Raw genomic sequence first — 57,671 nt, 5'->3', positions numbered from 1 at the left:
AGCTTCTCGATGGCGGAGCCGCGGTATTCCAGGATGTAGCCCTGGCCGCCGCCCGTACCGATCTTGGTGATGATCGCCAGGATCAGGTCCTTGGCCGTGACGTCCTCGGGCAGTTCGCCGTCGACCGTGATGGCCATGGTCTTGGGGCGGGCCAGCGGCAGCGTCTGGGTGGCCAGCACGTGCTCGACCTGCGAGGTGCCGATGCCGAACGCCAGCGCGCCGAACGCGCCGTGCGTGGAGGTGTGGGAGTCACCGCACACGACCGTGGTGCCGGGCTGGGTCAGGCCCAGCTGCGGGCCGACGACGTGGACGACACCCTGCTCGACGTCGCCCAGCGAGTGCAGGCGCACGCCGAAGTCGGCGCAGTTCTTGCGCAGCGTCTCCAGCTGGGCCCGCGAGACCGGGTCCGCGATGGGCTTGTCGATGTCGAGGGTGGGGGTGTTGTGGTCCTCGGTCGCGATGGTGAGGTCGAGACGACGCACGGGGCGCCCCGCCTGACGGAGGCCGTCGAAGGCCTGGGGGCTGGTCACCTCGTGCAGCAGGTGCAGATCGATGAAGAGAAGGTCGGGCTCGCCCTCCGCGCGCCGGACGACGTGGTCGTCCCAGACCTTCTCCGCGAGTGTCCTACCCATCGCTTTCCCTCCGGCCGGCCTGTGTGGCGCCGGCCCAACTAGAGATTTCCGGGGCGGCCTGCGCCCGTACCCCCCGTACCGGACGTCTTCCGCCAGGCCCGTCGGTCCACGGGCCGTGTACGTATCAGGGTGGCGCGTTCCACGGAAAATTGAACTTGCGTTTCACAGAGTGAGACGCGAGTATCGTTTCATGGACAACAGTAGCGGCGTCGGCGTTCTGGACAAGGCAGCCCTTGTCCTGAGCGCACTGGAGTCCGGTCCGGCCACCCTCGCGGGACTGGTCGCGGCGACCGGACTGGCACGGCCCACGGCACATCGCCTCGCCGTGGCACTTGAACACCACCGGATGGTGGCACGCGACATGCAGGGCCGCTTCATTCTCGGCCCCCGGCTGGCCGAGCTGGCCGCGGCGGCGGGCGAGGACCGCCTCCTCGCGACGGCGGGCCCGGTGCTCACGCATCTGCGCGACATCACGGGCGAGAGCGCGCAGCTCTACCGCCGCCAGGGCGACATGCGCATCTGCGTCGCCGCGGCGGAGCGCCTGTCGGGCCTCAGGGACACCGTCCCGGTCGGCTCGACGCTCACCATGAAAGCCGGTTCCTCGGCCCAGATCCTGATGGCCTGGGAGGAGCCGGAGCGCCTACACCGCGGCCTCCAGGGCGCCCGTTTCACGGCGACGGCCCTGTCGGGCGTGCGGCGCCGGGGCTGGGCCCAGTCGATCGGCGAGCGGGAGCCGGGCGTCGCGTCCGTCTCCGCGCCGGTGCGCGGGCCCTCGAACCGCGTGGTCGCCGCCGTCTCCGTGTCGGGCCCGATCGAGCGGCTGACGCGCCACCCGGGCCGGATGCACGCCCAGGCGATCATCGACGCCGCCGCACGCCTCTCGGAGGCCCTGCGCCGCACCGGCTGAGCCGGCCGCCCGTATCCCGACCTCCCGACGACTCCCCCGGCCGATCGCTTCAACGCCGCAGCGAACGGCCGGAGTTGCCCGTCCGTACGGTCATCACGCCCAGCACGAAAGAAGCCCTCCCCTGGCGGGGAGGGCTTCTTCTCTCTGTACCCCCGACCGGATTCGAACCGGCGCTACTGCCGTGAGAGGGCAGCGTGCTAGGCCGCTACACAACGGGGGCGAGGACCACAAGTGATCCAGCTGGGCTACCAGGACTCGAACCTAGAACAACGGAACCAGAAACCGTCGTGTTGCCAATTACACCATAGCCCAATAGTGGTCTAGACCACTCCGTACCCCCGACCGGATTCGAACCGGCGCTACTGCCGTGAGAGGGCAGCGTGCTAGGCCGCTACACAACGGGGGCCCTAGCGATCCTGCATGAGACACAGCGGGTGCGACCCGGACTGTCCCCCTGAGAAGGATCTGTACCCCCGACCGGATTCGAACCGGCGCTACCGCCTTGAGAGGGCGGCGTGCTAGGCCGCTACACAACGGGGGCCTTGCAGAGCTGGTCTCTGCGTGTGCAGATAAGCTCTGCGAGCTGGCCTACCAGGACTCGAACCTAGACTAACGGAACCAGAAACCGTCGTGCTGCCAATTACACCATAGGCCACTGAAACTCAACCCCGTGGGGTTTTTGTTTTAGCTTGCGCCTCCGACCTGTGGCCTTTCGGCCCGCACTCCGGCGGCGCAGGAAGAACATTACCCGAAGGTGGACGGCGCTCCAAAACGGGTATCGGGCCGGAGGATCGCGGGGAGTTCGGCCAGCGAGGCGATCCGGCGCGGGCCGGGGAGCGGATCCGCGGGCGGGCCCGGGGCGGCGTCCGGAGCGGGGGGTAGGACCGCGTGCACGCCCGTGCGGTCGATCCAGACGGAGAACAGGCCGGCCTCGGCCGCGCCCCGCCCGTCGATCTCCGGGTGGTCCCCGACGTACGCGACCTGGTGCGGTGCCAGGTCCAGGGCCTCGCAGGCCGTGTGGAAGGCCTCGGCCGCGGGTTTGGAGACGCCCAGTTCGGCCGCGCACAGCACCGATTCGAAGCGGTCCCGTACGCCGAGGACGCGCAGCTTGTACTCCTGGACGCGCAGGCTGGAGTTGGAGAGCACCGCGTGGCGGTGGCTGCCCGCCAGCAGGTCGAGGACGGGCACGACGTCCGGGAACAGCGCCCAGGCCCCTTCGTAGTGACGGAGGTAACGGACGAACCAGTCCTCCGCCTCCGTGTCCGTCAGGGGCCGGCCCAGGAACGCCCGCACCCGGTCCCGGCGCTGGCCCTCCCAGTCCACCTCGCCCGCCGCGAACCGCGCCCACTGCGCGTCGGTGTGCTCGCGCCAGCGGCCGAGGGCCTGTTCCACGGACGCGAATCCGTCGAGCAGACCCTCCGCGGTCAGGTGTCCGCGCATCCCGGTCCGGTCGGCCGTGGTGTAGTCGAAGAGGGTGTCGTCCACGTCCCACAGCACGGCTTCGATCGTCATGGTCCGACGGTACCTCCGGCCCCGCGCGCGCGGCGGACGCGCCGGGGGCGGCATCCGGTGCGGATGCCGCCCCCGCCCGTGCGCCGCCTACGCGGTCAGCTTCGCCAGGGCCGCGTCGATGCGAGCCAGCGACTTCTCCTTGCCCAGGATCTCCAGGGACTCGAAGAGGGGCAGGCCGACCGTGCGGCCGGTGACGGCGACGCGGACCGGGGCCTGCGCCTTGCCCAGCTTCAGGCCGTGCGCCTCGCCGGCGGCCAGCACGGCCTCCTTGAGGGACTCGGCGGAGGCCCAGTCGGCGGCCTCAAGCTTCTCGCGGGCCGTCGCGAGGAGGGCGTCCGAGCCCTCCTTCATCGCCTTCGCCCAGGACGCCTCGTCGACGGCCGGCTCCGGCAGGAACAGGAAGTCGACGTTGTCGGTGATCTCGGAGAGCACCTTCAGGCGGGTCTGTGCGTGCGGGGCGATCGCGTCCCACTTGGCCGGGTCGAAGTCCTCCGGCGCCCAGGGCGCGAAGGGGGCCTTCAGCCAGGGGGCGCAGCGCTCGGCGAACTCCTTGACGTCCAGCAGGCGGATGTGGTCCGCGTTGATGGCCTCGGCCTTCTTGAGGTCGAAGCGCGCCGGGTTGGGGTTCACGTCCGCGACGTCGAAGGCGGCGACCATCTCCTCGACGGTGAAGATGTCGCGGTCCGCCGAGAGCGACCAGCCGAGGAGGGACAGGTAGTTCAGCAGGCCCTCCGGGAGGAAGCCGCGCTCCCGGTAGAGGTTCAGCGAGGACTCGGGGTCGCGCTTGGAGAGCTTCTTGTTGCCCTCGCCCATGACATAGGGGAGGTGGCCGAAGGCCGGGGTCTCCTTGGCGATGCCCAGCTCGGTGAGCGCCTTGTAGAGGGCGATCTGGCGGGGGGTGGAGGAGAGCAGGTCCTCGCCGCGCAGGACGTGGGTGATCTCCATCAGGGCGTCGTCGACGGGGTTGACGAGCGTGTAGAGCGGGGCGCCGTTGGCCCGGACGATGCCGTAGTCCGGCACGTTCTCCGGGAGGTAGGTGATCTCGCCGCGGACCAGGTCCGTGAAGGTGATCGGCTCGTCGGGCATGCGGAAGCGGACGATGGGCGTGCGGCCCTCCGCCTCGTACACGCTCTTCTGCTCGGCGCTCAGGTCACGGCAGTGGCCGTCGTAGCCGGACGGCTTGCCGGCGGCGCGGGCCGCGTCGCGGCGGGCGTCCAGCTCGGCGGTCGAGCAGTAGCAGTGGTAGGCGCGGCCGGCGTCCAGCAGCTTCTGGGCGACGTCCTTGTAGAGGTCCATGCGCTGCGACTGGCGGTAGGGCGCGTGGGGGCCGCCGATCTCGGGGCCCTCGTCCCAGTCGAAGCCCAGCCAGCGCAGCGAGTCCAGGAGCTGCTCGTACGACTCCTCGGAGTCGCGGGCCGCGTCGGTGTCCTCGATGCGGAAGACGAACGTGCCGCCGGTGTGGCGGGCGTACGCCCAGTTGAAGAGGGCCGTGCGGACCAGGCCCACGTGGGGGTTGCCGGTCGGGGAGGGACAGAAACGTACTCGGACGGCGGGGTCGGATGCGCTAGCCACGCTTGACAACCTTGTTGGTGAGAGTGCCGATGCCTTCGATGGTGACGGCGACCTCGTCGCCGGCACTGAGGGGGCCGACCCCGGCGGGGGTGCCCGTGAGGATGACGTCGCCGGGGAGCAGCGTCATGGCCTCGGTGATGTTGACGATCAGATCCTCGATGGAGTGGATCATCTCGCTGGTGCGGCCCAGTTGGCGCTGCTGGCCGTTGACCGTGCACTGGATGGTGAGGTCGGACGGGTCGAGGTCCGTCTCCACCCAGGGGCCCAGCGGGCAGGAGGAGTCGAAGCCCTTGGCCCTGGCCCACTGCTTCTCGCGGCGCTGGATGTCGCGCGCGGTGACGTCGTTGGCGCACGTGTAGCCGAGGATGACGTCCTTGACGCGTTCGCGCGGGACCTCGCGGCACATCCGGCCGATGACCACGGCCAGCTCGGCCTCGTGGTGCACCTCCTCGGAGAAGGAGGGGTACGCGATGTCGTCGCCGGAGCCGACCACCGAGGTGGAGGGCTTGAAGAAGGCGAACGGGGCGTCGGGCGCCTCGCCGCCCATCTCCTTGGCGTGGTCCGCGTAGTTGCGGCCGAAGGCCACGACCTTGTTCGGGAGTACGGGCGGCAGGAGGCGGACCTTGCTCAGCGGGACCTTGGTCCCGGAGAGCTCGAAGTCGGCGAACGGGATGCCCTTGATGATGTCGAGCACGAGGCCGTCGGTCGATCCAGGAGGGCTCTCGCCCTCGACCGCACCGAACGCGACGTTGCCGTCGATGGAGAACCTGGCGATGCGCACGGTGTCCTTGCGCCCCTCACTGAGCTGGCCGGAGTCTGATGCTCCAGGCTAACGCGGCAAGGGGCGGCGGCCTCGCGCATTACGGGCCGGGGCCGTGCCGGACAGGTGCCTACTCGGTGACGCCGGCCGCGACCGGGACGTCCATCAGGATCGTGCGGCGCGGGTTGGCGGTCTGTGCGGGGAGCTCGACGGCGTGCCCCTCCCGCTCCGGCGTACGCAGTTCCTCGGCGTCTTCGAGGTGCGCCAGGGTGGTGCGTCGCGGGTTGGCTATGTTGAGGAAGGTCATCGTCGTCTTCATCTGGGGTCGCGGGCCCTGTTCCTTGGAGGCGCCGGCGGGTCCGGGGACCGTCGCGTAGGCGCGGGTTGTCGGATTTGCCATCCCTGTAAAGCGTCAGGCTAAACATTCGGTTCCCTGTCGAAGCCGTGAAGACGCCGTGATCGTCATGTGAGTTTCCTCACTTACCGCCAGGCATATAGGGCAATCCGGACTCCCAGCCACAAGGCATTAAACGGACATTGCGTCAGGGAAGACATCATTCCGCTCCTGATCATGGCGACTGGGACACCACCCGCCCACGAAGGTCTCGTCCCCATGTGTCCGAAATGGATGAGGTCACTTTCTACGTCTCGTGACGCTGCCCTCACAACGCGTCACGGAGGTCACAGCATGACCCATGGGCCTTGTTGGAGATCCGGCACTGTGCTGGAATTCCTCGGACCGCCGCAGGAACGACCCGGCGCGCAGGGGCGCAACGCAGCGCCGAGTGGCGGCGGGAAAGGGGAACCTGCGCCGGTCACTCACGACCACCACTGGGAGTGCTTTCAGGGCACTCCCAAGACGCCGACACCGTCCCGTCCGTTCACGCGGAGGGGGCGCCTGGTCCAGAGGTTGCGACGCTAGTGCAGGGACGTTTCAAGAGGGATGGCAGCGCTTCGGCGGAGCCGGAGCCGCAAGGCGGGACTGGCCCCAGGGCAGTCGGCTCCTCGCCCCAGCACGCCCAGAACCCGGGACCGGCGCAGGCCGGCAACGGCGGTGACCGCTCCGCGCGGCCCGGTGCGCCCAAGGGCGCCCAGGGCAAGGGCGGTCCGACCGCGGCGAACGGTGCTCCCGGCACCCCGGCCGCCGCGCCGCCGAAGCCGAAGGCGAAGGGCCCCACCGGCCCCGGCTCGCGTGTGGCGCTGCGCAACTGGCGCATCTCCACGCGTCTGGTCTCGCTGCTCGCGCTGCCCGTGGTCGCGGCCACCTCGCTGGGCGCGCTGCGCATCAGCGACACGATGGACGAGATCCAGCAGCTCGAGAACATGAAGCTGCTGACCGACATGACGAAGCAGGCGACCGAGCTCGCCGCGGCGCTCCAGACGGAGCGCGACAAGTCGGCCGGTCCGCTCGCCAACGGCACCAAGGCCAGCGACGTCACCATCAAGGGCCTCCGCGACAAGACCGACCGTGCGCGTGCCAACTTCCTGGAAGGCACCCACGAGCTCGACGACGCGGACAGCAACGAGAACCTCGACGGTGTCCGCGACAACGTGGTGGCCATCGCCACCCAGCTGAACACCCTCAACAAGGTCCGCAACAACGCCTTCCAGGACGAGGACAACTCGTCCCAGTCGGTCGAGGCGTACCACCGCCTCATCGAGCAGCTGCTCGGTCTCTCCCAGGACATGGCCGAGGCGACCAGCAACCCGGAGATGATCCAGCGCACCCGCGCCCTGGCGGCGTTCTCCACCGCCAAGGAGTACGCGTCCGTCCAGCGCGCGATCATCGCCGCGGCTCTGCCCGCCACGGACAAGACGTTCGGTGCACTCTCCCCGAACGACCGGCAGTACGGCCTCTCCGCCTTCGAGAACCAGAAGTTCGAACTCACGAGCTTCGCCAACATCTACGAGGGCGACGCCGACCAGCTCACCAAGCCGCTCGACGAGCCGAGCCCGACCATCAAGGACGCCGACGGTTACCTGTCGCGCGTGCTGCAGCGCAACAACGGTCTGCAGCTGCAGGCCAAGCGCTCCTACCTGGACTGGGTGGACGCCGACTCCTCCAAGATCCAGGAGATGTCGAAGATCGAGCTGACGCTCCTCAACCAGATGGAGCAGAAGGCCCGCGAGCTGCGCAACGACGCCGAGCAGGAAGCGATCTTCTCCGGTGCGCTGATCCTGCTGGTGCTCGGTGTCTCGCTGGTCGGCGCCTTCGTGGTGGCCCGCTCGATGATCCGCTCGCTGCGCCGCCTCCAGGACACCGCGACGAAGGTCGCCCAGGACCGTCTGCCCGAGCTGGTCAAGCAGCTCTCCGAGTCCGACCCGCAGGACGTCGACACGTCCGTCGAGTCGGTCGGTGTGCACTCCAGGGACGAGATCGGCCAGGTGGCCGCGGCCTTCGACGACGTGCACCGCGAGGCTGTGCGACTCGCCGCCGAGCAGGCCCTCCTGCGAGGCAACGTCAACGCGATGTTCACCAACCTCTCGCGCCGTTCACAGGGCCTCATCCAGCGTCAGCTCTCGCTCATCTCCGAACTGGAGTCCCGCGAGGCCGACCCGGACCAGCTGTCCTCCCTGTTCAAGCTCGACCACCTCGCGACCCGCATGCGCCGTAACGGCGAGAACCTCCTGGTCCTCGCCGGTGAGGAGCCCGGCCGCCGCTGGACCCGCCCGGTCCCGCTGGTCGACGTGCTCCGCGCCGCCGCGTCCGAGGTGGAGCAGTACGAACGCATCGAACTCTCCTCGGTGCCCACCACCGAGGTCGCCGGCCGCGTGGTCAACGACCTCGTGCACCTGCTCGCCGAGCTGCTGGAGAACGCCACGTCGTTCTCCTCCCCGCAGACCAAGGTCAAGGTGACCGGTCACGCGCTGCCCGACGGCCGCGTACTGATCGAGATCCACGACACCGGCATCGGCCTCTCGCCCGAGGACCTCGCGGCGATCAACGAGCGGCTCGCCTCGCCGCCCACCGTGGACGTCTCGGTCTCGCGCCGCATGGGTCTGTTCGTGGTCGGCCGGCTGTCGCAGAGGCACGGCATCCGCATCCAGCTCCGCCCGTCCGACTCCGGTGGTACGACCGCGCTGGTCATGCTCCCGGTCGACGTCGCCCAGGGCGGCAAGAAGGTTCCGGGCAGCAAGCAGGGCCAGGGTGCTCCGCCCGTCGGCGGTCCGGCGGCGGCGCAGGCCGCGGCCGGTGTCGCGGCGGCCCGCCGCGGCGGCGCGGGCAGCGGCCCCGCCCTCGGCCAGGGCGGTCAGGGCGGCGGCAACGGCGGCGGGCTGAACCCCCCGCCGCAGCGTGGCCAGGTCGGGGCGGGTTCCGCGCCGCGGGCCGCACTGCCGAGGCCCGAGGCGGGCGGCCGTCCGGGCGGCCCCGGTGCGCCGGGCGGCAACCGCAACCAGCAGCCCCAGCAGTCCCAGCAGCAGCCCCCGTACCCCCCGCAGGGCAGGCCGGCTCCCGCGGGCGCCGGTGCCCAGCAGAGCTTCAACGGCTTCGGGAACAACTCCGGCGGCCAGCAGGACCTGTTCGGCGGCAACCGCCAGGACACCATGGGCGGCAACCGCGGCCCCGGTTCCCAGCAGCCCCAGCAGCGGTCGGCCGGCAACGGCGAGCAGGGCCGTCGCCCCCAGCAGCAGTCTCCGCAGCTGCCGCCCCGCGGCGGTCCGCGCGCCGAGCTGCCGGGCGGCAACCCGCAGCCGCGGGTGCCGAGCTGGAGCGACGACAACGCGCAGCCGCCGGTACCGCGTTCCGCGCACGACGCCCCGCGCGGCCACGAGGAGCCGGACGTCACCTCGCAGATGCCGAGGATCGACGACCGGCATGCCGGGCCCGCCTCCACCGCCGAGTTCCAGCGGCCCGACTACGACGCCCCGCGTCCCGGCGGAAACGCGCCGCACGGCAACGGCCCGTCGCAGGACAACGGACAGTTCGTCCGCACGGACGTGTTCGGTGCGCCGAACCACTCCGGCGCGGGTCACAACCCCCAGGCGGGCGGCCAGTACAACCGCCAGGACCCGGCGCAGTACGCCCCGAACGGCTACGACACCGGAACCGGCGCCAACGGTCAGTACGGTGCGCCGGCCCAGCAGGACACCGGGCAGTTCCCGGCGCAGGGCTACGGCGAGCGGCAGGACAACGGAACCGGGCAGTACGAGCGGCCCGCGAACGGCAACCGTCCCTCGCAGCAGCGCCCGCAGCCGCGCCGCCGTCCCACGCTTCCCCCGCAGCCGGACAACGGGGGCGCGAACCAGCGGCCCGACGAACTCCGGGCGTCGAACGACGGCTGGGAACTGCCGCCGGCGACGAGTCCCGGCGACGGACGTACACCCCTGTACGACACCCTGGAAACCAACTGGTTCAACCAGGCTCAGGGCGGCGACGGCGCCCAGAGCGAGCACACACCGCAGCAGCCCGCACAGGCTCCCGCGGCCCCGCAGCGTCCGGCGACCGCCGGCGCTTCCGCCTCCTCCTGGCGGACCACTCCCAATGACGAACTCGGCCGTCAGGCCGAGCGGGTACGCCAGCCCACCGCGGGTGGCGTGACCGTCTCGGGTCTGCCGCGCCGGGTCCCCCGCGCGAACCTTGTCGCGGGAACGGCTCAGCAGCAGCAACAGCACCAAACCGGTCCGCAGGTCTCGCGTGCGCCCGATGACGTACGCGGACGGCTGACCAATCTTCGCAGGGGCATTCAGCAGGGGCGCCAGGCCGGTACCGGCCAGACCGGCAGCTTCCCCAGCCCCACTCACCAGCAGGAGCGTTAGTTGAGCCAGATGAGCCAGGCGGCACAGAACCTCAACTGGTTGATCACCAACTTCGTTGACAACACCCCCGGGGTGTCCCACACCGTCGTCGTTTCCGCCGACGGACTCCTTCTGGCGATGTCCGAGGGCTTCCCGCGCGACCGCGCCGACCAGCTCGCGGCCGTCGCCTCCGGACTCACGTCCCTGACCGCCGGTGCCTCACGCATCTTCGAGGGCGGCACAGTGGCCCAGACGGTCGTCGAGATGGAACGGGGTTTCCTCTTCCTGATGTCCATCTCGGACGGGTCCTCCCTCGCTGTCCTGTCCCACCCGGACTGCGACATCGGCCTCGTCGGCTACGAGATGGCTCTGCTGGTGGACCGTGCGGGCGCAGTGCTCACACCGGATCTGCGGGCAGAGCTCCAGGGCAGCCTGCTCCACTAGCAAGGTTCTACCGAATGTAGAAAAAACCGTCCGGCCGCCCTCCCCCCACCGGCCCCGTCAGACGGCACGACTGACCGACTTGCTGTCCCGCCCGGAGGATCCATGACCCCGCCCACCGCTTCTCATGATCCGTACGCTCATTCGTACGAGGATGAGGGCGACCAGCCGCTGGTACGTCCGTACGCGATGACCGGCGGCCGGACCCGGCCGCGCTACCAGCTCGCCATAGAGGCACTGATCAGCACCACGGCCGATCCGGCAGCGCTCATGGGGCTGCTCCCCGAGCACCAGCGGATCTGCCACCTCTGCCGTGAAGTCAAGTCGGTGGCCGAGGTCTCGGCTCTGCTCTCCATGCCCCTGGGCGTGGCACGGATTCTTGTCGCGGACCTCGCGGAAGCCGGACTCGTCGCGATCCACCAGCCCGGTGGCGACGAGAGCAATGGTGGCGCCCCGGCCGTGACACTGCTCGAAAGGGTGCTCAGTGGACTTCGCAAGCTCTGACGGAGGGCGGGCGACCACCTCCGCGAAGATCGTAGTGGCGGGTGGTTTCGGCGTCGGCAAGACCACGTTCGTGGGTGCCGTCTCCGAGATCAACCCGCTGCGCACCGAGGCCGTGATGACGTCCGCGAGCGCCGGCATCGACGACCTCACCCACACCGGAGACAAGACCACCACCACGGTGGCCATGGACTTCGGCCGTATCACCCTGGACCAGGACCTGATCCTGTACCTCTTCGGTACACCGGGTCAGGACCGCTTCTGGTTCATGTGGGACGACCTGGTGCGCGGCGCGATCGGCGCCGTGGTGCTGGTCGACACCCGCCGCCTGGCCGACTGCTTCCCGGCGGTCGACTACTTCGAGAACAGCGGACTGCCGTTCGTCATCGCCCTCAACGGCTTCGACGGGCATCAGCCCTACACTCCCGAAGAGGTTCGCGAGGCTCTGCAGATCGGGCCCGACGCCCCGATCATCACGACGGACGCCCGCCATCGTTCGGACGCCAAGAGTGCTCTGATCACGCTCGTCGAGCACGCCTTGATGGCGCGCCTGCGGTAGGGGGCGCCCGGAGAATGGCGCTCCTGGAGGCTCGGCACCCAAGTCGGCAACGCCGTACAGAAGTTGTCGTAGACGCATTGGAGCCGGCTGTGTCGTTTGACACGGTCGGCCTCGGTGTTCATAACGTTTCGACAGAGATATCGAGTGGTGCCGCCACGCGACGCGGTCGCCTGATGCCGCTGTGCTCACAAAAGCCCCGCCTTTTGGCGGGGCTCGTTCTTTATGTTCCGTTTTATTCGCGACTCACCTCACCCGGAATCTTTGGTTCCGAGTGTTTGGACGTGCACACACTGACGTGCTGGAATGCCAGAACTGCCCAGTAGTAAGGGCCGGAAGACACACGCGGCACGACGAAGGTGCCGAGCCGAGAGGTTGTTGGTCGAGTGAGGCGAAGCAAGAACGGTCCCGAGCCGTCGGCACGGGGCAACTTCACCCCGCCGCCGCGCGGAGCGGCACCCGCACATGTGCCCGGCTCGGAGCCGACGGCCCCACCCCCCTCCGGCGGGGGCCGTCTTTCTCCGCGTAACTGGCGCGTACCGACCAGACTGAATGCCATCCTGCTCATACCCGTGGTCGTCGGCCTCGTCATGGGCGGCTTCCAGGTGAAGAGCTCGATCGACACCTGGCGGGAGGCCGAGGACGCGGAGAACACCGCGCGCCTGGTCCGCGCCGCCCTGACCTACGGCGACAAGCTGTACTCCGAGCGCGACATCACGGCCGCCCCCCTGCTGGAGGGCAAGGGCGAGAAGGACGCGACCGTCGTCAAGGCCCGCCGTGAGACCGACGCCGCGGCCGTCGCCTTCAACGAGGCCGCCAAGAACATGCCGGCCAAGGCCGGACTCGAACGCCGGCTCGGAATCTTCCGTGAGCAGGAACCCAAGCTCACCGCCCTGCGCGCCGCCGCGTACACCTCCAAGCTCAAGGGCGTGGAGACCGAAGAGGGTTACGTCGAGATCCAGCACCCGCTGATGGAGTTCGCCAACGAACTCGGTCTGGGCACCGGAAACATCACCAGCTACGGCCGTACGGTCTACGCGATCTCCCTCTCCAAGGCCGCTCTCTCGCTCCAGCGCTCCATCGGCACCCATCTGCTGATCAAGCCGGGGCCCTCCGAGGAGAGCCTGGCCAAGCAGCGCGTCGCCCTCACCTCGTACGCCTACCTCGAAGGCATCGCCGTCGAGGAGTACATCGGCGGTGGTACGGAGAGCGACGCCGCCAAGCTGGAGCAGGCCAAGAAGCGGATCCAGACCGAGGGCGCGGCGCAGGCCAAGGAGGCCGCGGAGGCCGCCGCGGCCCGTGGGCAGACGTATGTCCCGCCGCCGTCCGGCGACACCGCCATGGTCAGCGGTATCGGCACCCTCGCGACGACCGACGCCAGTGCCCGGGTGGCGCTCGCCGACAAGGGCATCACCGCCCAGAACTGGTGGGCGGTCAACACCGCCAAGTACAACGCCTACCGCACCATCGAGGCGGACCTCGGCGACAAGGCCGTGTCCGAGGCCTCGACCATCGCCTCCGACGCCAAGCGTGACGCCTTCATCACCGGTGCCGCGGTCGTCATCGCCCTGCTCGCCGCCTTCATCCTGGCCGGCATGGTGGCCCGCCAGATGAGCCGCTCGATGCGCCAGCTGCGCAACGCTGCCTTCGGCGTGGCCGAGCAGCGCCTGCCGATGCTGGTCGACCAGCTCTCGCGCACCGACCCGGGCCGGGTGGACACCCGTGTCCAGCCCATCCCGATCAACACCACGGACGAGATCGGCGAGGTCGCCCGCGCCTTCGACCAGGTCCACCGCGAGGCCGTCCGGCTCGCCGCCGAGCAGGCGCTCCTGCGGGGCAACATCAACGCGATCTTCACCAACCTGTCGCGCCGCAACCAGTCCCTGATCGAGGGCCAGCTGACCCTCATCACCGACCTGGAGAACAACGAGGCCGATCCGGACCAGCTGGAGAACCTCTTCCGCCTGGACCACCTCGCGACCCGTATGCGCCGCAACGGCGAGAACCTCCTGGTCCTCGCCGGCGAGGAGCCGGGCCGCCGCTGGGACCAGCCGGTCCCGCTGGTCGACGTGCTGCGTGCCGCCTCCTCCGAGGTGGAGCAGTACGAGCGCATCGAGCTGTCCGGTGTGCCGGAGGCCGAGATCCACGGCCGTGCCGTCACCGACCTCGTGCACCTGCTCGCCGAGCTGCTGGAGAACGCCACCACGTTCTCGTCCCCGCAGACCAAGGTCCGCGTCACCGCGACCCGGCTGCCGGACGGCCGCATCATGGTCGAGATCCACGACAAGGGCATCGGCCTCACCGCCGAGGACTTCGCGGACATCAACCACAAGCTGGCCAACCCGCCGACCGTGGACGCCGCGATCTCGCAGCGCATGGGCCTGTTCGTGGTCGGCCGGCTGTCCGACCGGCACGGCATCCGCGTCCAGCTGCGCCCCTCGGGCGAGCAGGCCGGCACGACCTCGCTCGTCATGCTCCCCGACGCCATCACCCACGGTGGCGGCGGCGACTACCAGGTGCAGCGCGACGACTTCACGGTCTCGCAGATCATCCCGGGGCCCGAGCAGCAGCAGCCGTCGCCCTTCGGGGGCGAGGAGTTCCAGAGCGCCCAGCCTGCCCTGCGCACGGCCGCCGAACTGGGCTTCGACGACAGCCGCTACAACCCCGAGGTCCCGGACGACATACGTGAGCTGGACCCGGTGGGCCGCTCCCTCATGCGGGAGGAGCGCCGCGCGGCGCTGGAGGCCCAGACGCACGACCCCGAGGCCGAGGCTCCGTCCTTCCAGGGCGAGTTCGACCCGCAGCAGGCCTACGAGAACGGCGGCCAGGGGTACGAGAACGGGCAGCCCGCGTTCGACGACACGGCGGCGGCATACACCGAGACGCCCGCGTACACCGACGCTCCCGCCTACGACCAGCAGACGTCGTACGAGGGACAGCAGCAGACGTCGTACGACGAGACGTACTTCCCGCAGGCCGGCGGCTATCAGGAAGGTGCCTACGCGGAGCCGGGCCAGGGCGGGCAGCAGCCGGACCCGGCCGCAGGGCAGGAGGCGTTCCCGCCCTTCCAGGAGCAGCCCTACCAGGACGACTGGCCGGAGCAGGACGCGTACACGAACGGCTTCCCCGCCGAGTACGCTCCCCAGGCCGAGTCCGCGCAGACCGCTGAGGCGGCCGGGCCGGACAGCGTAGGCTTCGATGCTCCGGGACCGGTTTCCTCCGGCGCCCCCGAGCTCACCGACGCCGGGCTTCCGCGCCGCGGAACCACCGACGCCGGACTTCCCCGCCGCGGAGCCACCGCGGTCGGCAAGCAGTCCGCGGGCCAGGAGTCACCGGCACCCTTCGCGAACAACGACAGCAACGGCGGCGGCAGCAACGGCACCGGCGGCAAGGGCGACTGGCGGTCGAACAACGACCAGATGTGGCACCGGGCCGAAGCGCTGAAGCAGCCCAAGGCGGGCGGGGTCACCTCCTCCGGCCTGCCGCGGCGGGTACCCAAGGCCAATCTGGTCGAGGGCACCGCGGAATCGACCCCACAGGGCGGCCCCCAGGTCTCCCGCGCTCCCGAGGACGTCCGGGGCAGGCTGAGCAACCTGCGTCGCGGCGTGCAGCGGGGCCGAGATGCAAGCAGTGAAACGAACGGTCAGGCCTCCAGGAACCAGCATGGTGGTCCTGACAGCACCTACAACCAGGAGCGTTAGTGTGAGCCCGATGAGCCAGGCGGCACAGAACCTGAACTGGTTGATCACCAACTTCGTGGACAACACCCCCGGGGTGTCCCACACCGTGGTGGTCTCCGCCGACGGACTCCTTCTGGCGATGTCCGACGGTTTCCCGCGTGACCGTGCCGACCAGCTGGCGGCCGTCGCGTCGGGCCTGACCTCACTCACCGCGGGCGCGTCCCGCATCTTCGAAGGCGGGCAGGTGAATCAGACGGTTGTGGAGATGGAGCGGGGATTCCTCTTCCTCATGTCCATTTCCGACGGTTCCTCGCTCGCGGTTCTCGCACATCCGGAAGCGGACATCGGTCTCGTTGGGTACGAGATGGCCCTTCTGGTCGATCGTGCCGGTACGGTCCTCACGCCGGATCTGCGTGCCGAGCTTCAGGGGAGCCTTCTCAACTAGCAGACAAGCGATGCGTTTTGGCGTCCCGTGGCCGTAAGGTTTCGGGACGCGGCTCCATATTGATGGGCCCGGCACATTCGGAGGAGGAGAAAGTGGCAACACCCCCAGGCGGTTCGTCTTCGGGCAACTGGTCCTACGGCCCCGGCCAGGGCCAGGGCGGCGACGGTTCGCCGAACCGTTACAACTTCCCCTCCGCACCGAGCCCCCGACGCCAGCAGCCGTACTCTCCCCAGGGTCCGGGTCCCTCTCCTTACGACCAGCCGTCGGCGCCGCGCATCCAGCCCGTGCAGCCGCAGCGGCGCTCGCCCGAACCGTCCCCCGCGGGGAGCGCCAGCAATCCGCTGGTCCGCCCCTACGCGATGACGGGCGGCCGTACCAGGCCGCGATACCAGCTCGCCATCGAGGCGCTGGTGCACACCACAGCGCAGCCGCACCAGATGCAGGGCCAGTTGCCCGAGCATCAGCGCATCTGCAACCTCTGCCGAGAGATCAAGTCGGTGGCCGAGATCTCGGCCCTGCTGACGATCCCTCTCGGTGTGGCCAGGATCCTTGTCGCCGACTTGGCGGAGGCGGGCCTGGTCGCCATTCATCAGCCCGGCGGCGACGAGAACGCCGGCGGTCAGCCAGACGTGACTTTGCTCGAAAGGGTGCTCAGTGGACTTCGCAAGCTCTAGCGGAGGGCCTTCCCGCTCCACCACGTCCGCGAAGATCGTGGTGGCGGGCGGCTTCGGCGTGGGCAAGACCACGTTCGTCGGGGCCGTCTCGGAGATCAACCCGCTGCGTACCGAGGCCGTGATGACGTCCGCTTCGGCGGGCATCGACGACCTCACCCACACCGGGGACAAGACCACCACGACGGTGGCCATGGACTTCGGCCGTATCACCCTGGACCAGGACCTGATCCTGTACCTCTTCGGTACGCCCGGCCAGGACCGCTTCTGGTTCATGTGGGACGACCTGGTACGCGGCGCGATCGGCGCGATCGTGCTCGTGGACACCCGCCGCCTCGCCGACTGCTTCCCGGCGGTCGACTACTTCGAGAACAGCGGACTGCCGTTCGTCATCGCCCTCAACGGCTTCGACGGCAGCCAGCCGTACAACCCGGACGAGGTCCGCGAGGCCCTGCAGATCGGCCCCGACACCCCGATCATCACGACGGACGCGCGGCATCGCGCCGACGCGAAGTCGGCGCTGATCACGCTGGTGGAGCACGCGCTGATGGCGCGGCTGCGGTAGTCGGGTCTCTTTGAGCTCCGATCGGGGGCGGCAGCCGTGCACCGGCTGCCGCCCCCGAGTGCGTCCGGGTCGCCGAGTGCGTCCGGGCCCCGAGTGCGTCCGGGTCGCGCACGGCGGCGACGGGTCGTCGGCTGATCGAGAACAAGACAGCCACCGAGAGGCCGTACGTCCGGCCGGACTCCCCCATCCGGTCAGAAATCCCCCTCCACCGGGCAGATCTCGCCTCCGAGCGGTCGCCGCCGGAAGGCGAGAGGTCGACACGCCGCGACCCGGTCACCCACAGAGACGCACCCCACCCTTCACGCATGACCGTCCGTAATGGATCTAGTGCTTTGAGTGACGGTCTCCTTATGGTCAAAGCGACGCCGACACCGTGATCCTGGAGGATTCGTGGCTCGCTTCCGTACTCGACTGGCCCTGCTCGGCTCGGCCGCAGCTCTCGCCGCAGGCGCCCTTGTCCCCGCGCAGTTCGCCGGGGCACAGCCCGCCGCCGCCGCGGACCGCCAGTGGGTCGCCCTCGGTGACTCCTACAGCGCCGGGGTCATCCAGGCCGCCGGCGACCTCTTCGAGTACCCCCGGGACGGCTGCGACCGCACCGACCGGTCCTATCCCCAGGTCATCGACCGCGACCTCGGTTCGCTCTTCGACCTGACCAATGTCACCTGCGGCGCCGCCACCGTCGAGAATGTCACCGACACGCCCCAGTACCCGATCGGCCGTCACCTGCCGCCCCTCTCCGAGGACCCGGACTACCCGTTCCCCCCGGTACCTCCGCAGTCCGCCGCGGTGGGCCCCGGCACCGACGTGATCACCGTCGGCGTGGGCGGCAACAGCGTCGGCTTCGGCGAGCTTCTCGCGCAGTGCACGCAGCTGGGCGGCGAGAGCGGCGGGGACGGCAGCCCGTGCAGGGAGGCGCTCGCCGACGGCGTACCGGCCCGGCTGAACAGGGTGGGCGAGGAGTACGATCGCATGCTCACCGTGCTGCACGAGCGCGCCCCGCACGCGAAGATCCTGACCGTCGGCTACCCCACCATCGTCCCCGGGGACACCGGCAAGTGCGGCTACGGCGACCTGACGAAGTTCGGCACCATCACCCGGGGCGACCTTGACTGGCTGCGTCAGGACGTCCTGGAACCGCTCAACCGGACCATCGAGAGGTCGACCGGCACTCAGGAGGCCGCGACCTTCGTCGACCTCTACGACTCATCCCGTGACCACAGCGTCTGCGACGACGCCAAGTGGGTCGAGGGCTTCGTCACTCTTCCCGACCAGCTGTCCTTCGTCCACCCCAACGCCCTCGGCCACCGCAACGCGGCCGACCATGTCGAAGAGGCGATGCTGAACAGCCTCGGCTGAGCGGTCCGGGGCCCGGAAACAGCGATCGCCGGACCGGTTCCTCATGGAACCGGTCCGGCGATCGAACGCGCTGAGGGCTCAGCCCTGCCAGGAGTGCGGGGCCCGGAAGCCGGGGGTGCGCTCCAGGCGGCGCCAGCCGGCCTTCGGGTGGCCGCGGTGGGCCGGCGCCTCGGCGGGCGCGGAGGCCGCGCGGGCCAGGATGAGCGCGGTGACCGCGGCTACTTCCTCGGGCTCGGCGTGGCCCTTCTCGACGCGGATATCAGGCATGTCCATAAGTGTCAGTCTCCGTGAGAGAGAGGTACGCGGGATTGCCGCGATGGGTCCGCCGCGTTACTACTGCGGCGGGTTTCCGTGCTTGCGGGAGGGCAGGTCCGCGTGCTTGGTGCGCAGCATCGCGAGGGAGCGGATGAGGATCTCGCGGGTCTCGACGGGGTCGATGACGTCGTCGACCAGGCCGCGCTCGGCCGCGTAGTAGGGGTGCATCAGCTCGGCCTTGTACTCCTTGACCATGCGCACCCGCATCCCCTCGGGGTCCTCCGCCTCCGCGATCTGGCGGCGGAAGATGACGTTCGCGGCGCCTTCCGCGCCCATCACGGCGATCTCGTTGGTCGGCCAGGCGTAGGTGAGGTCGGCGCCGATGGACTGGCTGTCCATGACGATGTACGCGCCGCCGTAGGCCTTGCGCAGGATCAGGGAGATCCGCGGCACGGTCGCGTTGCAGTACGCGTACAGCAGCTTCGCGCCGTGGCGGATGATTCCGCCGTGCTCCTGGTCGACACCGGGCAGGAAGCCCGGCACATCCAGCAGCGTGACGATCGGGATGTTAAAAGCGTCGCACATCTGGACGAAACGCGCCGCTTTTTCCGACGCCTCGATGTCCAGCACGCCCGCCAGCGCCTGCGGCTGGTTGGCGACGATGCCCACCACCTGGCCGTCGAGCCGCGCGAGGGCGCAGATGATGTTGCGGGCCCAGCGCTCGTGGATCTCCAGGTAGTCGCCGTCGTCGACGAGCTCCTCGATGACCTTGGTCATGTCGTACGGCCGGCTGCCGTCCGCCGGCACCAGGTCCAGGAGCACGTCGGAGCGGCGGTCCGCCGGGTCCTCGGACTCGGTGGCCGGCGGGTTCTCACGGTTGTTCTGCGGGAGCATCGACAGGAGGTAGCGGACCTCCGCGATGCAGGTCTCCTCGTCGTCGTACGCGAAGTGCGCCACGCCGCTCGTCTCGGCGTGGACGTCCGCGCCGCCGAGGCCGTTCTGGGTGATCTCCTCGCCGGTGACCGCCTTGACGACGTCCGGTCCGGTGATGAACATCTGCGAGGTCTCGCGGACCATGAAGACGAAGTCGGTGAGGGCGGGGCTGTAGGCCGCGCCGCCCGCGCACGGGCCGAGCATCACGGAGATCTGCGGGATGACGCCGGAGGCGCGGGTGTTGCGCTGGAAGATGCCGCCGTATCCGGCGAGCGCCGAGACACCCTCCTGGATACGGGCACCCGCGCCGTCGTTGAGCGAGACCAGGGGCGCGCCGGCCGCGATGGCCATGTCCATGATCTTGTGGATCTTCGTGGCGTGGGCCTCGCCCAGCGCGCCGCCGAAGATACGGAAGTCATGGGCGTACACGAAGACCGTGCGGCCCTCGACCGTGCCCCAGCCGGTGATCACACCGTCCGTGTAGGGCTTCTTGGACTCCAGGCCGAAGCCGGTCGCCCGGTGCCGCCGCAACTGCTCGACCTCGTTGAACGAGCCTTCGTCCAGCAGCAGCTCGATCCGCTCCCGGGAGGTCAGCTTGCCCTTGGCGTGCTGCGCCGCGGTCGCCTTGTCGCTGGGTCCGCGAAGAGCCTCCGCACGGATCGCCTGCAGCTCGGCCACGCGCCCACGGGCATCCGCGGGTTCGTCGGCCAAGGATTCGGTCTCGTCCAAAACGGTCATGTAGTGACCTTACGAAGTCCACCAAGGAAAGCGGGCCGTCGACTCCGTACAGTCTCCGGCCCGTTTTACTGGTAGCCCTGAACAGAACCCTCCCGGCGTGCAGGCGATCCGACTGCTCAGAGGGCCTTTGGCTTGTAGGGGTCGTACAAAGCGCTCAGCTGAGAGTCACCTCACACTCCAGCGATGCGCATACCGTCCCTGGAGTGATCCGCAGCCGCAGCCGGCGTCCGGTGGCCAGCACCTCGACGCCCGGGTCCGCGCGCACGGCCCCGCGTACGGGCCGGTCCCAGACGATCTCCAGAGCCTCGCCGGTACGCGGCGGCTCACTCACGCAGACGGTCGCGGTCCCGCCCCGGCGGCGTACGAGCACGCTCGCGGGGGCCGTGGCGGTGAGCGGGCCGGCCGTTCCCGGGCGCCAGAAGTTCGCCGCGAGCAGCCCCAGCGCCGGTACGGAGACCGCCTGACGGCCGGAGTCGTTGGCGAGGACCGACAGCCGGTGCCGGTCGGCGGCGCGGGCGGCGACCGTGCGGCGCGAGGCACCGGGCAGCACGGCGTAGGCGTACGTGGCGTCCACCGGGTCCGTGCCGTGGTCGAGCCAGAGCGTCTGCCAGCGGCGGGTCCGGCGTTCGGTGGTGGAGGTGGTGTTGATGTCGGACCAGGCGCCGGTGCGGTCCTCGCGGAGGGTGCGCGGTTCCTGTCCGTCCAGGATGATCCAGCCTCCGTGGTCCTCCAGATGCGCCCACCCGGGTCCGCGTACGAGACGCTGTGTGCCGCCCTCCCCCAGGTTCCGGTTGTCGACGATCGTCTCGACCGGGACGCCGTCCGTTGCGGTGATGCCCGCGCCGAGGCAGACGATCGCGTCGTCGAGGCAGAACCACGATGTGCGGGCCTGGAGGGTCGAGCCGAGGCCCGGCAAGTGCTGTCCGACCGCCGCGAACTCGCCGTCCGTGGTGCCGCCGACCCAGCGCGCCGCTGGTTTGGGCTCACCCCACTCGCCGCCCGCCCGGTCGGCGAGCCGCTTGGTGGAGACGGTCGTGCCGGGCAGCCGGTACCAGTCGACGGTCGGCCAGAACCAGTCCGTGTACTGGTCGGAGCGGCTTCCGCCGGCCCACCAGTAGAGCATTCCGGCGCCGGTGTGCCAGCCGCGCGGGTTCTCGCCGTTGCCGCACTCGTAGTACGCGATCCGCTCGCTCGCCATGGAGATGTTGGCGGTGAAGCCGGGGCCCCTTCCGCTGCCGGTGCCTGCGCCCCGGTGGACCGCTCTGTCCATGGCCGCGAAGAGCTGGTGACCGGGCGGTTCGGGGGCGGCAGGGAGGGCCGAGTCGGCGACGGCGTGCAGACGGGCCAGGTCGGCGACGCCGAACTGCCTCGCCGTCAGGATCGGCGTGACGGTGTCCCGCTCGATCCAGCCCTTGATCCGCCCCTGCCAACGGTCGCGTTCCGCCGCGCTCGCGCCCTGCGCCAGGAGCGCGATCGCGGCGATCAGCGCCTGCCCGTGGAAGTGGTCGCCGCGCATGACCTGCCGGTCGTCGCTCTTGAGGTAACCCCGGCTGATGGCACGGCCGTTGACGCTGTCCATCATCAGCCCGTCGTGGATCAGCGGCGCGTACGCCTTCTCCACGCTGTCGAGGATGATCTGCCGGCCGGGATCGGTCACCTCCCACGTCGAACCGGCGAGCAGCGCGAAGAGGCGGCCGAGCCCGTCGAGCATGACCTGCCCGTACGTTCCCGAGTACGCGACCCAGGTGTGCTGGACGAACGACCCGTCGGCGTAGAGCCCGTCCCCCTCGGTGACGTACGGGAAGACGGGCGAGAGCGCGTCCCGGGCGAGGGCGATCTTCCCGGGGACGCGGCCGAGGATGCCGCGCAGGGCCACGGAGCGGCACAGGTCGACACGGTTGGCGCCGGTCGAGGTGCCGGTGTAGTCGCCGAGCATGCTGTCGGGGACGAAGTGGTCGACGGCGGCGCAGGCGGCGGCGACCCGCGCGTCCGTCAGCTCGCCGGACAGGGCGGCCACGATGTCCATGAGGAGGCGGGGGCTGCCGATCTGCCACTCCCACCAGTTGCCGTAGCGGGTGGTGGAGGGGTTGTAGACGGTGGCGGAGAGGTGGTCGAGGCCGCGCAGGACGTCGGCCAGCAGGCCCGCGTCGCCGGTGGACCTGGTCCCCTCCTGGACGTACGCCTGCGTCATCGTCCACAGCCTGCTGTAGCTCTGGGTGACACCGGCGGGCGGGTCGTACGGGTAGCCGGGCCACAGCGAGTTCGCCGTCGGCGCCATGGACGCCCGGAAGCCGCGGGCCAGTTCGCCGGTCTCGGCGAGGCGGGACGCGTACGGCTCGGCGGCCGGATCGTACCCCGCGCCGAGGGCGATCTCCAGCCACCGGCGGCGGAGCGTGTCGTACGGGTCGTCGTCGGCCGCGTGCGCGGCGGGGGCGGACGCCAGGAGCGGGGCCGCCGACGCGAGCGCCGCCGCCAGCAGGACCGTACGTCGGGCGGGAGTCATCTCCTGAGCCTCCTGAGCCTTGGTTTTCGGTCATGGTTTCGGGCGTGGGGAGTCGGGGTGGAGGTGCGGGTGGAGCAGAGTGATCGTGCCCGAGCGCTGCACGTGTCCACCAGGGGGTCGCCCGGTCACCTTGGGAGTGGACCAATGGCAACCGGGCGTAACCGGGGCAACACGCCGCGACCACAGTTGAAACACGTAGGGAATAGGTCTATGGTCGCTCTAGTTGAACGTTAAACAGCTTCGGCGCAGGGCCGGAGCTCGTCCCCCCAAGGAGCCAGTCATGGGAATCTTCGGCCGCAAGGACACCGACACCGCATCCGCGACGCCCGGCGCCGTGAGCCCCGACCTCGCCGCTCTGACCGGTGACTACACGATCGACCCCGCGCACTCGACGATCGGCTTCGTGGCGCGCCACGCCATGGTCACGAACGTCAAGGGCGGCTTCCAGGACTTCACCGGCAGCCTGCACCTCGACGGTGGCGACCCGGCGAAGTCGACCGCTTCCATCGACGTCACGATGGACAGCATCAGCACCGGCTCCGAGGACCGTGACGGTCACCTGAAGAGCGCGGACTTCTTCAAGACGGAGGAGTTCCCCACGATGACCTTCCGGTCCACCTCGGCCGAGGCCCTCGGTGGGGACGACTACCGCATCACCGGTGACCTGACGATCCTCGGCACCACCAAGCCGCTCTCGATCGACCTGGAGTTCAACGGGGCGGCGAAGGACCCGTTCGGCAACGAGCGCGTGGGGTTCGAGGGCAAGGCCGAGATTCTGCGCTCCGCGTGGGGGCTCACGTGGAACGCGGCGCTCGAGACGGGTGGGGTGCTGGTCTCCGACAAGATCAAGCTGACGTTCGACATCTCGGCGATCAAGAACGCGGCCTGACCCGGACGCTGCGACCCCCGTCACCGCCGGCCGAAATAACCGCGCGGGACGGGCGCCCCGCACGCTAGCCTCCCCGCATGACCTGGCTGCCCACCGACTTCGCCCACCCCCTCCGCGCGGACGCGCCGAGCGGCCTGCACCTGCGGCCGATCTCCGGCGCGGACGCCGCGCTCGACTACCCCGCGGTGATGGGCTCCCGTGAGCGGCTGTGGTCGATCTTCGGCGAGGCCTGGGGCTGGCCCGCCGCCACGATCACCTACGAGGCCAACAAGGCCGACCTCGAACGGCACGCGGCGGAGATCGACGCGCACGAGTCCTTCAACTACGTGCTGTTCGACGAGGCGGAGACCACCGAGTACGGCTGCGTGTACATCGACCCGCCGGAGAAGACCGGAGCCGACGCCGAGATCTCCTGGTGGGTCGTCGACGAGCAGGCGGGGACCGATCTGGAGCGCGACCTGGACGCCTTCGTGCCGCGCTGGATCGCCGAGGCGTGGCCCTTCGAGCGGCCTCGATTCATCGGCCGGGACCTGTCGTGGAAGGAATGGCTGGCCCTGCCGGACCGCACCTGACATGAACGGCCGGTTTTCGCCCCTTGTGGCGGCGCTCACAGCGTTCCCATAATCCTTCAACACAACTTGACCGGCTCATGACGAGAACAACGGAAACTTCTCCCGTTCGACTTGGCATGCGCCTGTCACTTCCACCCCCCACGGAAGGCCCCACGTTGAAGAACCTCCTCAAGGCACTCAAGAGATGCGCGGTCGCCGGCGCCGCCACCCTCGCGGTCATCAGCCTTCAGCCCCTGTCCTCCGCACAGGCCGCGCCCGCGCCCGTCGTCGGCGGCACCCGCGCCGCACAGGGCGAGTTCCCCTTCATGGTCCGGCTCTCCATGGGCTGCGGCGGCGCGCTCTACACCCAGCAGATCGTGCTCACCGCCGCGCACTGCGTGGGCGCCACCGGCAACAACACGAGCATCACCGCCACCGCCGGGGTCGTGGACCTGCAGTCCACCTCCGGCCGGGTCCAGGTCAAGTCCACCAAGATCTACCGGGCCCCCGGCTACAACGGCAACGGCAAGGACTGGGCGCTCATCAAGCTCGCCACGCCCATCAACCAGCCGACCCTGCCGATCGCCACCACCACGGCGTACAACTCCGGCACCTTCACCGTCGCCGGCTGGGGTTCGGCCAGCGAGGGCGGCGCCCAGCAGCGCTACATGCTCAAGGCCGGCGTGCCGTTCGTCAGCGACGCCACCTGCCGCTCGTACAGCGGGTACAGCGGCCTCGTCGCGAGTGACGAGATCTGCGCCGGCTACGCCGCCGGAGGTGTGGACACCTGCCAGGGCGACTCCGGCGGCCCGATGTTCCGCAAGGACAACGCCGGCGCCTTCATCCAGGTCGGCATCGTCAGCTGGGGCATAGGCTGCGCCCGCGCCAACGCCCCCGGCGTCTACAGCGAGGTCTCGACCTTCGCGTCCGCGATCGCCTCGGCGGCAGCGACTCTCTGACCCATACGGAGACCCCCGCGGTACGCCGCACACGGGCCCGGCGCCGAGCGGAATCGCGCCGGGCCCGTACGGGTGTCCCTGTCCGGGCGGGTGACCACGCCGCTCGGCTCCGTGCCGGTGGCCGTACCGCCGCTCAGAAGCCCCCGCCGAAGTCGCTTCCGCCCCCGCCGCCGAAGTCCCCACCGCCACCGCCGCCGTCGAAGCCCCCGCTGAAGTCACCGGAGTCGAAGTCGGCCCCGGACACGTCCCCGCCCTCGTACCCGCCGCCGCCGAAGTCCCCGTAACCGGAGCCGTAGTCGGCCGCGTACGCCGGGCCGGCCATCATCGAGCCGAGCACCGTGCCGACGAGGAGGCCGGGCAGGATGCCGCCGCCGAAGTAGCCGCCCGCCCAGGGGCCGTACGCCGGGCCCGCGTCCCAGTAGGGCCGCCGCCCGTGCTCCGTTTCGACCTCGCGCACGGCGGGATCGGTGCCCTCGGCCAACCGGACCTGGTCGGCGGCGCAGACGGGCACCTCGCGGGGCGCTCCGCCCGCCGGCGTCCACGTCGCGTCGGCGACCGAAGGACCGTGGCGCGGGTCGAAGAAGCAGGGCGCCCGGCGCTCGGGAACGGGCCTGCCCTCGCGGCGCGCGGCGAGCACGGCCAGCGAGAAGCGCCCGTCCTCCAGGGCCTGGGTGACGCCCCGCACGTCCTCGGGGCGGGTGGCCGCGGCCATGAAGGACTTCGCCTTGTCGTACGCGTCCAGGGAGCGCTCGTAGTCGGCGCGCATCGCGTCGTCCGCGCCGGCCTCCGCGGGGTGGAAGTCGAGCCGGTCGAGTTCCTCGCCGAAGGCGGTGATGTCCTCCTCCACGACGACCCGCAGCCGGTCGAGCGCGGCCCGCCGCTCCGCCTCCTTGCGGCGGTGGTTGCGCCTGACGAGGGCGTACGCGCCCGCGCCGCCCGCCACGACGACCGCGCCGACGCCGATCAGGGCGCCGGTGCCGACGCCGTCGTCGCCCTCGCTCCAGCTGCCGGGCGCCGAGCCGCCGACGTTGGCGAGGGCCCTGTCGGTGAAGTGGTTCAGCTGGGTCAGGGCGTCCTCGCCCCGGACACTGGTCACCAGGTTGCGCACGGCGGCGTTCGGCATGACGGAGGAGTCGGCCTTCGCGTCGAACCGGGAGCCGAGCCGGATCGCGTACAGGCCCGTGACACCGGTGTCGGTGCGCAGGTTCTGGAAGAGGTTCTCCGTGGGGAAGTCCCCGGGAAGGACGGCGACGAACAGCGGCTTGTCCGCCTTCTCGATCCGCGCGGCCAGGGCGTCGGCGTCCGCCTCCGACAGGACTCGGGCCATGGACGGGTCCACGTACACGGGACTCTCGCGCAGCGCGTCGGCGACGGCCGAGACGTCGGTGGCGGCGCCGGCGCCGGTACTCCCGGCGGCCAGCGCCGCGAACGCGATCATGAAAACGGCCAGTCCTCGTGCCAGTACGCCCCTCATACCCCCGAACCTACTCCTGGCCGCCACGTTCGGCGGCCCACACCTTCTGGCGCCGGGGCGCTTCTTCAAGGGCGCGGCCGGCCCCCGTCGGGCCGCGGACACACGTCCACGACCCGACGGGTGGCCGGTCAGGCCGCCTTGTAAGCGACCGTCAGCTTCGCCACAGCCTGCGCGTACTTCCCCGTGAGCAGCAGATGGTCCGCGTCGGCGAACGGCTTGGCCACCGCCGACGTGATCCCCTGCCCGACCTTCTGCTGGACGAGCAGCCGCGCCTTGGCGACCACCGCGCGCCCCGCCTTCTCCGAGCCGACCCGCTCGGCGAGCGAGGCCGCGACGGCGAGGCCCTTCAGCGTCGCGAGCCCGCCCGACGACACCTTCGTGAGCGTCGTCAGCCCCCATCCGTACGGGTACTGCGGGTCGTACGCCGTGTCGCCGACGTTGATCGGCAACTGTGCCTCGGACTTCGGCCAGGTCACGGGCAGCTGCCCGCTGAAGGCCCGCTTCCCGTAGAGCACGTCCGCGACCCCGTCGCCCTCCGTGCCCGGCAGCCAGGACGCGACGAGCGCGTCGATGTCACCGAGCTGGTCGCCGATGAGCTGCGGCCGACCGGAGACGATGAGCACCGCGCACTTCATGGCGCCGCACACCGTGTCGACGGCGGCCTTGTCGGCCGCGGACAGTGCGAGGTCGTTGCCGTTGCCGACGTCGCCGATGCCCTCCGCGTAGGGGGTCTCGCCGACGACCACGACACCCACGTCGTATCCGCCGGTCGGCGCCGAGGCGTCCTTCGAGTACGTGACCGAGCTGCCGGCCTCCTTCATCCCCTCCAGGACCGTCGTCCCGTCGGTGATGTCCCCCGACGAGCCCTGCCAGGTGACGGTCCAGCCGCCGGTCTGGTTGCCGATGTCGTCGGCGTTGGACCCGGCGACGTACACCTTCTGGGACTTCTTCAGCGGCAGCACGCCGCCCGCGTTCTTCAGCAGGACCTGCGACTCGGCGGCGGCCTCGCGGGCCACGGCCCGGTGCTCGCCGGAGCCGATCTTCGAGGCGCCGCTCGTGTCGGCGTACGGCTTCTCGAAGAGGCCCAGTTTGAACTTCTGCGTGAGGATGCGCGAGACGGCGTCGTCGATCCGCTTCTCGCTCACGCGCCCCGCCCGCACCTCGTCGAGGAGCGTGGTGTGGAAGTCCTTGTACGCGTACGGGACCATGATCATGTCGAGGCCCGCGTTGATCGACGTACGGACGTCGCTCGCGTAGTCGCCGGGGATCTGGTCGATGGCCTGCCAGTCGCTGATCACGAAGCCGTCGAAGCCCATGCGGCCCTTGAGGACTCCGTTCAGCATGTCGGCGCGGGCGTGCATCTTCACCGCGCCCTTGCCGTCACCGAGGATGTCCAGCGAGGAGTACGACGGCATGAACGTGCCCACGCCCCGGTCCACCGCGTCCTGGTACGGAGCCAGGTGGACGGCCTCCAGCTGCTGCCGGGTGACCTTGGTGACGCCCTGGTCGATCGTGTACGAGCCGGTCGTGGACGAGCCGAACTCCGTGCCGCCGTCGCCGACGAAGTGCTTGGCGGTGGCGAGGACCCTGTCGTTCTTCCTCAGGTCCCTGCCGTCGGCCGCGCCCTGGAGGCCCTGGATGACGGTCTCCATCGACTCGACGAGTGCCGGGTCCTCACCGAACGACTCGTACGTCCTGCCCCAGCGCTCGTCGCGCGCCACGCACAGGCAGGGCGCGAAGTCCCACGGGATGCCGGTGGCGCGGACCTCAGCCGCGGTCACCTTGCCCGCGTCGTGGGCGACCTGCGGGTCGCGGGTGGCGCCGATGCCGATGTTGTGCGGCAGGATCGTGGCGCCGACGAGGTTGTTGTGGCCGTGCACCGCGTCCACGCCGTAGATGAGCGGGATCTGGAAGCGGGTGGCCTGCGCCCGGAGCTGGAAGCCGTCGATCATCCTGGCCCAGGCGGCGGGCGTGTTCGGGGTCGGCGTGGAGCCGCCGCCGGAGAGCAGCGAGCCGAGGTCGTACGCGGCGATGTCGCCCGGCGCGGTGAGCGCGCCCCGCTCGGCCTGGGTCATCTGGCCGGCCTTCTCCGCGAGGGACAGCCGGGACAGCAGGTCGGCGACCCGCTTCTGCACCGGCAGCTTCGCGTCGAGGTACGGGAGTCCGTGGGCGTCGATGACGACCTGCGGGTTCTCGGCGGGCGCCTTGGCGCCGGTGACCGTCAGCTTCAGCGGGACGGTCTCGGCGTTCTCGGCCGCCTTGTCCCGCAGGGTCGCCACGGTGACCGTCCGCGAGGCGCCCGAGGCCGTACCGGCCGGGAAGGTCAGCTCGCCCTTGACCGGGGTGTAGTCCTTGCCGGACTCGCCGGTGCCGCCGGCCGTCTCGTACGCGACGGTGACGGGCTGCTCGATCGGCGCGGAGCCGGTGGTGGCGACCGTGATCTTCACGGCGGCCGAGCGGCCCTCCTTCACCGGGTACACGGCGGCGTCGGTGACGACGTTCGCCCTCAGCGCCTGGTCGGCCTTGCCGTACAACTCCACGCCGTCCATGGCGAACTCGTCCTTGACGCCGACCGGGAGCGTGAGCGCGTAGCCCCATGTCTCGGTGAGTCCGAGGACCTGGTCGATGCCGCCGACGGGCTGGTAGTCCGTACGGTAGGTGAAGTCGGTGAACGGGATCTCCAGCTGCTTCCAGCCGGTGAAGTCGTCGGTGAAGGACGTCGTCCACAGCTCGGAGGCCTCGCCGTTGGCGCCGCCGTCCTTGAGCTCGAAGTTGACCTTCTTGCCGTTGTTGCGGCCGTCCCACCAGAAGCGGATTCCCTTGCTCGCCGACCAGTCGTGGGCCGGCTCGGCGAAGGCGAAGTCGTGGGTGAATCCTCCGTAGCCGCTGATGTCGTACGTGCCGGCCAGGACCTTGTCGCCCTGCGGCGCGTCGTCGCGGGCAGCGAGCCGCAGCGTGGGCGGATCGTCCGCGTCGCTGCCCCAGGTGAAGATGCCCTCGGCGGGCGGGTTCGCGAACGGGATCTCGCCCTCGAAGTTGTCGACGGGGACGGGGGCGGGTTCGTCCGCGCCGGAGGCGGGACCCGCTGCCGCGAACGGCAGCAGACCGGTCAGCAGGGTGGCGGAGACGAGCAGGGCGGTTCTTCGCATGGACCTTCCCTCGGCTCAAGCGGTGACGGGGTGATCTCGCGGGGCTTAAATCACGCCGTGAGTTAACTGACGCCCCGCAAGGGCGTCAACCCTTCCCCACCGAATCCGCCCCGCCGCCCCTTCCCGTTCCCGTCCACGCATGGGGCTGCGCCCCCTCGCCCCGTAATCGCGCTGCGCGCTCGTCCTCAAACGCCGGACGGGCTGGAGATTCGCGGACCGGCCGCGAATCTTTCAGCCCGTCCGGCGTTTGAGGACAAAGGGGGTTCGGGGGCAGCGCCCCCGAGTCGTGGACGGGAACGGGTAGGGGCGGCGGGGGCGAAATAAGGGGTGGGCTACGCCGGCGGCTCGACGCCCGCTCGCAGCAAGCCGTACGTGTACGCGTCCTCCAGCGCCTGCCACGATGCCGCGATCACGTTCTTCGCGACGCCGACCGTCGACCACTCCCCCGCCCCGTCCGAGGTGGAGATGAGGACACGCGTCGTGGACTCCGTACCGTGCTTGCCCTCCAGGATGCGGACCTTGTAGTCGACCAGTTCCAACCTGGCGAGCTGCGGGTAGAGCTTTTCGAGAGCCACCCGCAGCGCCCGGTCGAGCGCGTTGACCGGCCCGTTCCCCTCGGCCGTGGCGACGATCCGCTCGCCCTTGGCGAAGAGCTTCACCGTCGCCTCGTTGGCGTGGCTGCCGTCGGGCCGGTCCTCGACGATGGCCCGCCACGACTCGACGTCGAAGTACGTCCGGGCCCGGCCCTCGGCCTCCTCGCGCAGCAGGAGTTCGAAGGACGCGTCCGCGGCCTCGTAGGTGTAGCCCCGCAGCTCCCGCTCCTTGACCCGGCTCACTACCCGGCCGATCAGCTCGCGGTCGCCGCCGAGGTCGACGCCCAGCTCCTTGCCCTTGAGCTCGATGGAGGCGCGGCCCGCCATGTCGGAGACGAGCATCCGCATGGTGTTGCCGACCAGTTCGGGGTCGATGTGCTGGTAGAGGTCCGGGTCGACCTTGATGGCCGAGGCGTGCAGGCCCGCCTTGTGGGCGAAGGCCGAGACACCGACGTACGGCTGGTGCGTGGACGGGGTGAGGTTCACGACCTCGGCGATCGCGTGCGAGATGCGCGTCATCTCGGACAGCGCGCCCGCGGGCAGGACCTTCTTGCCGTACTTGAGCTCCAGGGCCGCGACGACCGGGAAGAGGTTGGAGTTGCCGACGCGCTCGCCGTAGCCGTTCGCCGTGCACTGGACGTGGGTCGCGCCCGCGTCCACGGCGGCGAGGGTGTTGGCGACGGCGCAGCCCGTGTCGTCCTGGGCGTGGATGCCGAGCCGCGCGCCGGTGTCGGCGAGGACGGTGGCGACGACGGCCTGCACCTGGGCGGGCAGCATGCCGCCGTTGGTGTCGCACAGGACGACGACGTCGGCGCCGGCCTCCGCGGCGGCCCGTACGACGGCCTTCGCGTACTGCGGGTTCGCCCGGTAGCCGTCGAAGAAGTGCTCGCAGTCGACGAAGACCCGGCGGCCCTCGGCGCGGAGGTGGGAGACGGTGTCGCGGACCATCTCCAGGTTCTCTTCGAGGGTGGTGCGCAGCGCCAGTTCGACATGCCGGTCGTGGGACTTGGCGACGAGCGTGACGACGGGTGCGCCGGACTCGACGAGCGCCTTGACCTGCGGGTCCTCGCTCGCCTTGCCGCCGGCCCTGCGGGTGGCCCCGAAGGCGACGAGCTGGGCGTGCTTGAAGTCGATCTCCTGCTGGGCCCGGGCGAAGAACTCGGTGTCGCGCGGGTTCGCACCCGGCCACCCGCCCTCGATGAAGCCCACGCCGAAGTCGTCCAGGTGCCGTGCGATGGCCAGCTTGTCCGCGACGGTGAGGTTGATGCCCTCGCGCTGCGCGCCGTCGCGCAGGGTGGTGTCGAAGACGTGGAACGAATCGTCGAGCTCGCTGGTTTCGGTCATGGTGTCAAGGCTCCTGAGGATCAGATCTCGGTCGGTACCGGAATGACCGGCTCCGCCGTCCCCACATGGTCCCTCGCGCTCTCGCCTCCGGCTGAGGGTGGGCCAGAAAAGCGAAAAACCCCTCGCGGGTGCGAGAGGTCTGCGCGCGGGTCGAGACGACGGTGTCCACCCGTACCTGGTCGTACGTGGTGGTCACTGCGGACCGGCGCGCCTGCTGCCAATAATCATGGCGAACGAGAGCACGGAGGCAGTCTGGCACAGACCGCCGCCGTGCTCACCGTCCGTCTCAGGATGCGAGCACTGGGTTGATCACCGGTGGTCCACCGCGGGTGGCGTACGCCCCGGACGTGGGTTCAGGCGTCCGGGGTGTCAGCCCACGTTGTGCATCCAGGCGTGGGTGTCTTCCGCCACACCCCGCTGGATGTCCAGGAGCGCCTCGCGGAGCCTGAGGGTGACCTCGCCGGGCCCGCCCCCGCTCTGCTGCCACTCACCCGAAGCGCTCTTCACCGTGCCGACCGGCGTGATGACCGCCGCCGTGCCGCACGCGAACACCTCCGTGAGCGTCCCGTTCTCGGCGTCACGCCGCCACTGGTCACTGGAGATCCGCGCCTCCTCGGACCCGTAGCCGAGGTCCCGGGCGACCGCGAGGAGCGAGTCACGGGTGACGCCCTCCAGGATGGACCCGCTGAGGGTGGGCGTGACGATCCTGTCCCCGTACACGAAGTACAGGTTCATGCCGCCCAGTTCCTCGACCCACTTGTGCTCGACCGCGTCGAGGTAGCAGACCTGGTCGCAGCCCTTCGCCGCGGCCTCCGCCTGCGCGAGCAGGGACGCGGCGTAGTTGCCGCCGGTCTTCGCGTCCCCCATCCCGCCGGGGACGGCCCGCACCCGGTCCTCGGACAGCCAGATGGAGACGGGCTGCACCCCGCCCGGGAAGTACGCGCCGGCGGGCGAGGCGATGACGATGAAGAGGTACTCGTTCGCGGGCCGCACCCCGAGACCGACCTCGGTGGCGAACATGAACGGCCGCAGATAGAGCGACTCCTCGCCGCCGTGCGCCGGCACCCATTCCTTGTCCTGCTGGACCAGCGCGTCGCAGGCCTCGATGAAGGTCTCCACGGGCAGCTCGGGCATGGCCAGGCGACGGGCGGACGACTGGAAGCGCAGGGCGTTGCGGTCCGGGCGGAACGTGGCGACCGAGCCGTCGGGCTGCCGGTAGGCCTTCAGTCCCTCGAAGATCTCCTGCGCGTAGTGCAGGACGCTCGTCGCGGGGTCGACGGAGAGCGGGCCGTACGGAACGAGCTGGCCGTCGTGCCAGCCGCGGCCCTCCGTCCACTTGATCGTCACCATGTGGTCGGTGAAGTGGCGGCCGAATCCGGGGCTGGCCAGGATCGCCTCGCGGTCCGCCGCGGACAGCGGGGTCGACGAGGGCTTGAGCTCGATCGTGGGCGTCGTCATGAGTGGTATGTCCTTCACCGGTTGTGTGTGACGGGCCGCGCTCACGCCTGTACTGCCAGTGGCCAGTGTGAGGACGTCCGAGCATTCCCACATTCCGCGGCTCCGCGTTCGATTATCACGCGAGATGTGCCGAATGCGGTACCGCCCGCGGCGGGAGGGTCCACGGGGGGCGGAAACGGTGTGAATGCGGCCCAGGGATTGATGGTGACACCCGGCGGGGCATACGAAAAGCCGCCGGGTGCGGAAGCGACCCGGCGGCTTGGGGTGGTACCGGCGGGTCAGCCGGATACTCGTGCGGCGAGCGCGTCGCCGATCTCCTCGGTGGTACGGGTGGCGCTGCCGCGCTCCGCGAGGTCGGCGGAGACGGCGTCCTCGATGCGGGCGGCCTCGGTCTCGTATCCGAGGTGGCGCAGCAGGAGGGCGACGGACAGGACGGTGGCGCTGGGGTCGGCCTTGCCCTGGCCCGCGATGTCCGGGGCCGAGCCGTGCACCGGCTCGAACATGGACGGGAACTCGCCGCTCGGGTTGATGTTGCCCGAGGCGGCGACGCCGATGCCGCCGGAGACGGCCGCGGCGAGGTCGGTGATGATGTCGCCGAAGAGGTTGTCGGTGACGATCACGTCGAAGCGGGCGGGGTCCGTGACGAGGTAGATCGTCGCGGCGTCCACGTGGATGTAGTCCGTGGTGACCTCGGGGAACTCCTCGGCCACCTTGTTGAAGGTGTTCGTCCACAGGTGGCCCGCGAAGGTCAGCACGTTGTTCTTGTGGACCAGCGTGAGCTTCTTGCGGGGGCGGGCCTGGGCGCGGGCGAAGGCGTCACGCACGACGCGCTCGACACCGAAGGCCGTGTTCACGGAGACCTCGGTGGCGACCTCGTGCGGGGTGCCCTTGCGGATCGTGCCGCCGTTGCCGGTGTAGGGGCCCTCGGTGCCCTCGCGGACGACCACGAAGTCGATCTCCGGCTGGCCCGCGAGCGGGGTGGCGACGCCCGGGAGCAGCTTCGACGGACGCAGGTTGACGTGGTGGTCGAAGGCGAAGCGGAGCTTGAGCAGGAAGCCGCGCTCCAGGACGCCGGACGGGACCGACGGGTCACCGATCGCGCCGAGCAGGATGGCGTCGTGCCGCTTCAGGGCGTCGAGGTCGGCGTCGGTGAGGGTCTCACCGGTCGCGCGGTAGCGCCGGGCGCCGAAGTCGAACTCCTTGGTCTCCAGCTTCACATCCTGCGGGAGGACGGCGGAGAGGACCTTCAGGCCTTGGGCCACGACTTCCTGGCCGATGCCGTCACCGGGGATCACTGCGAGATCGATGCTGCGAGACATGTCGGCACCCTACTCCCCGTCCCACGGGATGACATGGGGCGTCCGTCATACGGACAGGGCCGGGTGGTCGCCCGGCGTGGGCGCATGAATCCGCCGTCCCCCGTTCACCTGTACGTATGGCGGATGTTGGCGCTTGCTGGGAAGTTCACAGGCATGGACACTCCCGACGTCGGCATCCCGCCGCGGCTCGCCCGCCGGATGAGCATGGCGGAGCAGTACGAGTACCTGCGGACGAAGTTCACCCGCCGCCGCGCCCTGGTGAGCGCGGGCGCGGTGGCCGGCGGGCTGCTCACCGGCTGCTCGGGCTCCGGTACGGGCGCGGCGACCCGTACCCCCTCTCCCCTGTCGGGCGGCTCCACGCCCACCGAACGGGTGGACGGCGCGGTCGTCACCCCTTTCGGCCGCCATCTCGCCTTCGGCGCGGACCCGAGGACCCAGATGCGGATCTCCTGGCAGGTGCCCCTCGCGGTCAGGAAGCCGTACGTGCGGGTGGGGCTCAAGCCCTGGGAGCTGAGCCGGCGGATCGAGGCCGAGGTGCGCGACCTGCACACGCCGGGGCTGGACGGCGTACGGCTCGCCCTCGACCAGTTCTATCTGCACGCGGCGCTGGACGGTCTGCGGCCCGGGACGACGTACTACTACGGCGTCGGGCACGAGGGGTTCGACCCGGCGACCAAGGAACGGCACGCGACGGTCGGCTCGTTCACCACGGCGCCCGCCCGCGCGGAGACGTTCGTGTTCACCGCGTTCGGCGACCAGGGCGTCACCCCCGACGCGCTCGCCAACGACAAGCTGATCCTCGGCCGGGAGCCCGCCTTCCATCTGCACGCGGGCGACATCTGCTACGCGGACGTGACGGGCCACGGCGAGGAGTCGGACATCTACGACCCGACCGCCTGGGACCTGTTCATCAAGCAGACGGAGACGGTCGCGAAGACGGTTCCATGGATGGTGACGACCGGCAACCACGACATGGAGGCCTGGTACTCGCCGAACGGGTACGGCGGCCAGTCGGCGCGCTTCTCGCTCCCCGACAACGGCTTCGACGCGAAGAACGCGCCGGGCGTCTACTCGTTCACGTACGGCAACGTGGGGATCGTGGCGCTGGACGCGAACGACGTGTCGTACGAGATCCCGGCCAACAAGGGCTACTCGGACGGCCGGCAGACGGAGTGGCTGGACAAGCGGCTCGGGGAACTGCGCAAGGACAAGGGGATCGACTTCGTCGTGGTCTTCTTCCACCACTGCGCCTACTCGACGTCGACCCACGCCTCGGACGGCGGCGTGCGGGACGCCTGGCTGCCGCTGTTCACCAAGCACCAGGTGGATCTGGTGATCAACGGCCACAACCACGTGTACGAGCGCACCGACGCCGTCAAGAACGGCGGGGTGGGCAAGCCGGTGCCCATCGGCGCGTCGACGGATCCGACGCGGGACGGGATCGTGTACGTCACGGCGGGCGGCGCGGGCAAGAGCCTGTACAGCTTCCCCTCGGGGGTGAAGGACAGCTACGAGGGGAAGGTCGCCGACCGCGAGTCCGTGGACACCTATCACTGGACGAAGTCGAAGAACCAGAATCCCGACACCGTGGAGTGGTCGCGGGTGCGGTACACCGGCTACTCCTTCCTCTCCGTGGAGGCGAAGGCGGGACCGGCTCCCCGGCTCACGGTGTCGGCGCTCGCCGAGAGCGGCAGGCGCATCGACCACTTCGAGGTGCGGCGCGGGGCGTGAGACCCCGCGCCGCACCCCGGTCGGGCGCGGCTCCCGGCTTCTGCGCGTGACGTCGGGCGGCGGGGAGGGGGCTCAGTGGCCCGTCGAGCCGCCGTTGTCCCGGCGGTCGAGGGCGCGCTGGAGCGCGGCTGCGGCCTTCTTGCGGTCGGACTCGCTGGTGCGGGAGACGTGACGGACTCGGCGGGCGGTCGTCTCGGCCATGGTGAATCGACTCCTTGCCTCCGGCAGGGCCGCCGGAAATACGGTGAGGGGTTACGAGACGCCGGAAGGGGCGGGGAGCGGTGCCGCAGGGGTTGCCTGCCAGGGGCTCCGGCTCACTACCGCCATTCGCTGGGTCCAGCGAGACGTTCGGCTCCTACCAAGCTAAGCGAGGACGCCGCATCTGTCTCCATGGTTAGTCGGACTTCCTACTATCTGAGACGGCGACTTGGGTCACCCCTCCCTGACCTGCACTTATGCGTTTCCGACATACCGCCGCCCCCGGCCCGGAGGGGTGCTTCCGGGGCGGGGGCGGTTCGGTGGGGACGCGGCCCGTGTACGGGGACGTCCCGGTCCGGGGCGGGCGGCGATCAGCCCATGTGGGGGTACGGGTAGTCGGTCGGGGCGACCAGCGTCTCCTTGATGGCGCGAGTCAGCGTCCAGCGCATCAGGTTCTGCGGGGCGCCCGCCTTGTCGTTCGTGCCGGACGCGCGACCGCCGCCGAAGGGCTGCTGGCCGACGACGGCACCGGTCGACTTGTCGTTGATGTAGAAGTTGCCGGCGGCGTAGCGCAGCTTCTCCATCGTGTACGCGGCGGCGGCGCGGTCGCCCGCGATGACCGAGCCGGTGAGCGCGTAGTCCGAGACCGACTCCATCTGGGTCAGCATCTCGTCGTACTTCTCGTCCTCGTAGACGTGCACGGCGAGGAACGGGCCGAAGTACTCCGTGGTGAAGACCTCGTTGGCCGGGTCCGAGCACTCGACGACGGTCGGGCGCACGAAGTAGCCGACCGAGTCGTCGTAGGTGCCGCCCGCGACGATCGTGCAGGCCGGGTCCGCGGCGGCCCGGTCGATCGCGGCCTTGTTCTTGGCGAAGGACCGCTCGTCGATGACAGCGCCGATGAAGTTCGACAGGTCGGTGACGTCACCCATGGTGATGCCGTCGACCTCGGCCGCGAACTCCTCCTTGAAGCCGGAGTTCCAGATGGAGGCCGGGATGTAGGCGCGCGAGGAGGCGCTGCACTTCTGGCCCTGGTACTCGAAGGAGCCGCGGGTCAGAGCGGTCTTCAGGACGGCGCGGTCGGCGCTCGGGTGCGCGACGACGAAGTCCTTGCCGCCGGTCTCGCCGACCATGCGCGGGTAGGTGCGGTACTTCTCGATGTTGTTGCCGACCGTCTTCCACAGGTACTGGAAGGTCTTGGTCGAACCGGTGAAGTGCACGCCGGCCAGGTCCCGGTGCTCCAGGGCGACCCCGGAGACCTCGATGCCGTCGCCGGTGACGAGGTTGATGACGCCCTTGGGCAGGCCCGCCTCCTCCAGGAGCTGCATGAGCAGCACGGCGGCGTGGGTCTGCGTCGGGGACGGCTTCCACACGACGACGTTGCCCATGAGCGCGGGGGCGGTGGGCAGGTTGCCCGCGATGGCCGTGAAGTTGAACGGCGTGATCGCGTAGACGAAGCCTTCGAGGGGGCGGTGGTCGAGGCGGTTCCAGACGCCGGGCGAGTTCGCCGGGGGCTGCTCGGCGAGCAGGTCACGGGCGTACTTCACGTTGAAGCGCCAGAAGTCGACGAGCTCGCAGGGACAGTCGATCTCGGCCTGCTGGGCGGTCTTGGACTGGCCCAGCATCGTGGAGGCCGCGAGGGTCTCGCGCCACGGTCCGGACAGCAGCTCGGCGGCGCGCAGGATGATCGCGGCGCGGTCGTCGAAGGACATCGCGCGCCAGGCGGGCGCGGCGGCGAGGGCCGCGTCGATCGCGTCCTGGGCGTCCTGCCCGGTGGCGTTGCGCAGGGTGCCGATGACGGCCTTGTGGTTGTGCGGCTGGACCACCTGGAACGGCTCGCCGCCGCCCATGCGCTTCTCGCCGCCGATGGTCATCGGCAGGTCGATGGGGTTCTCGGCCAGCTCCTTGAGCTTCGCCTCCAGGCGGGCGCGCTCGGCCGAGCCGGGGGCATAGCCGTGCACCGGCTCGTTGACGGGCGTGGGGACCTGGGTCACTGCGTCCATGGGTTCCGTACTCCTTGATGAGCGGGCGTTTCGGGGCTCGGGCCCGTGATGGCGGCCCCCTTGCTGAAGTCCTGGGGCTCGGCGCCCGGGTCAGTCCCTGGTGAGGACGGACCGGGCGAAGAAGAGCAGATTGGCCGGCTTCTCCGCCAGACGACGCATGAAGTAGCCGTACCAGTCGGTGCCGTAGGCGGTGTAGACGCGCATGCGGTGGCCCTCGGCGGCCAGCCTGAGGTGCTCGTCGCTCCTGATCCCGTACAGCATCTGGAACTCGTACTCGTCGATCTTGCGTCCGGCGCGCCGTCCCAGTTCCTGCGCGATGGAGATCAGGCGCGGGTCGTGGGACCCGATCATCGGGTACCCGTCGCCCTCCATGAGGATGCGCAGGACCCGGACGTACGCCTTGTCGATCTCCGGCTTCTGCAGGTACGCGACCTCGGCGGGCTCCTTGTACGCGCCCTTCACGAGCCGTACGCGGCTGCCGTTCGCGGCGAGGCGGCGGGCGTCTGCCTCGGTGCGGAAGAGGTAGGCCTGGATGACGCAGCCGGTCTCGGGGAAGTCCTTGCGGAGCTCCTCGTGGATGGCGAACATCGAGTCCAGGGTGGTGTGGTCCTCGGCGTCGAGCGTGACGGTCGTGCCGATGGCGGCGGCGGCCTCGACGACAGGGCGGACGTTGGCCAGCGCCAGCTCGTGCCCGCCCTCCAGCGCCTGTCCGAACATGGACAGCTTCACCGACATCTCGGCGCGCGTCCCGAGGTCGAGTTCCGCGAGGCGGCCGATCAGCTCCAGGTAGGCGTCCCGGGCGGCCCCGGCCTGCTCGGGGGTGGTGATGTCCTCGCCGACGACATCCATGGTCAGCTCCAGGCCCTTGGCCGTGAGGTCCTGGATGATCGGCACGATCTGGTCGACGCTCTCACCGGGGATGAAGCGGTCGACGACCGGCCTGGTCACCGGGGCCGCCGAGACGAGACGACGCATCCGGTCGCTGCGCGAGGCGGCGAGAATCACGGGACCCAGCACGGGGCACCTCCACAGAAAGCCGGTAGACGGAGAACCACCGTGAAACCTAGGGATTCCCCCGATCGTCAGCCATCGACAGCTGTCACGCATCCGTGTCGCCGATCTCAGACAGATGTATGAAGGCGGTCGGAAAGGAGGCACAATGCCCAGGTGACGGCCGAATTCAAAGGTGACTATCAGGACCTGGTCGACGAGATCTCGGAGCTTCTGGGCGCCCCCGCGACGCTGGAGAACCGCGACTTCGAGCTGCTCGCCTTCGGCGCGTACGACAGCGAGGGCGAACTCGACGCCTCCGCGCTGGACCCGGTGCGCGCCCGCTCGATCCTCACGCGCCGCTCCACGGCGGCGGTCCGCACCTGGTTCGAGAGTTTCGGCATCGCGCGAGCGACAGGACCGGTGCGTATCCCGCCGACTCCGGAGGCGGGCGTCCACCGGGGCCGGGTCTGCCTCCCGGTACGCCATCGGGGTGTCGCCCTCGGCTATGTGTGGCTCCTGGCCGACGAACCGGGCCCGACCGACCCGCAGCTCGCCGCGGCCATGGAGGTGACGCCGCGCATCGGCGCCCTGCTCGCGGACGAGGCCCAGGCGGGCGCCGACCTCAGCCGCGAACTGCGTGCCGTGCTCACCGCCGGGAGCGGCTGGCAGCGGGAGCTGGCGGTGACGGAACTGCGGACGGCCCTCGGCCCGCGCGGCGAGGGCCCGCACACCGTGCTCTGCGTGGCCGCCTGGCCCTCGGCCGACCCGGACGACGCCCCTTCCGTACGGACGATCCCGGGCGCCACCGCGCTGTGCGCCCTCCCCTGGAACACCGACGCCCAGGGCCTGGCCCTGCTGGTCCGGCTGCGCTCCCCCGACGTCCTCACCCCGGCGACCGCGGCGGCGGCCCGCCTCCTGGAGAGGGCCGAGGAGGTACGGGGGTCCGCCCCGCCCGGTCAGCGCTTCAACGGGGTGGCGGCGGCCGGGATCGCCGTCCCCCGCACCGGTCTCACCGACCTCGCCGCCGGCTGGCAGGAGGCCTCCGCCGCCGCCCGCGCGGCCCTGGCCGAGCCCCGGCTGGGCCCGGTCGCGCACTGGTCGTCGATCGGCCCGTACCGTCTGCTGTCGACGCTGGCCCCGGCCGCCGCCGACGACCCGGCCGTCCGCCCGCTGCTCACCCCCGCCCACCGCGAACTGGCCCGCACCGCCGAGGTGTTCCTCGACTGCGCGGGCCAGGCGGGCCGCGCCGCGGCGGAGCTGGGCATCCACCGCCAGACCCTCTACTACCGCCTCTCCCGCGTCGAACAGCTCACGGACCTGGACCTGGACGACGGCGAGGACCGGCTGCTGCTGCACATGGCGATCAAGGCGGGACGCCTCTGGATCCCGCGGCCGGAGTAGTCACCGGTCCCCCTTCGGACCCGGCACCTTCCCCTCCGTCGCCGCGATGATCTTCCGCAGGCCCGTGGTGAGTTCGGCGGCGTCGGTCGCGGTCTCGGGGTCGAAGGTCCACTGGGCGATGAGCCCCATCATCAGGGTCATGTAGAACTTGCCGAGGGTGTCGACGTCGCCCTCGGACACGTCCTCCTCCCGGCCGCCCATCAGCATCGGAATGATGCCGCGCGCCCCCTCGCGCTGGGCCTTCGCGAGATGGGCGCGCACCCCGGGCAGCTTGTCGCCCATGGCCACGATCTCCATGCTCAGGTGCCAGGGCGAGCCGGGTGCGCGCATGGTCGCGATGACGCTCTCCCAGACCTCGTGGAACCGCTCCAGCGAACCCGGCTCGGAACCGGCCGCCCCGCGCGGCCCGTCCGCACCGTCGAAGCGGTCGGAGACCCCCTCGACGATGGAGATGTACGCCTCCGCGAGGAGCGTGTCCTTCGACCCGTAGTGGTAGCCGATCGACGCCAGGTTGGTGCCCGACTCCTTGACGATGTCGCGCGCGGTCGTCCGCGCGAAGCCCTTCTCCAGCAGGCAGCGCTTGGCGCCTTCGAGCAGATCCTCACGGTGTCCCATGCCGCTCAGCGTACCCCCGCGACAGACAACCGTCCCAGACGTACGTCTTACTCACGCGTCTCACTCACACGTATTACACGCACGTACTAGACACGTGTTTTATACGCCCGTACAGTCCACCGCATGACGAACACCCCGCACCCGATCTCCGACGCCGCACCCCCCTCCGGACCTCTGGCCGGCCGCCGCGAATGGACCGCGCTCGCCGTCCTGATGCTGCCGCTGCTCCTCGTCTCCATGGACGTCTCGGTCCTCTACTTCGCGATTCCGCAGATCAGCGCGGACCTGGAGCCGAGCGGCACCCAGCAGCTGTGGATCTTCGACGTGTACGCCTTCGTGCTCGCCGGGCTGCTGATGACGATGGGCTCGGTCGGCGACCGCGTCGGCCGGCGCAAGCTCCTCCTGGTAGGCGCCGCCGCCTTCGGCGCCGCCTCACTGGTCGCCGCGTACGCGAACAGCCCGGAAACACTGATCGCGGCCCGCGCGGCGCTCGGCATCGGCGGCGCGACCCTGATGCCGTCCACCCTGGCGATGATCCGCACGCTCTTCACGGACCCGGCCCAGCGCTCCAAGGCGATCGGCATGTGGTCCGCGGTGATGACGGGCGGTGTCGCGCTCGGCTCGGTGATGAGCGGCGTCCTCGTCGAGCACTTCTGGTGGGGCTCGGTGTTCCTGGTGAACCTGCCCGCGATGGCACTCCTGCTGCTCCTCGGCCCGTTCCTGCTCCCCGAGTCGCGGGACCCGTCGCCGGGCCGCTTCGACCTGCTGAGCGTGCCGCTGTCCATGGCGGCCGTCCTGCCGGTGATCTACGGCCTCAAGGAGATCCCGTCGGAGGGCTGGCACGTCCGTTACGTCGTCTCGGTGACCGTCGGCCTGCTCTTCGCCGCGCTGTTCGTCCAGCGTCAGCGGACCGCCGCGTCACCGATGCTCCCGCCCGCGCTCTTCCGCGGCCGGGGCTTCGCGCCCGCGGTGGTACTGAACCTGCTTCGTCGTTCGCCATGCTGGGCTCGGCGTACTTCACCACGCAGTACCTCCAGTCGGTGCTCGGCAAGAGCTCCATGGAGGCAGCGCTGTGGGCCCTGCTGCCCACGGTCCTTGTCGGTGTCGCCGCGCCGGTCGCCGCGTGGCTCGTCCGGCGAGGAGTGCACCGGGCGTACGTCGTCGCCGGCGGCTTCGTCCTCGCCGCCTGCGGATACGGGATGCTCGCGGTCGCCGGTACGGACTCGATGTGGCTGGTGCTCGCGGCGGCGGGCGTCATCGCCTCCGGGATCGTCGCCGTGATGTCCCAGATGATGGACCTGGCGCTGGGCACCGTACCGGCCCGGCAGGCGGGGACCGCGTCCTCGGTCCTGGAGACCGGGGCGGAGTTCGGGGGCGCGCTGGGGATGGCGCTGCTGGGGTCGATCGGCACGGCGGTGTACCGGCACGAGATGCCGACCTCGGCGCCGGCGGGGGCGCGCGAGACGCTGGGGGCGGCGCTTGCCGAGGCGCGGGGGTTGCCCTCGCGGGCGGGGGACGCGGTGGTTGTCGCCGCGCGGGAGGCTTTCACAAGTGGGATGCAGGTGGCTGCGGTTGCCGGTGCGCTGCTTCTTCTGGGTGCGGCGGTGTTGGCATCGGTGACGCTGCGCCAGGTACGGGTCCGCGACCTGGAATGCTCCAGGACGGATCTCGCCCCCGCCGCCCCTACCCTTTCCCGTCCCTGAACTCAGGGGCTGCCGCCCCCGAACCCCCGAAAACGATTGCGCCGTTCCCCGCGCCCCCGGACGGGGGCGCGGGGAACGGCGCAATCTTTTGGGTCGGGGTCAGACCAAGTTTACCGAGCGGGCCTGCGTTGCGCCGATTTCCTCCGCCAGTTCCGTCAGGACCGGCTGCGGGACCGTGTCGTCCACCGTGAGGACGGCGAGCGCCGCGCCGCCCACATCAGCACGGGCGACCTGCATACCGGCGATGTTGATTCCCGCCTCGCCGAGAATCCGGCCGAGGGTGCCGACGACACCGGGACGGTCGGTGTAGTTGAGGACGACCATGTGGTCGGCGAGCGCCAGATCCACGTCGTACTCACCGACGGCCACGATCTTCTGGTGGTGCTTGGGGCCGGCGAGCGTACCGGAGACCGAGACCTCCTGGCCGTCACCGAGGGTGCCGCGCACGGTGACCACGTTCCGGTGGTCCGAGGACTCCGAGCTCGTGGTCAGCCGTACCTCGACGCCACGCTCCTGCGCGAACAGCGGGGCGTTGACGTAACTCACGGTCTCGTCGACGACGTCCTCGAAGACGCCCTTGAGCGCGGAGAGTTCGAGCACCTTGACGTCGTGCTGGGTGATCTCGCCGTACACCTCGACGTCGAGGCGGACCGCGACCTCGCCCGCGAGCGCGGTGAAGATGCGGCCGAGCTTCTCGGCGAGCGGCAGACCCGGCTTGACGTCCTCGGCGATGACCCCGCCCTGGACGTTCACCGCGTCCGGGACCAGCTCACCGGCGAGGGCGAGACGCACCGAGCGGGCGACGGCGATACCGGCCTTCTCCTGCGCCTCGTCCGTGGAGGCGCCGAGGTGCGGGGTGCAGACGACCTGGTCGAGCTCGAAGAGCGGGGAGTCCGTGCAGGGCTCCTTCGCGTACACGTCGAGGCCGGCGCCGGCGACCCGGCCCTCCTTCAGCGCCGAGTAGAGCGCGGCCTCGTCGACGATCCCGCCGCGCGCGGCGTTGACGATCCGCACCGACGGCTTCACCTTGTGCAGCGCCTCGTCGCCGATGAGACCGAGGGTCTCGGGCGTCTTCGGCAGGTGGACGGTGATGAAGTCGGAGACTTCGAGCAGCTCGTCCAGCGAGAGGACCTTGACGCCCATCTGCGCGGCCCGCGCGGGCTGTACGTAGGGGTCGTAGGCGACGACCTTCATACCGAACGCCGACATGCGCTGGGCGACGAGCGCGCCGATACGGCCCAGGCCGACGACGCCGAGGGTCTTCTCCGCGAGCTCGACACCCGTGTACTTGCTGCGCTTCCACTCGCCGTTCTTCAGGGCCGTGTTGGCCTGCGGAATGTGACGCGCGGTGGCGAGCAGCAGACCGCAGGCCAGCTCGGCCGCGGTCACGATGTTCGAGGTGGGGGCGTTGACGACCATCACGCCGGCCTTGGTGGCGGCGGAGACGTCGACGTTGTCCAGGCCGACGCCGGCTCGTGCGACGACCTTCAGCTTCTTCGCGGCGGCGACGGCCTCGGCGTCGACCTTCGTCGCGGAGCGGATCAGGATCGCGTCGACGTCGGCGATGGCGGGCAGCAACTCGGCGCGGTCGCCGCCGTTGCAGTGCCGGATCTCGAAGTCCGGGCCCAGTGCGTCCACGGTCGCGGGCGACAGTTCTTCAGCGATGAGTACGACAGGTTTCGAGCTCACGTGAGTCCTCACAAGTCCATTGCGGACGGCCGTCCCGACGGCCGCAGGCGGTGAAGGATTGCCGCGTGGAAGACGCACGACGCTGTGGGCCCGACGCGTATGTAGTGCTGCAGTCTAGTGGCGACGCGCCGTGTTCACGCGCCTCCGCAGAAGGATCACTCGCACGTGCACATCAGCGCGTACGCACATCTTCAGCCCCTGGGGTCCCCCGCGCCCTTGAGGCTGTGGGGGAGTTTGAGGAGCGGGGTCCGGGGCAGCGCCCGCGACGTCACCACGGGCGGACAACTACGGCCGCGGCACCGGGGCGCAACCCCGGTACCACGGCCGGACCGACGGAGTCACTCGTCGTCGTTGACCCAGGACATCAGCTTGCGCAGCTCCTTGCCGGTGGTCTCCAGCAGGGACTCGGCGTCGGCCGTCTTGTACTCGTTGTACTTCTTCAGACCGCCGTGGTACTCGTCCATCCACGCCTGGGCGAAGGTGCCGTCCTGGATCTCGGCGAGGACCTTCTTCATCTCGGCCTTGGTGGCGTCCGTGATGATCCGCGGGCCGGTGACGTAGTCGCCCCACTCAGCGGTCTCGGAGATCGACCAGCGCATCTTCTCCAGGCCGCCCTCGTACATGAGGTCGACGATGAGCTTCAGCTCGTGCAGGCACTCGAAGTACGCGATCTCCGGCTGGTAACCGGCCTCGGTCAGCGTCTCGAAGCCCGCCTTGACCAGCGCGGCCGTACCACCGCAGAGGACGGCCTGCTCACCGAACAGGTCGGTCTCGGTCTCCTCGGTGAAGGTCGTCTTGATGACGCCGGCGCGCGTGCCGCCGATGCCCTTCGCGTACGAGAGCGCCAGCGGGAAGCCGTTGCCGGTCGCGTCCTGCTCGACGGCCGCGATACACGGAACGCCGCGGCCCTCCTCGTACTGACGGCGCACCAGGTGGCCCGGGCCCTTGGGGGCGACCATGCAGACGTCGACGCCGGCCGGGGGCTTGATGAAGCCAAAGCGGATGTTCAGGCCGTGGCCGAAGAACAGCGCGTCGCCGTCGTTCAGGTTGTCCTTGATGGACTCCTCGTAGACCTGGGCCTGGATCGGGTCCGGGACCAGGATCATGATGACGTCGGCCTCGGCGGCGGCCTCCGAGGGGGTCACCACGCGCAGGCCCTGCTCCTCGGCCTTCGCCTTGGACTTGGAGCCCTCGTGCAGACCGACCCGGACGTCGACGCCCGAGTCACGGAGCGACAGCGCATGGGCGTGGCCCTGACTGCCGTAACCGATGACCGCGACCTTGCGGCCCTGGATGATGGACAGGTCGGCGTCAGCGTCGTAGAACAGCTCGGCCACTTTGGGTTCTCTCCTTGGTGTGCAGGTGTTGCGTCCCACCGTATGCCGGAGGGCTGTGGGGAAGTTCCGGGGTCTCGGAATGCGGGCGGCCGACGGTCGCCGACCACCCGTTTCCGGTCGTACTTCGATCGCTTACGCGGACCGCTCCAGGGCCCGCAGCGACCGGTCGGTGATCGAGCGGGAGCCGCGGCCGATGGCGATCGTGCCGGACTGGACGAGCTCCTTGATGCCGAACGGCTCCAGCATCTTGAGCATGGCCTCCAGCTTGTCGGCGCCGCCGGTGGCCTCGATCGTGACGGCCTCCGGGGAGACGTCGACGGTCTTGGCGCGGAACAGCTGGACGATCTCGACGATCTGGGAACGCGTCTCGTTGTCGGCGCGCACCTTCACCAGGACGAGTTCGCGCTGGACCGCCGCGCCGGGTTCCAGCTCGACGATCTTCAGCACGTTGACGAGTTTGTTGAGCTGCTTGGTGACCTGTTCGAGCGGGAGTGCCTCGATGACGTTCACCACGATGGTGATGCGCGAGATGTCGGGGTGCTCGGTGACACCGACCGCGAGCGAGTCGATGTTGAAGCCGCGGCGGGAGAAGAGGGCGGTGATCCGGGCGAGGACACCGGGCTTGTTCTCCACCAGGACGGAGAGCGTGTGCTTGGACATGGGTCTGCTTCCTTTACCTACGGCTCTCAGTCGTCTTCGTTGTCGCCGAAGTCGGGGCGGACGTCCCGGGCGGCCAGGATCTCGTCGTTCGAGGTGCCGGCGGCGACCATCGGCCACACCATGGCGTCCTCGTGGACGATGAAGTCGATCACGACGGGACGGTCGTTGATCGAGTTCGCCTCTTCGATGACCTTGTCCAGGTCGTCCGCGGACTCGCAGCGGATCGCGTAACAGCCCATGGCCTCCGACAGCTTGACGAAGTCGGGGACGCGGGTGCCGGCGCTCGGTTGCTTGCCGTCGGCGCCGGGACCGGAGTGCAGCACGGTGTTGGAGTACCGCTGGTTGTAGAAGAGGGTCTGCCACTGGCGGACCATCCCGAGGGCGCCGTTGTTGATGATGGCGACCTTGATCGGGATGTTGTTCAGGGCGCAGGTGGTGAGCTCCTGATTGGTCATCTGGAAGCAGCCGTCGCCGTCGATCGCCCAGACCGTACGCTCCGGTGCGCCGGCCTTGGCGCCCATCGCGGCCGGGACCGCGTAGCCCATCGTCCCGGCGCCGCCGGAGTTCAGCCAGGTCGAGGGCTGCTCGTACTGGATGTAGTGCGCGGCCCACATCTGGTGCTGGCCCACGCCCGCGGCGAAGATCGTTCCCTGCGGGGCGAGCTGTCCGACGCGCTCGATGACCTGCTGCGGGGAGAGCGAGCCGTTGTCGGGCTGCTCGTACCCCAGCGGGTAGGTCTCGCGCCAGCGGCCGAGGTCCTTCCACCAGGCGCTGTAGTCGCCCGCGTGGCCCTCGCTGTGCTCCTTCTGCACGGCCTGGATCAGATCCGCGACGACCTCGCGGGCGTCTCCGACGATCGGCACGTCGGCGGCGCGGTTCTTGCCGATCTCAGCCGGGTCGATATCGGCGTGGACGATCTTCGCGTGCGGGGCGAAGCTGTCCAGCTTGCCGGTGACGCGGTCGTCGAAGCGGGCTCCGAGGGCGACGATCAGGTCGGCCTTCTGCAGCGCGGTGACGGCGGTGACCGAACCGTGCATGCCCGGCATTCCCACGTGCAGCGGGTGGCTGTCGGGGAATGCGCCGAGCGCCATCAGGGTGGTGGTGACGGGCGCTCCGGTGAGTTCCGCGAGGACCTTCAGCTCGGCGGTGGCGCCGGCCTTGATGACGCCGCCGCCGACATAGAGGACGGGCCGCTTCGCCTGGGTGATCAGCTTGGCCGCCTCGCGGATCTGCTTGGCGTGCGGCTTGGTCACCGGGCGGTAGCCGGGCAGGTCCATGACCGGCGGCCAGGAGAAGGTGGTCCTGGCCTGGAGGATGTCCTTGGGGATGTCGACCAGGACAGGACCCGGACGGCCGGTGGAGGCGATGTGGAACGCCTGCGCGATCGCCTGGGGGATGTCCTCGGCCCTCGTGACCAGGAAGCTGTGCTTGGTGATCGGCATGGTGATGCCGACGATGTCCGCCTCCTGGAAGGCGTCCGTACCGATCGCCTTGGAGACGACCTGGCCGGTGATCGCGACCAGCGGCACCGAGTCCATGTGGGCGTCGGCGATCGGGGTGACCAGGTTGGTGGCGCCGGGACCCGAGGTCGCCATGCACACCCCGACCTTGCCGGTGGCCTGCGCGTACCCGGTGGCCGCGTGGCCCGCGCCCTGCTCGTGGCGGACGAGCACGTGCCGCACCCGCTCGGAGTCCATCAGCGGGTCGTACGCCGGGAGGATGGTGCCGCCGGGAATGCCGAATACCGTGTCGGCCCCGACCTCCTCAAGAGAACGGACGAGGGACTGCGCTCCCGTCACCTGCTCGGGCGCGGACTGCTGTCCTCCGGAACGGGGCCGCGGCTGCGGGTGGTGGGCCCCGGTGGCCTGCTCGGTCATCGGCATTCTCTTCTCGATGCTGAGGGTTTTTGCGAAGTTCGTACGGTTCGCGGTTACTGATCGACAGTCACTGGTGCAACAAAAAACCCCTCGTGCCGTGAGGCAGGCGAGGGGAGCGCGTCGGGTGCGGTAGCGGGGACTTCCGGGTCATCGATCCGGTGCTTCCCTGCTCAGCCGACGCGCTTTCCAAGTACGAGAATTCGGGTGCGCATGGCACAGACCCTCCCCCCGACGCGCTGTGCGTGTCAAGTGGGTGGGACGGGAGTCTCATTATGTGAGCGCAGCGCGAGGCCGGTTCCATACCCTCCCGAGGCGGCCCCCGCCGCATACGCGTTCCTGCCCCCACCTGCGAAGACGCTGCTTCCCACGCCTCCCGCGAAGACGGGTTCGACGGGGCCGTGGGGCACGGCGTAGACACCCCCGGCGAGGGCCCGGCGCATGCGGTACTCGTCCAGCGGTCCGGAGAAGGCCACGCCCTGTCCATGGGTGCAGCCCATCGAGCGCAGGGCGACGACCTGCTCGGGCAGATCCACGCCGTCGGCCACCGTCTGCAGCCCCAGGTCGTTCGCGATCCGCAGCAGTCCGCCGGTGATCTTGTGGAGCCTGGCGGACTCGACGACCCCCTCGATCAGGGAGCGGTCCAGTCTCAGTACGTCGACGGGCAGCCGGCGCAGCGCGGTGATCGTGGCGTACCCGCTGCCGAAGCCTTCCAGGGCGATCCGCACGCCGAGCCGCCTGAGCGCCTTCAGGCGGCGCTCCAGCTCGTCCAGGGAGACCTTGGGGTCCGTCTCGGCCAGTTCCACGATGAGGGCGCCCGAGGGCAGTCCGTGCCGCGTGAGCAGCGCCTCCACGGAACTCAGCGGCATGGAGCGGTCGAGGAGTCTGCGGGCGGTCATACGGACTGCGACGGGCACGGCGAGCCCGGCGGCGGCGCGCTCGGCGGCCTGTTCGACCGCCTCCTCCAGCATCCAGCGGCCCAGTTCGGCGGTGCGGTCGCTGTCCTCGGCGACCCGGAGGAACTCGGCGGGCGTGAACAGCACCCCCTGGGCCGAGCGCCAGCGCGCCTGCGCGGCCACCGCCGTGATCCGGCCGGTGTCCAGGGAGACCACGGGCTGGTGCAGCAGGGCGAACTCGCCGTCGTGCAGGGCGGCGCGCAGTCTGGTGGCCAACTCCGCCTTGCGGACGACGTCCTGCTGCATCTGTGGCACGTACAGCTCGACGCGGCCCTTGCCCGCCGCCTTCGCGCGGTACATCGCCAGGTCGGCGTTGCGCAGCAGTTCGCCCGCGCCCAGGCCCGGCTCGGAGAAGGACACCCCGATGGAGGCGGCGACCCGGACATCGTTGCCGTCGATGAGATACGGCTGCGACAGGGTCGTACGCAGCCGGTCGGCTAGTTCGAAGATGTGGCGCTCGCGCGCGGTGCGGTCACGGGAGCCGTCGCCGACGATCAGGGCCGCGAACTCGTCGCCGCCGAGCCGGGAGGCGGTGTCCCCCTTGCGGACCGCGTCCTGGAGCCTGCGGGCGGCCTGCACGAGGAGCTCGTCACCGGCCTGGTGGCCGATGGTGTCGTTGACCGCCTTGAAGCCGTCGAGGTCGATGAAGAGCACGGCGGTGCCGTGGTCGGAGGAGCGGCGGCCGGAGAGGGCCTGTCCGACACGGCGGGTGAACAGGGCGCGGTTGGGCAGGTCGGTGAGCGGGTCGTGTTCGGCGTTGTGCTGCAACTGGGCCTGCAGGCGCACCCGTTCGGTCACGTCACGGCTGTTGAAGATGAGGCCGCCGTGGTGGCGGTTGACGGTCGACTCGACATTGAGCCAGCGGTCGTCCCCGGACCTGAAGCGGCACTCCATGCGGGTGGTGGGTTCCTCCATGGGGTCGGCGGCGAGGAAGCGGCGCACCTCGTGCACCACGCAGCCCAGGTCCTCCGGGTGGATCAGCGTGGCGAGTTCGGACCCGACCAGTTCCTCGGCGGGCCGTCCGTAGACCCCGGCCGCGGCCGGGCTGACGTACCTCAGGATGCCGTTCGGAGCGGCGATCATGATGACGTCGCTGGACCCCTGCACCAGGGAGCGGAAGTGGTTCTCCTTCTGGGCCAGTTCGTGGGTGAGGGTGATGTTGTCGACGAGCATGATGCCCTGGCGCACGACGAGGGCGAGCACGACCGTGCCCCCGGTGACGAGCACCACGCGGTCGACGCTGCGGCCGTTGAGCACGTTGTAGAGAATCCCCAGCGTGCAGACGGCGGCTGCCAGGTAGGGGGTGAGCGCCGCCAGCGAACTGCTGATCGGGCGGCCGAGGGGATACCGGCCGTGGCCTCCCTCCTGGAGGGGCACGTGTGCCGGTTGTCCCTGCCGGGGCCCGGGCACGTAGCCGTACACCACGCGCGTGTGCCCTTCTTCTTCCGTGTGTCCGTGCCCCTGCCCCACCCAGGGGGCGTAGGCGAGCAGCAGGGAGCCGGCGAACCAGCCGGCGTCGAGCAGCTGCCCGGAGCGGTAGTCGTTGTGGAGCAGCGGCGAGGTGAACAGGGCGTCGCACATCACCGTCAGGGCCAGCGCCCCGATCGCGGTGTTCACCGCGGAGCGGTTCACGGCCGATCGCCTGAAGTGCAGTGCGAGCACCATGCTCACGAGAGCGATGTCCAGCAGCGGATACGCGAGCGACAGCGCGGTGTGCGGAACGCTCGGCTCCTCCGCCCTGGCCGCCTGGGCGAGCGCGAGACTCCAGGAGAGCGTGAGCAGCGAGCCGCCGATCAGCCAGGCGTCGAGCCCCAGACAGACCCAGCCGGCCTTGCTCACCGGCCGTTTGGCGAGGACGAGCAGTCCCACGATGGCGGGTGGCGCGAAGCAAAGGAAGAACAGGTCGGCCCAGCTCGGGCTGGGGACCGGGCTCTCCAGCACGACCTCGTACCAGCCCCAGACGAAGTTGCCCACCGCCGCCATCGCGGAGGAGAGCGAGAAGAGCAGCCATGCGGGTCGAAAGCGGCTGCGCCGGGCGCGGGCGCAGAGGAAGCAGGAGACGGCCGCGGTGGCCGCCGCCGCGCTCAGGCCGAAGTCGCCCATGATCAGGGCGAGTCGTGGTGAGCCCCAGCCGAGCGCGGAACCGACGGCGTATCCCGCGCACAGCAGGGCGAGCACGAGCTGCGGGACCATCTGCGACCCGTCCCCGGTGAGCTGACCGCGGGCGAGCACCGCCCCCGGGGAGCTCATGGTGTCGCTCCGGGCCGCGCCGCCCCCGCGTCCCTCTGGTCCCGGTGCGTCGGATGTGGGTGACGCCTGCGACCGCCCGGCCGGCGGTGGTGGCCGCTGTGGCCGCATCTGCGCGCGGGTGGACACCAGGGCCGCCGTCGGCGGCCCCGTCGCGTCGGATCGTTGGTCCATAGGCCGTGCATCGCCCGTCGCCCCCCTCGCTGTTGCTGTCTCTCAGTCCCCGGCGCCGGATGGTGCGCGGCGCAGCCCCTGTCGGGACGATACACCAGTCTCGTCACTCAGGGACATAGTTCCTCTACGCTCCGTGACGATCGACGGGGGATTGGACACGGCGCGCGTTCGATGGAATGCGGAGGGTACCCACGGGTGCCCGTCGTACGCGCCCGGACGGGAACGGGGAGGACTACGAGCCCGTCGTAAGGACCACGTTCCGCAGTGGCTCACGGTTCACGAAACGGTTCAACTGGTCCACGAGAAGCCGCTGGGCCCGAGGGAAGAACGCGGAGGTGGGGCCGCCCACATGAGGGCTGATGAGCACGTTCGGGGCGTGCCACAGAGGGTGGCCGGGCGGCAGCGGTTCGGGGTCCGTGACGTCCAGGGCGGCCCGGAGCCGGCCGCTCTCCAGCTCGGCGAGGAGCGCCTTGGTGTCGACGACACCGCCGCGAGCCACGTTCACGAGGAGCGCCCCGTCCTTCATCCGGGCCAGGAAATCGGCTCCGGCCAGGCCTTTCGTCTGCTCGGTGAGCGGCGTGATGAGCACCACCACATCGGCTTCCGGCAGGAGCTCCCGCAGGGCGGAAATCGGATGCACGGGGCCGCGCGCGGTCTCACGTGCGGAGCGCGCGACGCGCGCCACCCGCGCGAGCTCGAACGGCGCGAGCCGGTCCTCGATGGCGGAGCCCACCGCTCCGTAGCCGACGATCAGAACGCTCTTGTCCGCCAGTGCGGGACGGAACCCCGACCGCCACTCCTCGCGGTCCTGTCCGCGGACGAAGTCGGGAATGCCGCGCAGCGAGGCGAGGATCAGGGTGAGGGCGAGCTCGGCGGTGCTCGCGTCGTGCACACCGCGCGCGTTGCACAACCGCACACCCCTGGGCAGCAGTTCGAGGCCCGGCTGGACGTGGTCGATGCCCGCCGACAGGGTCTGCACGACCTGCACGGAGGTCATGTCGGCCAGGGGTCTTACGGAGACGTCGCCGCCCTTCATGTAGGGCACGACGTAGAAGGCGCAGTCGGCGGGGTCGGCGGGGAAGTCCTCCTCGCCGTTCCAGTGCCGGTAGTCGAGGCCTTCGGGAAGGCCGTCGAGTTCGTCCGGGGGAAACGGTAGCCACACTTCGTACGTCATGGTCAGGAGGCTATGCGAAGGCCCCGTGGACGCAGAGGTTAGTTTGGGGTGCAAGGAGAGGGAGGGCACGGCCAGGTGGAGCGCAGGACGATCGGGGCGGCGGCGCTCGAAGTGGGGGCTGTCGGTCTCGGGTGCATGCCGATGAACTGGGCCTACTCGGGTTCGCGGCAGCGGGGCGCCGAGTCGCTGCGCACCGTGCACACGGCTCTCGACCGGGGCACCACCCTGCTGGACACCGCCGACATGTACGGGCCGTTCACCAATGAGCTGCTGGTCGGGCGCGCGCTGAAGGAGCGGCGTGCGGAGGCCTTCGTGTCGACCAAGGTCGGCCTGCTGGTGGGTGAGCAGCACATCGTGGCCAACGGCCGTCCCGGCTACGTGCGGCGGGCGTGCGACGCCTCGCTGCGCCGGCTGCAGACGGATGTCATCGACCTCTACCAACTGCACCGCGAGGATCCGGAGGTGCCGGTCGAGGAGACCTGGGGTGCGATGGCGGAGCTCGTGTCGGCCGGGAAGGTACGGGCTCTCGGGCTGTGCGCGGTGGGCGCCCGCGCCGGCCGCCGGCCGGGGGCGCGGCTGCACGACGGGACCATACGGAAGCTGGAGCGGGTGCAGCAGGTCTTCCCGGTGAGCGCGGTGGAGGCCGAGCTGTCGGTGTGGTCGCCGGAGGCGCTGGAGGACCTGCTGCCGTGGTGCGAGGCGCGCGGGGTCGGTTTCCTCGCCGCGATGCCGCTCGGCAACGGCTTCCTGACCGGGACCCTCACGCCCGGCGAGGGGTTCGAACCCGACGACCTGCGGGCCAGGCATCCCCGGTTCACCGCGGAGATGATGGCCGCGAACCAGCCGATAGTCGTCGGTCTGCGCCGTATCGCTGCCCGTCACTCGGCGGGCGCGGGGGGCGCTGACGTCACCCCCGCGCAGGTGGCTCTCGCGTGGGTGCTGTCGCGCGGGGAGCAGGTGGTTCCGGTGCCCGGGACCAAGCGGGAGTGCTGGGCCGCGGAGAACGCGGCGGCGGCCGGGCTGCGGCTGACGGCGGAGGATCTCGCCGAGGTGGCGGCACTGCCCGCCGCACTGGGGTCGTGGGACTGAGGCGGGGTACGGGGGCCGAGGAGGGTCCCGGAAGCGAGCCGCGGCCCCGCCGGTGGGTCGCCCGGTTCGGGCGGGGGCGACGATTGGTGTCCGTGATCGGGAACCCGCGGGGCCCGGTCGGTGTATGACAGGTAGAACCTGCCGCGTCGAAGGGATCCTGCATCGTGCAACGTCGAGCTGTGACGGCCGTGCTGGCCGCAGCCACGCTCCTGCTGACGGCCGGGTGCTCCTCGGGTGACGGGCTGGACCCGGACATCGGCAGGAGTACGTCACCGGGCGGTGCGCAGTCCGGCGGTTCGGAGTCCGGCGCCTCGGCCCCGGCCTCCGAGGGGGCGGCCGAGGAGGCGCCGCCCGCCAAGGGCTCCGTGAAGGTCGTGCGGACCGTCACCGACGGCCTCAAGTCCCCCTGGGGCCTGGCGCCCCTGCCCGAGGGCGGCCTCCTGGTGTCCTCGCGCGACGAGGGGACGATCACCCTGGTCGACGAGAAGACCGGCAAGCAGACCGAGGTGGGCTCGGTGCCCGGCGTCGCCCCCGGCGGCGAGGGCGGTCTGATGGGCCTCGCCCTGTCCCCGACGTACGCGTCGGACCACATGGTCTACGCGTACTTCACCTCGGACTCGGACAACCGCGTCGTGCGCATGCAGTACGACGCGAAGAGGCCGGCCGGTGAGCGGCTGGGTGCCCCCGACACGGTGTTCCGGGGCATCCCCAAGGGCACGAACCACAACGGGGGCCGGATCGCCTTCGGCCCGGACAAGATGCTGTACGTGGGCACGGGCGAGACCTATGTCACCGAGCTGGCCCAGGACAAGAAGTCGACGGGCGGCAAGATCCTGCGGCTGACCCCGGAGGGCGAACCGGCACCGGGCAACCCCTTCGACTCACCCGTCTACTCGTACGGCCACCGCAACGTGCAGGGACTGGCCTGGGACTCCAGGCAGCGGCTGTTCGCCTCCGAGTTCGGCCAGGACACCTGGGACGAGCTGAACCACATCAAGCCGGGCGGCAACTACGGCTGGCCGGACGTGGAGGGGAAGTCCGACGACTCCCGGTACGAGAGCCCGGTCGACCAGTGGAGCACCGACGAGGCCTCCCCCAGCGGGATCGCCTACGCGAAGGGTTCCGTCTGGATGGCGGGTCTGCGCGGCAAGCGGCTGTGGCGCATCCCGCTCAAGGGCACGCAGGAGTCGGCGGAGCCCCAGGCCTTCCTGGAGGGCGACTACGGCCGGCTGCGCACGGTGGTGGCGGCGGGCGGCGGCAAGCTGTGGCTGGTCACGAGCGAGACGGACGGCAGGGGAACCCCGGGCGGCAAGGACGACCGGATCCTGGAGCTGCGGGTGACGTGACCGGACGAGGCCCAGGGGACAGCCCTTAGGTGCGCTCCGTGGGGTCGTCCCCCTCCCCCGTGGGCTGCGTCGGCGGGCGTACGACCACCTTGCCCGAGGTCAGGTCTATCGGGCCCCGTCCGGGGTCGCCGTCGTTCAGGTCCACGCGCGTCAGTTCGAGCCGCTTGTTCTCGTCCTCGGTGTGCTTGCGGCCCGGTGCGAAGAGGTTCTCGATCATGTTGAACACAGCGGCTCCCTCGGCCCGGCGTCTCCTCCAGCGTAAACCTCACCTCGGGAGACTCAGCGGGCCCGCCCGGCCGGGCCGGCGGCGGCCGTCTCCGGCGGGAACAGCCGCATCCGGTGCGCGACGGCCGCCGCCTCGCCGCGGCCGGAGACGCCGAGCTTGGCCAGGATGTTCGAGACGTGGACGCTGGCCGTCTTCGGGGAGATGAAGAGCTCCCCGGCGATCTGGCGGTTGGTGCGGCCGACGGCCACCAGTCGCAGGACGTCACGCTCGCGGCTGGTCAGGCCCAGCGCCTCGGCCGGGTCGACGGCGACGGGGGTCCGGCCGGAAGGCGGGGCGAGGGTGAGGCGGGCCCGCTGTGCGAGCAGGGCGACGGCGTCGGTGAGCGGCCGTGCGCCGAGGTGGTCCGCGAGGGCCCGGACCAGCCGCAGCAGCTCGGTGGCGCGGCCCCGCTCGTCCTCCGTGCCGCCGGAGCCCAGCAGGGCCTCCGCGAGCCGGTGGCGGACACGGGCCAGGTCGTACGGGCGCTCCAGCGGTTCGAAGGCCGCGACGACCGCGGCCCAGTCGTCCGGGGTGTCCCGGCCCTCGGCGCGCAGCAGTTCGACGCGCACCCAGAGCTCGTACGCCTGCCATACGGGCACGTTCGTGGTGAGGGACTTGGCGGTCGTGCGCAGGCGCTCGACGACTGCGGCGCGGCCCGGTTCGGCGGCGGGCAGTCCGCGGGCGTCGGCCTCCGCGGTCGCCGCGGCGAGCAGCAGGGGCCAGCCGTAGCGCTGGGTGCCCGGCGGGAAGCCGGGACGCAGTGCCTCGGCCAGTTCCGTGCGGGCGTCGAGGAGACGGCCCTCGCCCGCGGCGATGCCGATCGCGAGGGTGGTCAGCGGCAGCGCGTTCTGGGGCACGGCGTCGTGGGTGCCGAAGTGGCCGCGGGCCTCGGCCAGTCGGGCGCGGGCGGTGGGCAGGTCGCCCCTGGCCAGTTCTAGGCGGGCGTGGAGCATGGTGCGAAAACCCCGGGGTTTGGCGCTCTGGCCGACACGCTCCGAGTGGTATCCGGCCTCGGCGGCCTCGGGCCAGCGGCCGAGCGAGAAGAGGGACTCGCCGAGGTTGCCCCAGATCCAGGCCTCGGTGTCCAGGAGTCCGTATCTGCGGGTGAGCAGGACGCCTTCCTCCAGGATGCCGACGGCTTCCTGGGAGCGGCCGACGCCCTCCAGATGGGAGGGCAAGTTCACATGGGCGCGGCCCAGCACATAGGCGGCGCCGAGTTCCGTGGCCCGTTCCTTGACCTCGTGCACCTCGGCCAGTCCGGCGCCGATGTCGCCGGACTCGACCAGGAGTCCGCCCAGGGTGAGGCGGGCGTTCAGCTCGATGTCGCGGGCGCCGACCATGCGGGCGTACTGCACGGCGCGTTCGGCGGCCTGGAGGGCGTCCGGGCCCGGCCGGTGCGTCATCAGCCAGTTGGCGACATGGGCGAGGACGTCCGCGTGCACCTCTGAGGGCGGCAGTCCTCGTACGAGGTCCTGCGCGGTGCCCAGTTCCTGCCAGCCGTCGCCGAGGCCCTGCCCCTCGACGAGGCGGGAGCGCTGGAGCCAGAACCAGGCGGCGCGCAGCGGGTCCCGCTCGTCCTCAAGGAGGTGCAGGGCTCGCTTGGTCGTCTTCAGCGCGCGCTTGCGCTCCCCGCAGAGCCGGCCCGCCACGGCGGCCTCGGCCAGCAGGTCGAGGTACCGCAGCGGGGCGGTGGCCGGGTCGCGGTCGCCGGCGCCC

At 70.4% G+C, this 57,671-nt stretch carries 42 protein-coding genes, 5 tRNA genes and 1 pseudogene (2 of these 48 cut by a window edge); 18 read left to right on the top strand and 30 right to left on the bottom strand.

What is annotated here, in order from left to right; all coding sequences use genetic code 11:
- Nucleotides 1–632, bottom strand: partial view of a 3-isopropylmalate dehydratase large subunit gene (leuC, locus tag K3769_RS17985; protein WP_267027426.1) — the start only. It extends 802 nt beyond the left edge of the window; only the first 632 of its 1,434 coding nucleotides appear in the window; the start codon lies at nucleotides 630–632; the stop codon falls past the left edge of the window.
- A gap of 190 nt (nucleotides 633–822) precedes the next feature.
- Here leuC and ndgR point away from each other — a divergent pair, with 190 nt between their 5' ends.
- Nucleotides 823–1,539, top strand: a complete 717-nt coding sequence (gene ndgR / locus K3769_RS17980; protein ID WP_267027425.1) for an IclR family transcriptional regulator NdgR — start codon at nucleotides 823–825, stop codon at nucleotides 1,537–1,539.
- 147 nt (nucleotides 1,540–1,686) lie between these two features.
- On the opposite strand, the gene K3769_RS17975 is transcribed toward ndgR, so the two are convergent.
- From K3769_RS17975 to K3769_RS17935, 9 genes are all read right to left on the bottom strand, one after another.
- Nucleotides 1,687–1,759 (bottom strand) — tRNA-Glu (locus tag K3769_RS17975).
- A 20-nt stretch (nucleotides 1,760–1,779) separates the two neighbouring features.
- Nucleotides 1,780–1,851: transfer RNA gene (locus tag K3769_RS17970), tRNA-Gln, on the bottom strand.
- A gap of 21 nt (nucleotides 1,852–1,872) precedes the next feature.
- Nucleotides 1,873–1,945 (bottom strand) — tRNA-Glu (locus K3769_RS17965).
- Between the two features lie 62 nt (nucleotides 1,946–2,007).
- Nucleotides 2,008–2,080: transfer RNA gene (locus tag K3769_RS17960), tRNA-Glu, on the bottom strand.
- Between the two features lie 42 nt (nucleotides 2,081–2,122).
- A tRNA-Gln gene (locus K3769_RS17955) sits at nucleotides 2,123–2,194 on the bottom strand.
- An 89-nt stretch (nucleotides 2,195–2,283) separates the two neighbouring features.
- Complete coding sequence (locus K3769_RS17950; RefSeq protein ID WP_267027424.1) at nucleotides 2,284–3,051, bottom strand: HAD family hydrolase; 768 nt, start codon at nucleotides 3,049–3,051, stop codon at nucleotides 2,284–2,286.
- A gap of 87 nt (nucleotides 3,052–3,138) precedes the next feature.
- Nucleotides 3,139–4,623 (bottom strand): glutamate--tRNA ligase, encoded by a 1,485-nt coding sequence (gltX, locus tag K3769_RS17945; RefSeq protein WP_267027423.1) that lies wholly within the window; start codon nucleotides 4,621–4,623, stop codon nucleotides 3,139–3,141.
- The gene (locus K3769_RS17940; RefSeq protein WP_267027422.1) at nucleotides 4,616–5,404 is read right to left on the bottom strand and encodes a fumarylacetoacetate hydrolase family protein; all 789 of its coding nucleotides are present in this window, start codon (nucleotides 5,402–5,404) and stop codon (nucleotides 4,616–4,618) included. The genes gltX and K3769_RS17940 overlap by 8 nt, the downstream gene beginning before the upstream one ends.
- A 109-nt stretch (nucleotides 5,405–5,513) precedes the next feature.
- Complete coding sequence (locus K3769_RS17935; protein WP_189775466.1) at nucleotides 5,514–5,702, bottom strand: hypothetical protein; 189 nt, start codon at nucleotides 5,700–5,702, stop codon at nucleotides 5,514–5,516.
- 602 nt (nucleotides 5,703–6,304) lie between these two features.
- On the opposite strand from K3769_RS17935, the gene K3769_RS17930 reads away from it, so the two are divergent.
- From K3769_RS17930 to K3769_RS17890, 9 genes are all read left to right on the top strand, one after another.
- Nucleotides 6,305–10,141 (top strand): sensor histidine kinase, encoded by a 3,837-nt coding sequence (locus K3769_RS17930; protein WP_267027421.1) that lies wholly within the window; start codon nucleotides 6,305–6,307, stop codon nucleotides 10,139–10,141.
- A 9-nt stretch (nucleotides 10,142–10,150) separates the two neighbouring features.
- Nucleotides 10,151–10,564 carry a roadblock/LC7 domain-containing protein gene (locus tag K3769_RS17925; RefSeq protein WP_055520031.1) on the top strand — a complete coding sequence of 138 codons (414 nt, stop codon included), beginning with the start codon at nucleotides 10,151–10,153 and terminating at the stop codon, nucleotides 10,562–10,564.
- Between the two features lie 102 nt (nucleotides 10,565–10,666).
- Entirely contained in the window at nucleotides 10,667–11,065 is a 399-nt protein-coding gene (locus K3769_RS17920; RefSeq protein ID WP_055520025.1) for a DUF742 domain-containing protein, read from the top strand.
- Nucleotides 11,046–11,621 (top strand): GTP-binding protein, encoded by a 576-nt coding sequence (locus K3769_RS17915; protein ID WP_055520027.1) that lies wholly within the window; start codon nucleotides 11,046–11,048, stop codon nucleotides 11,619–11,621. Before K3769_RS17920 ends, K3769_RS17915 begins: the two co-directional genes overlap by 20 nt.
- 383 nt (nucleotides 11,622–12,004) lie before the next feature.
- Entirely contained in the window at nucleotides 12,005–15,319 is a 3,315-nt protein-coding gene (locus K3769_RS17910) for a sensor histidine kinase (RefSeq protein WP_267027420.1), read from the top strand.
- Between the two features lie 10 nt (nucleotides 15,320–15,329).
- Complete coding sequence (locus tag K3769_RS17905) at nucleotides 15,330–15,743, top strand: roadblock/LC7 domain-containing protein (RefSeq protein ID WP_267027419.1); 414 nt, start codon at nucleotides 15,330–15,332, stop codon at nucleotides 15,741–15,743.
- Between the two features lie 92 nt (nucleotides 15,744–15,835).
- The gene (locus K3769_RS17900; protein WP_267027418.1) at nucleotides 15,836–16,417 is read left to right on the top strand and encodes a DUF742 domain-containing protein; all 582 of its coding nucleotides are present in this window, start codon (nucleotides 15,836–15,838) and stop codon (nucleotides 16,415–16,417) included.
- Nucleotides 16,398–16,979, top strand: coding sequence for a GTP-binding protein (locus tag K3769_RS17895; protein ID WP_006375305.1), 582 nt, complete (start codon nucleotides 16,398–16,400; stop codon nucleotides 16,977–16,979). The genes K3769_RS17900 and K3769_RS17895 overlap by 20 nt, the downstream gene beginning before the upstream one ends.
- A 390-nt stretch (nucleotides 16,980–17,369) precedes the next feature.
- Nucleotides 17,370–18,335 (top strand): SGNH/GDSL hydrolase family protein, encoded by a 966-nt coding sequence (locus K3769_RS17890; RefSeq protein WP_267027417.1) that lies wholly within the window; start codon nucleotides 17,370–17,372, stop codon nucleotides 18,333–18,335.
- A gap of 78 nt (nucleotides 18,336–18,413) precedes the next feature.
- Here the strand turns inward: K3769_RS17890 and K3769_RS17885 are convergent, their stop codons facing one another.
- From K3769_RS17885 to K3769_RS17875, 3 genes are all read right to left on the bottom strand, one after another.
- The gene (locus K3769_RS17885) at nucleotides 18,414–18,608 is read right to left on the bottom strand and encodes an acyl-CoA carboxylase subunit epsilon (RefSeq protein ID WP_267027416.1); all 195 of its coding nucleotides are present in this window, start codon (nucleotides 18,606–18,608) and stop codon (nucleotides 18,414–18,416) included.
- A gap of 60 nt (nucleotides 18,609–18,668) precedes the next feature.
- Entirely contained in the window at nucleotides 18,669–20,261 is a 1,593-nt protein-coding gene (locus K3769_RS17880) for an acyl-CoA carboxylase subunit beta (RefSeq protein WP_267027415.1), read from the bottom strand.
- A 154-nt stretch (nucleotides 20,262–20,415) separates the two neighbouring features.
- Nucleotides 20,416–22,764, bottom strand: a complete 2,349-nt coding sequence (locus K3769_RS17875; RefSeq protein WP_267027414.1) for a polysaccharide lyase 8 family protein — start codon at nucleotides 22,762–22,764, stop codon at nucleotides 20,416–20,418.
- A 280-nt stretch (nucleotides 22,765–23,044) separates the two neighbouring features.
- Between K3769_RS17875 and K3769_RS17870 the strand changes: the two genes are divergently transcribed.
- From K3769_RS17870 to K3769_RS17860, 3 genes are all read left to right on the top strand, one after another.
- Nucleotides 23,045–23,653 carry a YceI family protein gene (locus K3769_RS17870; protein ID WP_267027413.1) on the top strand — a complete coding sequence of 203 codons (609 nt, stop codon included), beginning with the start codon at nucleotides 23,045–23,047 and terminating at the stop codon, nucleotides 23,651–23,653.
- Between the two features lie 77 nt (nucleotides 23,654–23,730).
- Complete coding sequence (locus K3769_RS17865; protein WP_267027412.1) at nucleotides 23,731–24,225, top strand: N-acetyltransferase; 495 nt, start codon at nucleotides 23,731–23,733, stop codon at nucleotides 24,223–24,225.
- Nucleotides 24,226–24,380: 155 nt separating this feature from the next.
- Nucleotides 24,381–25,163: a serine protease gene (locus tag K3769_RS17860; RefSeq protein ID WP_267027411.1), complete on the top strand. Its 783-nt coding sequence runs from the start codon at nucleotides 24,381–24,383 to the stop codon at nucleotides 25,161–25,163.
- A gap of 133 nt (nucleotides 25,164–25,296) precedes the next feature.
- On the opposite strand, the gene K3769_RS17855 is transcribed toward K3769_RS17860, so the two are convergent.
- The 5 genes from K3769_RS17855 to K3769_RS17835 form a co-directional block, all read right to left on the bottom strand.
- Nucleotides 25,297–26,637, bottom strand: a complete 1,341-nt coding sequence (locus K3769_RS17855; protein ID WP_267027410.1) for a hypothetical protein — start codon at nucleotides 26,635–26,637, stop codon at nucleotides 25,297–25,299.
- 128 nt (nucleotides 26,638–26,765) lie between these two features.
- Entirely contained in the window at nucleotides 26,766–29,786 is a 3,021-nt protein-coding gene (locus tag K3769_RS17850) for a glycoside hydrolase family 3 protein (protein WP_267027409.1), read from the bottom strand.
- 332 nt (nucleotides 29,787–30,118) lie between these two features.
- Entirely contained in the window at nucleotides 30,119–31,723 is a 1,605-nt protein-coding gene (cimA, locus tag K3769_RS17845) for a citramalate synthase (RefSeq protein WP_267027408.1), read from the bottom strand.
- Nucleotides 31,724–32,092: 369 nt separating this feature from the next.
- Nucleotides 32,093–33,181, bottom strand: coding sequence for a branched-chain amino acid aminotransferase (locus K3769_RS17840; protein WP_267027407.1), 1,089 nt, complete (start codon nucleotides 33,179–33,181; stop codon nucleotides 32,093–32,095).
- A gap of 278 nt (nucleotides 33,182–33,459) precedes the next feature.
- Nucleotides 33,460–34,500: a 3-isopropylmalate dehydrogenase gene (locus K3769_RS17835; protein ID WP_267027406.1), complete on the bottom strand. Its 1,041-nt coding sequence runs from the start codon at nucleotides 34,498–34,500 to the stop codon at nucleotides 33,460–33,462.
- Between the two features lie 153 nt (nucleotides 34,501–34,653).
- Here K3769_RS17835 and K3769_RS17830 point away from each other — a divergent pair, with 153 nt between their 5' ends.
- Entirely contained in the window at nucleotides 34,654–36,231 is a 1,578-nt protein-coding gene (locus tag K3769_RS17830) for a purple acid phosphatase family protein (RefSeq protein ID WP_267027405.1), read from the top strand.
- 72 nt (nucleotides 36,232–36,303) lie between these two features.
- Here the strand turns inward: K3769_RS17830 and K3769_RS17825 are convergent, their stop codons facing one another.
- From K3769_RS17825 to K3769_RS17815, 3 genes are all read right to left on the bottom strand, one after another.
- Entirely contained in the window at nucleotides 36,304–36,432 is a 129-nt protein-coding gene (locus K3769_RS17825) for a hypothetical protein (RefSeq protein WP_267027404.1), read from the bottom strand.
- A gap of 368 nt (nucleotides 36,433–36,800) precedes the next feature.
- Nucleotides 36,801–38,432 carry an L-glutamate gamma-semialdehyde dehydrogenase gene (gene pruA, locus K3769_RS17820; protein ID WP_267027403.1) on the bottom strand — a complete coding sequence of 544 codons (1,632 nt, stop codon included), beginning with the start codon at nucleotides 38,430–38,432 and terminating at the stop codon, nucleotides 36,801–36,803.
- Between the two features lie 90 nt (nucleotides 38,433–38,522).
- Complete coding sequence (locus K3769_RS17815) at nucleotides 38,523–39,449, bottom strand: proline dehydrogenase family protein (RefSeq protein WP_267027402.1); 927 nt, start codon at nucleotides 39,447–39,449, stop codon at nucleotides 38,523–38,525.
- A 150-nt stretch (nucleotides 39,450–39,599) separates the two neighbouring features.
- Between K3769_RS17815 and K3769_RS17810 the strand changes: the two genes are divergently transcribed.
- Nucleotides 39,600–40,826, top strand: a complete 1,227-nt coding sequence (locus tag K3769_RS17810; protein ID WP_267027401.1) for a PucR family transcriptional regulator — start codon at nucleotides 39,600–39,602, stop codon at nucleotides 40,824–40,826.
- Here the strand turns inward: K3769_RS17810 and K3769_RS17805 are convergent, their stop codons facing one another.
- Complete coding sequence (locus K3769_RS17805) at nucleotides 40,827–41,441, bottom strand: TetR/AcrR family transcriptional regulator (protein WP_267027400.1); 615 nt, start codon at nucleotides 41,439–41,441, stop codon at nucleotides 40,827–40,829.
- 123 nt (nucleotides 41,442–41,564) lie between these two features.
- Between K3769_RS17805 and K3769_RS17800 the strand changes: the two are divergent.
- A pseudogene (locus tag K3769_RS17800) lies at nucleotides 41,565–43,144 on the top strand (MFS transporter).
- A gap of 99 nt (nucleotides 43,145–43,243) precedes the next feature.
- On the opposite strand, the gene serA reads toward K3769_RS17800, so the two are convergent.
- The 6 genes from serA to K3769_RS17770 all read right to left on the bottom strand — a co-directional run bounded on the left by serA (nucleotide 43,244) and on the right by K3769_RS17770 (nucleotide 53,255).
- Nucleotides 43,244–44,833, bottom strand: a complete 1,590-nt coding sequence (serA, locus tag K3769_RS17795; RefSeq protein ID WP_267027399.1) for a phosphoglycerate dehydrogenase — start codon at nucleotides 44,831–44,833, stop codon at nucleotides 43,244–43,246.
- Nucleotides 44,834–45,171: 338 nt separating this feature from the next.
- Complete coding sequence (gene ilvC / locus K3769_RS17790; protein ID WP_107021903.1) at nucleotides 45,172–46,170, bottom strand: ketol-acid reductoisomerase; 999 nt, start codon at nucleotides 46,168–46,170, stop codon at nucleotides 45,172–45,174.
- A 132-nt stretch (nucleotides 46,171–46,302) separates the two neighbouring features.
- Complete coding sequence (gene ilvN / locus K3769_RS17785) at nucleotides 46,303–46,830, bottom strand: acetolactate synthase small subunit (RefSeq protein WP_189776235.1); 528 nt, start codon at nucleotides 46,828–46,830, stop codon at nucleotides 46,303–46,305.
- 26 nt (nucleotides 46,831–46,856) lie between these two features.
- On the bottom strand, nucleotides 46,857–48,713 hold the full coding sequence (locus K3769_RS17780; RefSeq protein ID WP_267027398.1) for an acetolactate synthase large subunit: 1,857 nt from the start codon (nucleotides 48,711–48,713) through the stop codon (nucleotides 46,857–46,859).
- Between the two features lie 239 nt (nucleotides 48,714–48,952).
- On the bottom strand, nucleotides 48,953–51,910 hold the full coding sequence (locus tag K3769_RS17775; protein WP_267027397.1) for a putative bifunctional diguanylate cyclase/phosphodiesterase: 2,958 nt from the start codon (nucleotides 51,908–51,910) through the stop codon (nucleotides 48,953–48,955).
- A gap of 403 nt (nucleotides 51,911–52,313) precedes the next feature.
- Nucleotides 52,314–53,255, bottom strand: coding sequence for a 2-hydroxyacid dehydrogenase (locus K3769_RS17770; protein WP_267027396.1), 942 nt, complete (start codon nucleotides 53,253–53,255; stop codon nucleotides 52,314–52,316).
- Between the two features lie 75 nt (nucleotides 53,256–53,330).
- Between K3769_RS17770 and K3769_RS17765 the strand changes: the two genes are divergently transcribed.
- Nucleotides 53,331–54,344: an aldo/keto reductase gene (locus K3769_RS17765; RefSeq protein WP_267027395.1), complete on the top strand. Its 1,014-nt coding sequence runs from the start codon at nucleotides 53,331–53,333 to the stop codon at nucleotides 54,342–54,344.
- Nucleotides 54,345–54,508: 164 nt separating this feature from the next.
- Nucleotides 54,509–55,690, top strand: coding sequence for a PQQ-dependent sugar dehydrogenase (locus tag K3769_RS17760; protein ID WP_267027394.1), 1,182 nt, complete (start codon nucleotides 54,509–54,511; stop codon nucleotides 55,688–55,690).
- A 25-nt stretch (nucleotides 55,691–55,715) separates the two neighbouring features.
- On the opposite strand, the gene K3769_RS17755 is transcribed toward K3769_RS17760, so the two are convergent.
- Complete coding sequence (locus K3769_RS17755) at nucleotides 55,716–55,916, bottom strand: DUF6191 domain-containing protein (RefSeq protein WP_267027393.1); 201 nt, start codon at nucleotides 55,914–55,916, stop codon at nucleotides 55,716–55,718.
- 53 nt (nucleotides 55,917–55,969) lie between these two features.
- Nucleotides 55,970–57,671: the 3' portion of a helix-turn-helix transcriptional regulator gene (locus K3769_RS17750; protein WP_267031426.1), read on the bottom strand. The gene runs 1,385 nt beyond the window's last position; 1,702 of the gene's 3,087 nt are visible here — the last part of the coding sequence; the start codon falls outside the window, past its right edge — the gene reads right to left on this strand; its stop codon occupies nucleotides 55,970–55,972.

This window comes from Streptomyces ortus (assembly GCF_026341275.1).
GTDB lineage: Bacteria > Actinomycetota > Actinomycetes > Streptomycetales > Streptomycetaceae > Streptomyces > Streptomyces ortus.
The sequence above is the reverse complement of the archived record's forward strand: the minus strand, read 5'-3'. Positions and strand labels throughout refer to the sequence as shown.

Excerpts from the sequence above, each read along its gene's own strand:
- K3769_RS17950 (WP_267027424.1), bottom strand. The coding sequence starts at position 3,051 with ATGACGATCGAAGCCGTGCTGTGGGACGTGGACGACACCCTCTTCGAC.
- K3769_RS17875 (WP_267027414.1), bottom strand. The coding sequence starts at position 22,764 with ATGACTCCCGCCCGACGTACGGTCCTGCTGGCGGCGGCGCTCGCGTCG.
- K3769_RS17775 (WP_267027397.1), bottom strand. The coding sequence starts at position 51,910 with ATGAGCTCCCCGGGGGCGGTGCTCGCCCGCGGTCAGCTCACCGGGGAC.
- ndgR (WP_267027425.1), top strand. The coding sequence starts at position 823 with ATGGACAACAGTAGCGGCGTCGGCGTTCTGGACAAGGCAGCCCTTGTC.
- K3769_RS17920 (WP_055520025.1), top strand. The coding sequence starts at position 10,667 with ATGACCCCGCCCACCGCTTCTCATGATCCGTACGCTCATTCGTACGAG.
- K3769_RS17905 (WP_267027419.1), top strand. The coding sequence starts at position 15,330 with ATGAGCCAGGCGGCACAGAACCTGAACTGGTTGATCACCAACTTCGTG.
- pruA (WP_267027403.1), bottom strand. The coding sequence starts at position 38,432 with ATGGACGCAGTGACCCAGGTCCCCACGCCCGTCAACGAGCCGGTGCAC.
- K3769_RS17780 (WP_267027398.1), bottom strand. The coding sequence starts at position 48,713 with ATGCCGATGACCGAGCAGGCCACCGGGGCCCACCACCCGCAGCCGCGG.
- K3769_RS17835 (WP_267027406.1), bottom strand. The coding sequence starts at position 34,500 with ATGTCTCGCAGCATCGATCTCGCAGTGATCCCCGGTGACGGCATCGGC.
- K3769_RS17770 (WP_267027396.1), bottom strand. The coding sequence starts at position 53,255 with ATGACGTACGAAGTGTGGCTACCGTTTCCCCCGGACGAACTCGACGGC.
- K3769_RS17870 (WP_267027413.1), top strand. The coding sequence starts at position 23,045 with ATGGGAATCTTCGGCCGCAAGGACACCGACACCGCATCCGCGACGCCC.
- K3769_RS17825 (WP_267027404.1), bottom strand. The coding sequence starts at position 36,432 with ATGGCCGAGACGACCGCCCGCCGAGTCCGTCACGTCTCCCGCACCAGC.
- K3769_RS17885 (WP_267027416.1), bottom strand. The coding sequence starts at position 18,608 with ATGGACATGCCTGATATCCGCGTCGAGAAGGGCCACGCCGAGCCCGAG.
- ilvN (WP_189776235.1), bottom strand. The coding sequence starts at position 46,830 with ATGTCCAAGCACACGCTCTCCGTCCTGGTGGAGAACAAGCCCGGTGTC.
- K3769_RS17935 (WP_189775466.1), bottom strand. The coding sequence starts at position 5,702 with ATGAAGACGACGATGACCTTCCTCAACATAGCCAACCCGCGACGCACC.
- K3769_RS17840 (WP_267027407.1), bottom strand. The coding sequence starts at position 33,181 with ATGACGACGCCCACGATCGAGCTCAAGCCCTCGTCGACCCCGCTGTCC.
- K3769_RS17855 (WP_267027410.1), bottom strand. The coding sequence starts at position 26,637 with ATGAGGGGCGTACTGGCACGAGGACTGGCCGTTTTCATGATCGCGTTC.
- K3769_RS17850 (WP_267027409.1), bottom strand. The coding sequence starts at position 29,786 with ATGCGAAGAACCGCCCTGCTCGTCTCCGCCACCCTGCTGACCGGTCTG.
- K3769_RS17865 (WP_267027412.1), top strand. The coding sequence starts at position 23,731 with ATGACCTGGCTGCCCACCGACTTCGCCCACCCCCTCCGCGCGGACGCG.
- K3769_RS17805 (WP_267027400.1), bottom strand. The coding sequence starts at position 41,441 with ATGGGACACCGTGAGGATCTGCTCGAAGGCGCCAAGCGCTGCCTGCTG.
- K3769_RS17880 (WP_267027415.1), bottom strand. The coding sequence starts at position 20,261 with ATGACCGTTTTGGACGAGACCGAATCCTTGGCCGACGAACCCGCGGAT.
- K3769_RS17925 (WP_055520031.1), top strand. The coding sequence starts at position 10,151 with ATGAGCCAGGCGGCACAGAACCTCAACTGGTTGATCACCAACTTCGTT.
- cimA (WP_267027408.1), bottom strand. The coding sequence starts at position 31,723 with ATGACCGAAACCAGCGAGCTCGACGATTCGTTCCACGTCTTCGACACC.
- K3769_RS17830 (WP_267027405.1), top strand. The coding sequence starts at position 34,654 with ATGGACACTCCCGACGTCGGCATCCCGCCGCGGCTCGCCCGCCGGATG.